This window comes from Pectobacterium versatile (genome assembly GCF_020166435.1).
GTDB lineage: Bacteria > Pseudomonadota > Gammaproteobacteria > Enterobacterales > Enterobacteriaceae > Pectobacterium > Pectobacterium versatile.
In genome coordinates, this window is sequence record NZ_JAINZP010000029.1 from 1 (window position 1) to 42592 (window position 42592).

38 protein-coding genes, 1 pseudogene and 1 riboswitch are annotated in these 42592 nt (G+C 53.9%); of the genes and pseudogenes, 20 read left to right on the plus strand and 19 right to left on the minus strand.

All coding sequences use genetic code 11. The features are described from left to right. Positions 1 to 27: 27 nt before the first annotated feature. A complete protein-coding gene (murI, locus tag K7X24_RS20290; protein ID WP_224558091.1) occupies positions 28 to 888 on the minus strand; it encodes a glutamate racemase in 861 nt (286 codons plus the stop codon). Beyond that, the gene (gene btuB / locus K7X24_RS20295; RefSeq protein WP_224558092.1) at positions 833 to 2710 is read right to left on the minus strand and encodes a TonB-dependent vitamin B12 receptor BtuB; all 1878 of its coding nucleotides are present in this window, start codon (positions 2708 to 2710) and stop codon (positions 833 to 835) included. Before btuB ends, murI begins: the two co-directional genes overlap by 56 nt. A gap of 65 nt (positions 2711 to 2775) precedes the next feature. Continuing rightward, positions 2776 to 3195: riboswitch (cobalamin riboswitch) on the minus strand. A 131-nt stretch (positions 3196 to 3326) separates the two neighbouring features. On the opposite strand from btuB, the gene trmA reads away from it, so the two are divergent. Continuing rightward, a complete protein-coding gene (gene trmA, locus K7X24_RS20300; protein WP_224558093.1) occupies positions 3327 to 4430 on the plus strand; it encodes a tRNA (uridine(54)-C5)-methyltransferase TrmA in 1104 nt (367 codons plus the stop codon). A 40-nt stretch (positions 4431 to 4470) separates the two neighbouring features. Here the strand turns inward: trmA and K7X24_RS20305 are convergent, their stop codons facing one another. Further along, positions 4471 to 4857 carry a YijD family membrane protein gene (locus tag K7X24_RS20305; protein WP_224558094.1) on the minus strand — a complete coding sequence of 129 codons (387 nt, stop codon included), beginning with the start codon at positions 4855 to 4857 and terminating at the stop codon, positions 4471 to 4473. 35 nt (positions 4858 to 4892) lie between these two features. Then, on the minus strand, positions 4893 to 5522 hold the full coding sequence (gene fabR, locus K7X24_RS20310; RefSeq protein ID WP_010308157.1) for an HTH-type transcriptional repressor FabR: 630 nt from the start codon (positions 5520 to 5522) through the stop codon (positions 4893 to 4895). 212 nt (positions 5523 to 5734) lie between these two features. Here fabR and sthA point away from each other — a divergent pair, with 212 nt between their 5' ends. Beyond that, positions 5735 to 7141 carry a Si-specific NAD(P)(+) transhydrogenase gene (gene sthA / locus K7X24_RS20315; protein ID WP_103862284.1) on the plus strand — a complete coding sequence of 469 codons (1407 nt, stop codon included), beginning with the start codon at positions 5735 to 5737 and terminating at the stop codon, positions 7139 to 7141. Here sthA and oxyR read toward each other — a convergent pair. Next, positions 7133 to 8041: a DNA-binding transcriptional regulator OxyR gene (oxyR, locus tag K7X24_RS20320; RefSeq protein WP_127031736.1), complete on the minus strand. Its 909-nt coding sequence runs from the start codon at positions 8039 to 8041 to the stop codon at positions 7133 to 7135. The two genes, sthA and oxyR, sit on opposite strands and share 9 nt — an antisense overlap. A 178-nt stretch (positions 8042 to 8219) precedes the next feature. Here oxyR and K7X24_RS20325 point away from each other — a divergent pair. Beyond that, positions 8220 to 8345: pseudogene (locus tag K7X24_RS20325) on the plus strand (glutathione peroxidase); the annotation flags it as partial. A gap of 331 nt (positions 8346 to 8676) precedes the next feature. Here K7X24_RS20325 and metF read toward each other — a convergent pair. The 9 genes from metF to metB form a co-directional block, all read right to left on the minus strand. Beyond that, entirely contained in the window at positions 8677 to 9573 is an 897-nt protein-coding gene (metF, locus tag K7X24_RS20330) for a methylenetetrahydrofolate reductase (RefSeq protein WP_039541835.1), read from the minus strand. 512 nt (positions 9574 to 10085) lie between these two features. After that, positions 10086 to 10847, minus strand: coding sequence for a phosphodiesterase (locus K7X24_RS20335; protein ID WP_224558095.1), 762 nt, complete (start codon positions 10845 to 10847; stop codon positions 10086 to 10088). A gap of 47 nt (positions 10848 to 10894) precedes the next feature. Next, the gene (locus tag K7X24_RS20340) at positions 10895 to 11899 is read right to left on the minus strand and encodes a LacI family DNA-binding transcriptional regulator (protein WP_039486824.1); all 1005 of its coding nucleotides are present in this window, start codon (positions 11897 to 11899) and stop codon (positions 10895 to 10897) included. Beyond that, positions 11896 to 12702 carry an ABC transporter permease gene (locus tag K7X24_RS20345; protein ID WP_029368106.1) on the minus strand — a complete coding sequence of 269 codons (807 nt, stop codon included), beginning with the start codon at positions 12700 to 12702 and terminating at the stop codon, positions 11896 to 11898. Before K7X24_RS20345 ends, K7X24_RS20340 begins: the two co-directional genes overlap by 4 nt. Further along, complete coding sequence (locus K7X24_RS20350; RefSeq protein ID WP_039535635.1) at positions 12699 to 13538, minus strand: ABC transporter permease; 840 nt, start codon at positions 13536 to 13538, stop codon at positions 12699 to 12701. The genes K7X24_RS20345 and K7X24_RS20350 overlap by 4 nt, the downstream gene beginning before the upstream one ends. A 71-nt stretch (positions 13539 to 13609) precedes the next feature. Next, positions 13610 to 14743 carry an extracellular solute-binding protein gene (locus K7X24_RS20355; protein ID WP_005973362.1) on the minus strand — a complete coding sequence of 378 codons (1134 nt, stop codon included), beginning with the start codon at positions 14741 to 14743 and terminating at the stop codon, positions 13610 to 13612. Positions 14744 to 14765: 22 nt separating this feature from the next. Further along, entirely contained in the window at positions 14766 to 15932 is a 1167-nt protein-coding gene (locus K7X24_RS20360; protein ID WP_224558096.1) for an ABC transporter ATP-binding protein, read from the minus strand. A 217-nt stretch (positions 15933 to 16149) separates the two neighbouring features. After that, the gene (locus K7X24_RS20365; protein ID WP_224558097.1) at positions 16150 to 18585 is read right to left on the minus strand and encodes a bifunctional aspartate kinase/homoserine dehydrogenase II; all 2436 of its coding nucleotides are present in this window, start codon (positions 18583 to 18585) and stop codon (positions 16150 to 16152) included. A gap of 2 nt (positions 18586 to 18587) precedes the next feature. After that, entirely contained in the window at positions 18588 to 19748 is a 1161-nt protein-coding gene (metB, locus tag K7X24_RS20370; protein ID WP_039281157.1) for a cystathionine gamma-synthase, read from the minus strand. Between the two features lie 187 nt (positions 19749 to 19935). Here metB and metJ point away from each other — a divergent pair, with 187 nt between their 5' ends. The 4 genes from metJ (at position 19936) to K7X24_RS20390 (ending at position 23256) form a co-directional block, all read left to right on the plus strand. After that, a complete protein-coding gene (metJ, locus tag K7X24_RS20375) occupies positions 19936 to 20253 on the plus strand; it encodes a met regulon transcriptional regulator MetJ (RefSeq protein WP_005973355.1) in 318 nt (105 codons plus the stop codon). Positions 20254 to 20476: 223 nt separating this feature from the next. Continuing rightward, positions 20477 to 21274 (plus strand): ABC transporter ATP-binding protein, encoded by a 798-nt coding sequence (locus K7X24_RS20380; protein ID WP_010299273.1) that lies wholly within the window; start codon positions 20477 to 20479, stop codon positions 21272 to 21274. Between the two features lie 9 nt (positions 21275 to 21283). Next, complete coding sequence (locus K7X24_RS20385) at positions 21284 to 22246, plus strand: ABC transporter substrate-binding protein (protein ID WP_224558098.1); 963 nt, start codon at positions 21284 to 21286, stop codon at positions 22244 to 22246. Continuing rightward, positions 22243 to 23256, plus strand: a complete 1014-nt coding sequence (locus tag K7X24_RS20390; RefSeq protein WP_224558099.1) for a FecCD family ABC transporter permease — start codon at positions 22243 to 22245, stop codon at positions 23254 to 23256. Before K7X24_RS20385 ends, K7X24_RS20390 begins: the two co-directional genes overlap by 4 nt. Before the next feature lie 72 nt (positions 23257 to 23328). On the opposite strand, the gene rpmE is transcribed toward K7X24_RS20390, so the two are convergent. Further along, entirely contained in the window at positions 23329 to 23544 is a 216-nt protein-coding gene (gene rpmE, locus K7X24_RS20395; RefSeq protein ID WP_039307778.1) for a 50S ribosomal protein L31, read from the minus strand. Between the two features lie 273 nt (positions 23545 to 23817). On the opposite strand from rpmE, the gene priA reads away from it, so the two are divergent. The 7 genes from priA to rraA all read left to right on the plus strand — a co-directional run bounded on the left by priA (position 23818) and on the right by rraA (position 31952). Continuing rightward, entirely contained in the window at positions 23818 to 26016 is a 2199-nt protein-coding gene (gene priA, locus K7X24_RS20400; protein ID WP_224558100.1) for a primosomal protein N', read from the plus strand. Between the two features lie 290 nt (positions 26017 to 26306). Next, positions 26307 to 27350: a DNA-binding transcriptional regulator CytR gene (gene cytR, locus K7X24_RS20405; protein ID WP_224558101.1), complete on the plus strand. Its 1044-nt coding sequence runs from the start codon at positions 26307 to 26309 to the stop codon at positions 27348 to 27350. A gap of 89 nt (positions 27351 to 27439) precedes the next feature. Beyond that, positions 27440 to 28315 (plus strand): cell division protein FtsN, encoded by an 876-nt coding sequence (gene ftsN / locus K7X24_RS20410; protein WP_224558102.1) that lies wholly within the window; start codon positions 27440 to 27442, stop codon positions 28313 to 28315. A gap of 83 nt (positions 28316 to 28398) precedes the next feature. Continuing rightward, on the plus strand, positions 28399 to 28929 hold the full coding sequence (hslV, locus tag K7X24_RS20415; RefSeq protein WP_198997640.1) for an ATP-dependent protease subunit HslV: 531 nt from the start codon (positions 28399 to 28401) through the stop codon (positions 28927 to 28929). Between the two features lie 9 nt (positions 28930 to 28938). Beyond that, a complete protein-coding gene (gene hslU, locus K7X24_RS20420; protein ID WP_224558103.1) occupies positions 28939 to 30270 on the plus strand; it encodes an HslU--HslV peptidase ATPase subunit in 1332 nt (443 codons plus the stop codon). Between the two features lie 144 nt (positions 30271 to 30414). Continuing rightward, positions 30415 to 31332 (plus strand): 1,4-dihydroxy-2-naphthoate polyprenyltransferase, encoded by a 918-nt coding sequence (locus K7X24_RS20425; RefSeq protein WP_224558104.1) that lies wholly within the window; start codon positions 30415 to 30417, stop codon positions 31330 to 31332. A 134-nt stretch (positions 31333 to 31466) separates the two neighbouring features. After that, positions 31467 to 31952: a ribonuclease E activity regulator RraA gene (gene rraA / locus K7X24_RS20430; protein WP_039486799.1), complete on the plus strand. Its 486-nt coding sequence runs from the start codon at positions 31467 to 31469 to the stop codon at positions 31950 to 31952. Between the two features lie 257 nt (positions 31953 to 32209). On the opposite strand, the gene zapB is transcribed toward rraA, so the two are convergent. Further along, on the minus strand, positions 32210 to 32449 hold the full coding sequence (gene zapB / locus K7X24_RS20435; RefSeq protein WP_010281529.1) for a septal ring assembly protein ZapB: 240 nt from the start codon (positions 32447 to 32449) through the stop codon (positions 32210 to 32212). A gap of 744 nt (positions 32450 to 33193) precedes the next feature. On the opposite strand from zapB, the gene K7X24_RS20440 reads away from it, so the two are divergent. From K7X24_RS20440 to fpr, 4 genes are all read left to right on the plus strand, one after another. Beyond that, positions 33194 to 34033: an MIP/aquaporin family protein gene (locus K7X24_RS20440; protein WP_224558105.1), complete on the plus strand. Its 840-nt coding sequence runs from the start codon at positions 33194 to 33196 to the stop codon at positions 34031 to 34033. Between the two features lie 53 nt (positions 34034 to 34086). Further along, positions 34087 to 35598: a glycerol kinase GlpK gene (glpK, locus tag K7X24_RS20445; protein WP_224558106.1), complete on the plus strand. Its 1512-nt coding sequence runs from the start codon at positions 34087 to 34089 to the stop codon at positions 35596 to 35598. Between the two features lie 255 nt (positions 35599 to 35853). Further along, entirely contained in the window at positions 35854 to 36864 is a 1011-nt protein-coding gene (gene glpX, locus K7X24_RS20450; RefSeq protein WP_224558107.1) for a class II fructose-bisphosphatase, read from the plus strand. Between the two features lie 117 nt (positions 36865 to 36981). Beyond that, the gene (fpr, locus tag K7X24_RS20455; RefSeq protein WP_224558108.1) at positions 36982 to 37728 is read left to right on the plus strand and encodes a ferredoxin--NADP(+) reductase; all 747 of its coding nucleotides are present in this window, start codon (positions 36982 to 36984) and stop codon (positions 37726 to 37728) included. Between the two features lie 17 nt (positions 37729 to 37745). On the opposite strand, the gene K7X24_RS20460 is transcribed toward fpr, so the two are convergent. Further along, positions 37746 to 38168, minus strand: a complete 423-nt coding sequence (locus tag K7X24_RS20460; protein ID WP_095700925.1) for a DUF805 domain-containing protein — start codon at positions 38166 to 38168, stop codon at positions 37746 to 37748. A gap of 237 nt (positions 38169 to 38405) precedes the next feature. On the opposite strand from K7X24_RS20460, the gene K7X24_RS20465 reads away from it, so the two are divergent. Further along, a complete protein-coding gene (locus tag K7X24_RS20465; RefSeq protein WP_224558109.1) occupies positions 38406 to 39005 on the plus strand; it encodes a YiiQ family protein in 600 nt (199 codons plus the stop codon). Positions 39006 to 39153: 148 nt separating this feature from the next. Continuing rightward, positions 39154 to 39921, plus strand: coding sequence for a triose-phosphate isomerase (gene tpiA / locus K7X24_RS20470; protein ID WP_039491869.1), 768 nt, complete (start codon positions 39154 to 39156; stop codon positions 39919 to 39921). A 134-nt stretch (positions 39922 to 40055) separates the two neighbouring features. On the opposite strand, the gene aguA is transcribed toward tpiA, so the two are convergent. Together aguA and aguB are read right to left on the minus strand one after the other, a co-directional pair. Then, positions 40056 to 41159 carry an agmatine deiminase gene (gene aguA / locus K7X24_RS20475; protein ID WP_224558110.1) on the minus strand — a complete coding sequence of 368 codons (1104 nt, stop codon included), beginning with the start codon at positions 41157 to 41159 and terminating at the stop codon, positions 40056 to 40058. A gap of 3 nt (positions 41160 to 41162) precedes the next feature. Further along, entirely contained in the window at positions 41163 to 42047 is an 885-nt protein-coding gene (aguB, locus tag K7X24_RS20480; RefSeq protein WP_039474891.1) for an N-carbamoylputrescine amidase, read from the minus strand. Positions 42048 to 42592 lie beyond the last annotated feature (545 nt).

Below are 42592 nucleotides of genomic sequence, written 5' to 3' on the forward strand. Positions count from 1 at the left end.
TCGCTTGTCTACTATTTGCACACAAGGCTATGAAAGTGGCAGTTTTTCCAGCGAATCGAAGCCATAACGCTGCAATATTGGCCACAGCGTAGCGACTTTAGGCGTAATCGCCAGGCAGTAAACCAGATTCTTATCTGTCGAAAGTGAGGGATTATCCAGATTAGCAATCAGCCATGCTGTTCTTTTAGCTATAGCAGCGCCAGAATCCACAAGACGCGTACCATCTGGCAAGGCCATTTTCAGTTCTTCTGCTAATAATGGAAAATGCGTACACCCAAGTACGACCGTATCTGGCGGTTCTGGTAAACGCAGCCAAGGGCGCAGAATTTTTTGCAATTCAGAAATAGAGATCGTCTCACCCTGCAATTTCGATTCTGCTAACTCGACCAGTTCTGACGATCCCAATGACAAAATCTGGCAATCCGTCGCAAAACGGGCAATCAGTTCGTGCGTATAGGGGCGTTGAACCGTTGCGCGAGTCGCCAATAGGCCAACAACACCGTTGCGTGTCAGCTTAGCCGCCGGTTTAACCGCTGGGACGACGCCCACGACAGGGAAAGTAAAGCGCTCACGTAGCGCAGGAAGGGAAATCGTACTCGCCGTATTGCAGGCAATCACAACTAATGCAAGCTGATGGCGTTGTTGAACTGCGTTAACAATCTCAACCACGCGCTCGATAATAAACTGCTGTGATTTCTCACCATAGGGAAACGCTTCGTTATCGAATGCGTATATATAGTGAAGATCCGGCAAGAACTGCCGGATTTCGTCATAAACAGACAGCCCGCCTACGCCGGAATCGAAGACCAGAATCGTAGGACGGGATGGCAGGTTAGAAGGTATAGCTTCCTGTGAGATAGTATTCTCGCCCTGCCGTGCGGTAGCCATATGCCGTCTCATAATCTTTATCAAACAGGTTGGCGATTCTACCACGAACTGTTAGATGAGAGGTGATCGGATATGAGGCTGCGAGATCCCAAGTACTATACCCGCCGAGCTTAACAGGTTGAGAGGGGAAAACATCAAAATTAGTATCGGAACGAGCGCCTTGGTAAAGCCATGTCAACGACACATTTACATTATTTTCTAATGTCGTAGAAAGTTCATACTTCGCTTTTTTATGGGCACGACGAGCTAAAGATTTATCTGCCGTTTTATCCTTGGCATCCAAATATTCCAGAGTCATCTGATGCGACAACCACCATGTATCATAGGCAGCAGTAAACTCAGCTCCGGTCATTACCGCTTTGCCAATATTATCGTATGTACCTAGCATCGGAGTAATCGCACGATAGTTGATTAAATTATCAACTTCATTCCGATAACCAGAAAGACGCCAGTTTACAGGGCCACTTAGGCCTTCTAGGCCAATTTCCCACTGCTTACTTTCTTCAGGCGATAAATTGGGATTCCCCTGCGAGTATGCCGTGTCATATATCTTGTCAAATGTTGGTGCTTTAAATGCCGTACCGTAAGAACCTACAATTCGATAACCTTCAACAAATTCCCATGCAGCACCGGTTTGCCACGTACCATGTCGACCATATTGTTGATTATCATCACCACGTACAGCGCCTTCTAATGTAACAGAACCAAACTGTTGCTGAGTGGTCAGGTATACCCCTGTGTTATCGCGGCTTTGAGCGTTCGTATACGCAGACATTCCTCCCGCGTCAGCGCGCTCATTGCGCCAATCCGCCCCCAGACTTAAGCTACCATTTCCAACACTGAAGACGTTACCCCATTGCAGATTACGCTGCTCAATCTGCGTAATTGTTCCGTTATATTTCCCGGTTGCATCGTTAAAATTCAGATCATCATAGGTTTGGTAACTGGCCGTTAATTGACTTGAATATATACCTTCATTGAACTTCAATCCCGCATCATAATTTCGAGTATTCAAATAGCGCTTATCACTGCTACCGCTAAAAACGGCGTCATAATCCGTATTGTTGTCATATCCATAAGCACGGAAAAAGCCAGAAGTACTTTCAGAAAAACGCTGCTCCAACGCTCCCCAAAAAGATTTGCTGCGATAACCATCATTGTCTCTGTCAATCGGCAAAGACGAGGAAGGATAAACATTATATCCGTGGGTCGCTTCATAACTTCCAGCAACGCTTACCACTGTATTGTCACTCACATGTCCACGTACTGAGCCATCATAGTTTTGGTATGCATGTGAGCCGTAACCAGCATTTAACACCCCGCCATCCTGGGCACGTTCAGTGATAATGTTAATAACCCCGCCGATAGCATCAGAACCGTAGACTGCTGAGCGAGGGCCGCGAATATATTCAATACGCTGCACCAACGACATTGGTATCTGGCTAAAATCAACACTACCTGTTACGCCAGAAGATGCCATACGAACACCATCAATCAGTACCAATACATGGCTAGCACTTCCACCACGGATAAATACTGATCCAAGCTGCCCGCGGCCACCATTCTCAGCAATATCTACACCCGGCAAACGACGCATCACATCATTGAGCGACTTTGCCTGCCAGCGATCGATATCGGCTCGAGTTACAATACTGTTTGCCGCCAGCACCGAAGAAACCGGCTGTGCGAAACGGTTTGCGGTTACCACTATGTCATCGGTATTTTTTTCCGATGACAAATTTGGAGATGAACTGTTTTCCTGTGCCCAGCCAGAAAACGCCGTGACGGAAAGCGCCGTCAGCAGCGAAACTTTTTTAATCATTGTTAAAGCATCCGAGAAATAATAAGGATGCCGCAGGCTCTGTTAATAGCACGCGATATGCAGAACCAATTGCGACGTATTCCGGCAGGTCTTCGGGCTTGGATGCCGCTGTTACCACAAACCGTCAACGACGGTAAGGGATACAACGAAAGCGATGACTTCCCATCTATACCCGTCATACTTCAAGTTGCATGTGCGTTGGCTGCGTTCAGTCACCCGAATCACTTACTTAAGTAAGCTCAGCGGGATTCCTTCGCTTGCCGCATTACGAGGAACATAAAATGTCCCTCGCCCTGACGGGCCAACGCCTTGCGTTGTTCAAAACGCTAACGTTTTGTCCTGAAACTCGAATTATTTAGGGTACATAACAGTGTCTGCATAATAATGCTATCGCTGGGGCTTTCCTTACCGCTGCGCGTCAGCTCCAGATTTACACTGGATTCCCTTTTGACTTGTGATACAAGGCCGGACGCTCATCCTACAATCGCGAATTACAGAAGTCTAGACTTCTACCTCACTACAGATGAATAACGTAACAAAACTGGACTTCCTAGCCGGATTCCCTACAATTCTCGGCCAATAACCTCCTTTTAGACGCTGTTCAGACGAGAAAACCATGACGCCAGAAATTCTGCCCATCGAACACTATGACGATCAGCTTGCAGAGAAAACAGAGCGTCTGCGTGGAATGATGGCACCTTTCAATGCCCCAGAGCCTGTGGTCTTCCGTTCTCCCGTCAATCACTATCGGATGCGCGCCGAATTCCGTATCTGGCACGATGGTGACGAGCTTTATCACATCATGTTTGACCAACAGACCAAGCAACGCATCCGAGTTGATCGGTTCCCAGCAGCCAGCGAACTGATTAATCGCCTGATGCCCGAGCTACTTGCCGCAATCCAGCCTGACCCCGTGCTGCGCCATAAACTGTTCCAGATAGATTATCTGTCAACCATGAGCGGCAAAGTGATCGTTTCGCTGCTGTATCACCGCGCACTGAACGAGGAATGGCAGGAACAGGCCCGCGCGCTACGCGATAGCCTGACAGCACAGGGATTCCATCTACAGTTGATCGGTCGCGCGACAAAAACCAAAATCTGCCTCGATCGCGATTATGTCGATGAATGCCTGCCGGTTGCAGGTCGGGATATGATTTACCGGCAGGTAGAAAACAGCTTCACGCAGCCGAATGCCGCTATCAATATTCAGATGCTGGAGTGGGCGTTGGATGCAACAACGGGATCAACAGGGGATTTGCTGGAACTGTATTGTGGTAACGGTAATTTTTCACTCGCGCTGGCAAGAAATTTCGAACGCGTGCTAGCAACCGAAATCGCCAAACCATCTGTCGCGGCGGCACAATATAATATCGCCGCAAATCAGATAGAGAACGTACAAATCATCCGCATGGCGGCAGAAGAATTTACGCAAGCCATGCAGGGCGTGCGTCAGTTTAACCGTTTACAAGGTATCGATCTGACAAGCTACCAGTGCGAGACTATTTTTGTTGACCCACCGCGCAGCGGACTGGATGACGAAACGGTGAAACTGGTGCAGGCGTATCCGCGCATTCTTTATATTTCCTGTAACCCGGAAACGCTAAGCAACAACCTGAAAACGCTATCGGAAACCCATGAGATTCGCCGTCTGGCGCTGTTCGACCAATTCCCTTACACCCACCATATGGAGTGTGGCGTGCTGTTGGAAAAACGTCAGTAACGCACACAATCTGGCGGGTTACCCCGCCAGCATCTACCCGCTACAGCGTCTCGCTCTCGTCTGCGGATAAGGTATCCGTCTCTTTTCTTCGGCGCAGCTTCAGGCCAATCCAGAAAACCAACACCACGCACAGGATTGAAGGAATAAAGTTCGATCCAATAGCGGGATATTCGACACGCACGATGGCGCTGTAAATCAGTAATCCCAGCAGAAAACTGGCTGCCGCCAGCATCGGAATGCCTTCCGGCATACTGTGGTGCAAATAACGTTGATGCAGGCAATAAATGGACAATACCAGCGCAATCAGGGGAAAAATCGAGAACGGAACAATACTGCTGAACAAGGCGGCGAATGCGCCATTAACGGATAAGCCCGCAACTAGCGCCAGAATCAGCGTACCTTTTTCTTGGTGAGGTTTTTCTGTCATGGTTTCTCCCTTTTCATGTTGTTGGTATAGAGGATTTATGGCACGGTAAAGCTACTATCGTGTTCTTTTCTGTACCAGTAATAAGCCCCTTTGGCGATCATCCGCAATTGCAGTACTAGCCGCTCTTCTAACTGTTTACGCTGTTCCAGGGAAACATCCAGAGCTTCCGCCCCCGCGCTGAAAACAATGGTCACCATCGCTTCCGACTGCGCTTCCGCGAAACTGCGGGGAATATGGTTTTCCACCTCAAGATAATCCGCCAGTTCAGCGATAAAATGCTGAATTTCCCGCGCGACCGCCGCACGGAACGCCGCCGACGTACCTGAGCGCTCACGCAGCAACAGCCGGAACGCATTAGGATTATTGCCGATAAATTCCATGAAGGTGGAAACCGATGTCCTGATTACGCTACCGGTTTTGGCGATACGTTGCCGAGCCTGCCGCATTAACTGGCGCAGCATCAGCCCGCTTTCGTCGACCATTGTCAGCCCCAGCTCATCTACGTCACGAAAATGACGATAGAAAGAGGTCGGCGCGATACCCGCCTCGCGGGCAACTTCACGCAGGCTCAGGCTGGCAAAGCTGCGCTCAGCGCTTAACTGGCTAAATGCAGCTTCAATAAGGGAACGACGAGTCCGTTCTTTTTGTTGTGCTCTGACACCCATTATGCTGCCCAAATGATCTACTCCCTTTTCCAGAGAGGCACTATAGCAAACTTTATTGTCCGCAGAATGAGACAAAGTTTGCCATATTAAGAATGTGAGAATCTGTTTCCATAGTAAAGGCAGGGATGATTGGGTTCTTCCGCAGTCGATGCTACAATCGCACGATGTTAAGGCCACGTTATTATTTTGTATAAAAACAGGTTTAACCTACCATGACTCTAGAACATCAATTCGATTACGATGCCATCGTTATTGGTTCCGGGCCCGGCGGTGAAGGTGCAGCAATGGGATTGGCCAAGCACGGGGCCAAAATTGCGGTGATTGAACGTCACTACAATGTCGGCGGCGGCTGTACCCACTGGGGTACGATTCCTTCCAAAGCCCTCCGCCACGCCGTCAGCCGTATTATCGAGTTCAATCAAAACCCCCTCTACAGTGACAACTCCCGCATTATTCGCTCCTCATTTTCCGACATCCTGCGCCACGCCGACAGCGTCATTGGTCAGCAAACTCGTATGCGACAAGGATTTTATGAGCGTAATCAGTGCGAGCTGTTTTCCGGTGAAGCCAGCTTCATCGATGCACACACGATTGCCGTTCACTACCCAGACAATACCCATGAGACGCTGACCGCCGCGAATATCATCATTGCGACCGGTTCACGTCCGTATCATCCGGCAGACGTCGATTTCAACCACCCACGCATTTATGACAGCGACTCGATTCTGCAACTCGACCACGAACCCCAGCACGTCATCATCTATGGTGCAGGCGTTATCGGCTGCGAATATGCCTCTATCTTTCGCGGCCTGAGCGTGAAGGTCGATTTAGTCAACACCCGCGACAGGCTGCTGGCCTTTCTCGATCAAGAAATGTCGGATGCCCTGTCCTACCATTTCTGGAACAACGGCGTGGTGATTCGTCACAACGAAGAGTTCGAGAGTATTGAAGGGCTGGCTGACGGCGTTATCGTCAATCTGAAATCAGGCAAAAAGATGAAGGCAGATTGTCTGCTCTATGCCAACGGGCGCACGGGGAACACGGAAACGCTGGGGCTGGAGAATATCGGCCTGAGCACCGACAGCCGCGGGCAGCTCAAGGTCAACAGCATGTACCAGACGGCGCTGGCGCATATTTATGCCATCGGCGATGTCATTGGCTATCCGAGTCTGGCATCGGCGGCGTACGATCAGGGTAGGCTTGCCGCACAGGCGATCATCAAAGGCGATGCCAGCGCGCATCTGATCGAAGATATCCCGACCGGTATTTATACCATCCCGGAAATCAGCTCCGTGGGGAAAACCGAGCAAGAGCTCACCGCGATGAAAGTGCCTTACGAAGTCGGGCGGGCACAGTTTAAACATCTGGCACGGGCGCAGATTGTCGGGATGAATGTGGGGAGTTTGAAGATTCTGTTTCACCGCGAAACGAAACAGATTCTGGGTATTCACTGCTTTGGTGAGCGCGCCGCGGAGATTATCCACATCGGGCAGGCCATCATGGAACAGAAAGGTGAAGGTAATACTATCGAATATTTCGTTAATACCACCTTCAACTATCCAACCATGGCAGAAGCGTACCGCGTAGCGGCGCTAAACGGGCTTAACCGCTTATTTTGACAGGGTTTCCATATAGCCCTGCATATGCTCGCGGATGGTATCAGCAAGTTGCTCATAGCGTCCGCGCAGCGGTGAACCGGGGCGATACACCAGCGCGATAGTGCGCTTGGGCTCCGGTTTATAGCACGGCAAATAGCAGACGCCATCGCGCTCGCGCTCACGCGGCACCGATAACGCAGGCAACAGCGTAATACCGCTTCCTGCTGCGACCATGTTACGCAGCGTCTCCAGACTGGTCGCCCGGAAATGCGTATCTTCATCCGCCCCCGCCTGAAAACAGAAGCCCATGGCCTGATCGCGCAGACAGTGGCCGTCTTCCAACATCAGTAGTTTTTCACCCGCCAGATCGGACATCGCCACGCGTTCGCGATTCGCCCAAGGGTGATCCTGATAAATTGCCAGCTTCATCGGCTCGTCAAAAAGGGGAACTTCGATAAAGGCTTCGGACTCTTTCACCATTGCCAAAATGGCGCAGTCCAGTTTGCCACTGTCTAACTGGGCCAGCAGTTGATGGGTTTGTGCTTCGTGCAGATACATTTCGAGTTTGGGGAACGTGCGATGCAGCATCGGAATGATTTGCGGCAGCAAATAAGGCCCCACGGTGGGGATCAGGCCAATGTGCAGCGGCCCAGACATGGATTCACCCTGCTGGCTCGCCATCTCTTTTAGTACCTTGACCTCGCGTAATACCGTTCGTGCCTGCTCGACAAGCAGCAGCCCAGCCTGGGTAAACAAAACTTTACGACTAGTTCGTTCCAGCAGCATCACACCTAGCTCATCTTCCAGTTTACGAATCTGCCCACTGAGCGTCGGCTGGCTGACATGGCAGGAATCTGCCGCACGCCGAAAGTGGCGATGTTCCGCCAGCGCAACAAGATACTCTAAGTCCCGAATATTCATTATTATTCTCCTTATCATGATAGCTAACAGCGATAGATAGGATACCAATGAACGATAATCCCTATCAACATCCAAAATGAATAATATATCCCACCGAAGCGTATCTATTTATTTCGACAAGAATAAAACAATATTTTTACGGTTTCGGCACCGCTAGGGCATGCCTACCAGCCTTCAGCCACGCTATAACAAGCGGGCTGGCATCTTCAAGCGATTTGGTATCGACAGCATTTTGTGTGCGTCGGTCAACGATACTCCCGCGATCGACGCCGGGAAATCTGACCAGCAGGCAAAGCCATTAACGATATGGGAGTAGGCGGAGAGAAATAGAGGATTCGAATAGTCAGGGAAGTGGTCATAACGCCGCCGAGCGGTCATCGTACTGTTATGAATGATAGAAACGATTATTTATAGGAACTACTAGCGATAAAAATGGGGATAAGAGATAAAAACAGGCGCTGGAGATAATCATTGAATCGGTCAGTAGCAATCGGTCTAACCGCGTGAATAGGAATCTCATCCCTGAGACTCCTCCTTTTCAGAGCCGCCGTAAGTGACGTTGAAAGGCATTCCAATACCGTTACTCTTCGTCACCGCGTTGCGGTCTCTTTCTTCCTGAAATCTTGCGCGTCGCCTCAGCGTGCTACATCAGGGCGGACGCCCAGCGTATGGCAAATCGCATAGCTCAACTCCGCACGGTTCAGCGTATAGAAATGGAAATCTTTTACGCCTTCGCGGCTGAGAATTTTCACCATATCCATGGCGATAGACGCCCCCACCATTTTGCGGGTTTCTGGATCGTTATCCAGGCCGTCAAACATGGTCGTCATCCAGTTCGGCACGCGGACGTTGGTCATCGTGGCAAATTTTTGCAACTGCTTGAAGTTCGATACTGGCAGAATGCCCGGCACAATTTCTACATCGATGCCCGTCGCCACGCAGCGATCACGGAACCGCAGATAGCTTTCTACGTCGAAAAAGAACTGTGTGATAGCGCGATTCGCGCCAGCATCAATCTTGTGTTTCAGGTTAATCAGGTCAGCCTGCGCGCTTTTCGCTTCAGGGTGTACTTCAGGATAGGCGGCAACGGAAATATCGAAATCACCGACCTCTTTCAGCAGCGAAACCAGATCCGCCGCGTACATGTCCGGTTTGCCGCCTTCTGGAGGCAAGTCGCCGCGCAGCGCAACAATATGGCGGATACCACTCTCCCAGTAATCCTGAGCGATTTCACGCAGCTGTTCACGTGAAGCATCAATGCAGGTCAGGTGAGGTGCAGCTTCCAGACCGGTACGCTCTTTAATCGTTTTGATAATGCTGTGAGTACGGTCACGCTCGCCAGAATTCGCCCCGTAGGTCACGGAAACAAACTTGGGCTTCAGGCTGCTCAGTCGATCGATAGAGCTCCACAGGGTTTCTTCCATATCGCTGGTACGTGGCGGGAAAAATTCAAATGACACATTAATTCGTCCCTGCAATTCCGCCAGACTCTGATTCAGCGCTTCCCGCTGGTTTGCGTGAAAAAAGCTCATACCTGCTACCCCGTTGACCGTGACTGTTATTATCATTCCATACACGTCTATACGTTTAGACGTCTATATAGAAAATGACGTAATCCGCTTAAAGAGTCAACGTTTTTCAGCACGACAAGCCGTGATGATTGCTCACGGTAAATGAAAAAAGTTCATAATGGGTTTCCAGCAAAAGTGCTGCCTCTTCGTCACATTGTTATGTAGATGCGGAGACGGTTTCGTGCGTCACAATATTGCTATTCCATGCTACTTCGTCGCACACGCCCGACACGGGGCGGCTCAAACGCCGCTCGCCCCGTGACCCCAGGCTTTCGGCGAGAATTATGCCGCTGACGCGGTGCCTTCGTCGGTATCTGGCTTTACGGACCGCTTGCGACACGTTCCCGACGTGGCGCAAGCTCTCGCCGCGTCCTGCGGCTCATCCTAATCCAGCTATCTCCTCAGAATAATTTTTTACGCCGGATAACAGCAAAACCATCTCTCAGGCTGCATGAACGAAAGGAAACACGCCGTCAGCAACAGGGGAAATCATGAAAATGTACGGTATGCCCTTCTTCTGTCGTCAGAAAAATGGCGTACTGCGGGGCTTCCAGACTGGTTTCAAATCCGGGAGCGAAACGCAGCGCGGACTGATGGTTGGTGCCACGTACCGTGCTGAACGATATGCCTCGCCAGCCACCGCTAGCAGGACGATGCACGTGCCCCGCAGAAATATGCCGCACATTGCCGAAACGGTGACACACTTGAGACAGCGCGTCTGCTGCCTCGGGTGCCAATCGAACGCTATCCAGCGCCGGAAGCCCGATCGACATCGGAGGGTGATGCAGGAACAGGAACACGTTCTTTCCTTCCGCGGCCTGAAGCTGTTGCTCCAGCCACGCCAGCCGCGCTGAACACAGCGTTCCGCCCACCTCACCAGCCTGCAACGAGTCCAGCAGAATGACGCAATCATCCCCCACGGGCGTGACGCTCTGCACAAACCCGTTTTCATCCACCAGCGTCGGGAACTGGGCTAAAAACGTCTCCCGGTCGTCGTGATTCCCCATCGTCACACGCCAGGGAAGCTGTAGCTCGGACAGCACCGAGGCCAGAAACGCATAGGATGCCGCACTGCCGTCATCGGACAGATCGCCGGAGATGACCACCAGATCGGCATCGCAATGGTGTGCGTTGATATCGGCAATCGCCGCTTTCAGTTGCTGCTCCGGGTCGCGACCATGCAAATTACCGCCTTGTGCGGTCAGATGGAGGTCGGAGAGTTGAATCAGTTTCATATGTATCCTCGGTTTCACTATCGACGCGCTATCGCCTGCCAGTACCGTTATGCCGACTGGCGGCGGATGAGCGGGGCAGCCACTTTTGCTCGACACGCAGGTTCTTGTACCTGAGACTGGCGTCGATCGAGCAACGCCAACGCCTGTGCCGCCATCGTTGCGGGATCCTGACGAAACGTCGTCAACGCATAGGCATCCCACCCCGCGGCCGGAATATCATCAAACCCGATGACCATGAGATCCTGCGGAACGGCAAGCCCACACTGCTTTGCGCGATCGATCACGCCGAACGCGACTAAATCGTTAACACAGAACACCGCATCTGGTCTGACGCTTTCCGGGAGCGAAAACAGCTTCTGCCCCACCGCCAGCCCATCGTCATAATCTGTATCAGTGCCGCGCACTACGGCCACGGGCAGCCCTAACGCGCATGCCTCCTCACAAAACGCCTGCTCGCGTTCAATAATATTGGGCGTTGCCGACGCCGCTCCAGCCAAAGCCAAACGCGTTCTGCCCGATGAGGCAAACAGCCGCGCAGCCATACGCGCGGCTGTGTCATTATCGATGTGTACGCTGTCACACGCCGGTTCGTGCCGCCCAATAACAATCAGCGGCTGGCCATTTAGCTGCGCCAGTTCGACAAATTCTTTTGGCGGCGAGCCGGAAAGCACAATCGTCGCTTCCGCACGGTGACCAAACAGGATCGAGCGCGCAGCGGCCATCGCTTCCCGCACATGGCCGGTATTGATGAGCACCGGAATCGAACCACGTTGGATTAACGCCTGCGACAGCTCTGCGACCAAATTGGCGCGAAACCCGACCTCGGGGTGCGTCACCACCAGCCCAACCAGACGGCTACTGTTCGCCAGCAGACCGCGGGCCAGATCGTTAACCTGATATCCCAGTTCCTGCGCCGCCGTCATCACTTTGGCATAGGTGGCAGCCGACACGCTGGCGCCGGGAGTAAAACTGCGGGACACCGCCGAGCGCGATACACCAGCCCGACGCGCGACATCCTGTGCGCTAACGTAGCCCTGTTTACCTGCCGTCATTTCCCTATCCTTGCCATTACGTCGGCCTTCAAGAAACGCTCCACCACCAGCATGAACAGCACGGAAGGAATCAGCAGCACCAGCGCAGTAATAGAAGCGATCTGATAGTTACCGCCCGCCCCTGCGGTATAGAGCAGCAGCGGCATCATCTGCACATCCGGTGCCCCAACGAAGTAGCTGCCGGTAAACTCATCCAGCGATTCGAGGAAGACGAAGATGGCTGATGCCATCAGCCCCGGCATAGCCAGCGGCAGGGTGATATCGACAAAGGCACGCCATGGCCCGGCACCAATTGACCGTGCCGCCTGTTCCATTTCACGCCCCACCGCCGAGAACGCCGCCGAGGCAATCCAGACCGCAAACACCAGCCCGTGAACCGTGTGAACCAGCACGACGCCCAGCAACGTGCCGTTCAGCCCCCACTGATAAAACAGGCGGGCAATGTTGACGTACACCGTCAAATTCGGGAACGCCTGCGGGATCAGGAATACCAGCAGTATCAATCCACGAGCAGGCAACGGCAGGCGCGCTAGTGCATATCCCGCCGGAATCGCCAGAGACAACGAGGCCAGCACGGTGAACACCGCCACCAGCACGCTATTTCCTAACGCTTCCCAAGCCACACCGCGCGGCGAAAACACCCGCTTCCAGAAGGCGAAGCCCCACTCATTGGGCAGCAGGTGAGGATAGAACCATTTCTCCGCTACCGACCACAGCAGGAGGTTAGCCAATGGCCCAAAGATCAAGAAGATCAGCGTCCCCAGAATCAGCATTCTCGGGATCCACCACAGTACGTTCTTCATGCCTTCTCCCTCATGTTCAAGCGGAGATAAATCACGGCAAACAGGCCAGTCATCAGCAGAGAAATCACCCCCAACGCATTCGCGACGCCGTAATCGCCGTAGGCGTTAATGCGGAAGGCAATATTGGCGGTTAACATTGTTGGCGACTGGGCATTGATCATCATCGGTACGGACAGCACCGACATCATGGTGACGAAAGAGAGAATGAGTCCGGTGAGCAGCGTTTGCCCAACCTGAGGCACCACAATTTCACACAAGATACGCAGGCGAGATGCGCCTAAATTACGGGCGGACTCTATCATCGTGCGATCCAGCGACGCCATCGCGCCTGCAACCAGCAATGCCACAAACGGCGTCTGTTTCCAGACGAAAGCGAACACGATGCCGCGCCAGTCTAGCCAGTTGCTGGCGCTGGCGAGATCGACAATGCCAAGCGTATCCAGCGCGCCATTCAGCCAGCCGTTCTTGGCCAGAAACGTGCGTAAAATTTGCCCGGTCACGATAAACGGGATAAACAGCGGCCAGCGATAGACCCAGCGCAGCAGCGCCACCATACGCGGGCTTTCCCCCAGCGTCAGGTAGCCGCCGATCATGACGGACAGCAGTCCGATCAGTAGCGTCGCGAGGCTCACAATCAGTAAGGTAAACAGGATATCGGGCAGATACAGCGTCAATGCCGTGACAAAATTATCAATGCCCACGCCATTCTGACTGACAAAAGCGCCCCCAACCGACAGCCCCAGCGGCGTGATAAAACAGACAGCCACCACCGCCAGCGCGGGTAGCACAAGCGCGATACCCGCCAGTCGGGAAGAGAATTGGGATACTTGCAACATGAATGTCTCCGCGCTCTGGCTTCATCCCGCCAGAGCGCATGTGATGCTAAGGGGTATCTAAGCCAGCGGCACTATTTTGCCATCGCCTGCTCGTAGGCGTTTAAAATCGCGGTGTGATAAGGCGCGATAGGGAATGTCTTCCCTTTGCTCGCCAGTTCATCAGGCGTCACATCCGTGAACAGGCGTTGCCATACGGCGGGCTTCAGCTCAGCCTGAACGTACTTGGCATCGATCCCCGGATACCAGTTAAAGCGTTCCACGATCCCTTCGGCCTGCACTTTGGCGCTGGTTGCCAATTCGACAAACTGTTTAGCCAGTTCGCGGTTCGGTGCCTGCGCGGGGATGACATAGTGCATCGGCTGCCCCGGCATACCGGGCGCAGGAAGCAGCAACTTGAAATTGTCCGGCAGCTGTCCACTCGCTTTCCAGGAATAGAACATATCGACCCACACCGGCCCCATAGCGATTTCACCGCGGCTCAGCATGTCGAGCGTGCCAGCGTTGCCCGGCGTCAGCGTCACGTTCTTGTTAAAGGCTTTCAGGCGTTCAAACGCGGGTTGCCATTTCTTCGCTTCCGCCTCATCAAACGGTCCGTTCATCAGTTTCTGGGCATCGCCGCCGTAAGCGTAAATCCAGCCCATGACGAAGCTCACGCCCGATGCGCCGCCCTTAATGCCGTTGTAGCCGAACATCTTCGGATTCGCGGCTGCCCACTGTTGGATTTCGTCATAGCTTTTAGGTGGATTCGCTACCATGCTGGGGTTATAGGCCAGCGCCGTCTGGCTACTGAACATCGGCATGACATAGCCTTTCACGTCTGTACCCATGGCTTTATCCGCAGCAGCCATGCTGACCAGCTTGCCGCTGGCGATATCATCGCGATATTTCAGCAGGTCGCCCTTTTGCACCATCGGACCGACAAACTTCTCATGCACAACCGCCACATCGGTGTCCCAGACTTTGGCACCGGCGGCCTGTTGTGCATTAAAACGCTCAAGAATCTTCTGCGACCCCGCATCACCTGGCCCAGTACCGACGGCGCGTACTTTTACGCCGGGATGCTGCTTTTCAAACAGCGGCCCTAAGTATTCATTCACATAGTCGACCATGTTCTGGTCACCTGCCGTCAACACCGTTAATTCCTGTGCCTGTACCGCCGCCAGCGGTGTACTCATCATCAGCGTTGCAGCAAAAATGCGTTTCATATCATTTGTCTCCAATTCAGGATCAGGCCGTCAGGCCGGGAAGCGAGGAATAACGTGAAGTGGTATCCGGTACCGCCGTCAAAGGCATAGCCTCTTCTGCCAGCGGGAAAAGAAACAGCGCCTCGGCAGGGATCTGCACGGCAACCCGCTGCCCGATGGCATAGGGATGCGACGCATGAACCTGTATCCGCCAGGTGCCGCTGGAAATCGTATGCTGCCAGTATCCGCCGGGGTAGCTCTGTGCCTGTACCGTGCCGTAGCGCATCAACATGCCGGGCTGGATGAGCGGAACCTCTGCCGGATCGTAAAGACGAGCGGCTTCCGCACGAAAGCGCGCTTCTATCGGGCCGGGCTGTAGCGACGTATTCTCAGGGACCAGCGAATGGCTCTCGGCATCACCGGGAATCATCAGCGTATCGCCGTCATAACGCGCTTCCAGCACAAGCCGATTTTCCGCCCCCATAAACGCTGCGACAAACGCGCTGGCCGGATGGTGGTACACCTCTTGCGGGCTACCCGCCTGCATGATGCGACCCTGATTCAAAATCACGATGCGATCCGCCATCACCATCGCTTCTTCCCGATCGTGCGTCACGTGGATCGCAGTCAGCCCCAGCCGCTGTTGCAGCGCACGGATCTCATCACGTAGCTGTAGGCGAATACGGGTATCCAGATTGGAGAGCGGTTCGTCCAGCAGCAGAATATCGGGCCGTACCGCCAGCGCACGACCCAAGGCGACGCGCTGCCGCTGTCCACCAGACAGTTCCGCTGGCTTACGGGCGCTCAGTCCCGTTAAACCGAGCATCGTTTCCAGCTCCGCCACCCGGCTGGCAATTTCCGCACGTGGGACGCGGCGCAAACGCAGTCCGTAAGCAATATGCTGCGCCACCGTCATGTGCGGCCACAGCGCATAGCTCTGAAACACCAGCGCCATTCCGCGTTTCTCTGGCGGCGCTTGCGTCATGTCCTGTCCGTTAACGCGAATCGCCCCCGCACGCGGTGACGAGAATCCAGCGACCGTACGCAGTAACGTCGTCTTGCCGCATCCTGACGAACCGAGCAACGCCACGAACTCGCCCTGTGCAATCTCCAGATGGATATCGTTCAATACGGCTGTCGTGCCGTATCCAACATGTAGATGGTCGATGACAATGTGCGGGGCTGCCGCAGAGGAAGTTGTTTTTTGCACAGCTGTGCATTCCACGATAATCAAACAATGCGCTGATTGTGCGGTGACATCGTGTCAGTGGCGTGTTGTCACTGTGACATTTCAATGACACGACTGACGGGAAGATAGCGGTGGGGATTTTTTAGCGAAAAGGGAAACGAGGGAATGGGTCTCTTGAGTATTGGCCATCTCCCCATGCGCGGAGACGGCCAACGGTATGTTGCGCTTACAGCAGATTTTACAGTAACTGTGCCAGACGGTTTAGGTCAGATTGAAGCGCACCCGCCGTGACATCGCGCCCTGCACCTGGCCCACGGATAACCAACGGGTTATCCCGATACCAGCGGCTTTCGATCGCAAACACGTTATCACCCGGCAGCAGTGAGGCCAGCGGATGATCGGGGCGAACCGCTTCAACGCCCACGCGCGCTTTACCATTGCTGTCAAAGCGTGCGACGTGACGCAGAACCAAGCCCATTTCCTGTGCTGCTTCCAGACGTTGCAGCATCTGTTCGTTCAGCGAATCGCCGTTCTCGAAGAAGTAATCGACAGAGCCCTGTTCACAGCCCGGCGGCACCAGCGACTCAACCCGAACCTGACTCGGTTCGATATCATAGCCAGCCTCACGCGCCAGAATCACCAGCTTGCGCATAACGTCCTGACCGGAAAGGTCAACACGCGGATCCGGCTCGGTCAGCCCCTGCTGACAAGCCTGATCGACCAGTTCGGTGAACGGCACGGTGCCGTCAAACTGCAAGAACAGCCAGGAAAGCGTGCCGGAGAAAATCCCGCTAATCGCCAGAATACTGTCGCCGCTTTCTCGCAGATCGCGTACCGCAAAGTTGACTGGCAACCCTGCGCCGACGGTCGCGTTATACAACCAGTGACGATCCGTTTTCGCGAACGCGTCGCGGATCTGGCGATAGTTATTGCCGCCTGATGCACCCGCCAATTTATTGGCGCTGATGACATGGAAACCATAGCTGGCGAAGTCCAGATACAGATCGGCGACCGACTCACTGGCGGTGACGTCCAGCACCACCAAATCATCGAAGGGATGCGAACGCATCCACAGGAACAGATCTTCGCCATCCCGCTCTTGCGCTTCACTTTCGAAGAACGCCAACGCACGGCTGGCATCCAGTCCGTCATAGTTCAACAGGCTGCGCGTACTGTCCACCACACCGGCCAGTACAAACTCAAAACCGGTACGTGCAGACAGGTTACTCTGCTCACGCGCAAACAGCTCCAGCCAGCGTGAACCAATATTCCCTTTGCCAAACAGCACTAACCCAATACGTTTTTCTGCCCGGAACAGTGAATGGTGCAACCCACGAATCAAATGCTCCGTCGGACCAACGCGCAGCACAGCAACCAGACTGATGCCATCATCGGCCTGGCGGACAAATTCAATCGGCTGATCTTTCAACTGCTGATAGAAACGGTGACTGTGCAGCGGATTTTTACCCACGCCTGCACCGACCATCGCGACCATCGCCAATCCGTCACGCTGGTTGAGCTCAACGGGCAACGCAGCCTGTGCCAGCAGTTGCAGCGAGCTATCCACCACTTCGGAGGTGTAGCACAGTTGCAGCAGGTTACGATCCTGATGAACGCCGATCGCCAGCGGTTTCAACTGCGCACGGTTCAGAAGCTGTTCGACTTCTTTTTGCAGCAACGCGAAATCGTGTTCGGAAGGAACCTGAACTTCAATCAGGCAGACATCGTCGTGGCTGGTGACAATTTTGGCACCCGTTCCTGACGCCAACACGCGTTCAATGCGCGTCGATCCCTGTTCAGGCTGATAGCTGCAACGCAGTTGCAAATCGATATCGCTGCCGGAAACAGGCTGTAAGGTACGCGTATGTAACACTGGCGCAGCCAGACGTGCCAGTTCACTGGCTTCATCCAAACGCAGCAGCGGCAGCAGGCAGGCATCTTTCACTTTGCGCGGGTCAGCGCTATACACCCCGGCGACGTCGCTCCAGATGGTCACGCGCTCAACGCCCGCCAACGCACCAATTTGTGTAGCGGAATAGTCACTCCCGTTGCGCCCCAGCAGCACCGTTTCACCCGCATCATTGCGGCTGATAAAACCGGTTACCACTAAGCGCTGCCCTGTGTGTTGCGTCAGATATTGCTGCAACAGCGGCCAGGAACGGCCTTCATCAACCTGCGGCTGCGCGGCACGCTCCGCACAGAGAAAATCACGCGCATCCAGCCACGCTGCATTCATATCCCGGTGATTAAGCACAGCGGACATCAGGCGAGCCGACCAGATTTCACCGTGCCCGACCACTTCGGCGTAGACGGCATCCGTCATCTTGCCATCCAGCAGCGCAGCCAAACGCTCCAGATCGCGAATAAACTGGGCGGTCAGCGCTTCTGCCTCTTGCGCAGGCAGAAGCCCGGCAATCAGTTCACTGTGGTAGCGGCGTAATGCCTGCTGAACCTGATGTGCCGACAGACGATCGCTTTGGCTCAGTTTCAACCAGCTAATCAGCTGGTTTGTGGTACTGCCAGCGGCAGACACCACCATCAAATCACCGGGGTGGCTATACTCCGCCATAATACCGGCTACGCGCAGGTAACACTTCACATCGGCCAGACTGCTACCGCCAAACTTATGCAGCTGTCGGCCCGTTACCGATGGCGCTACTCCTAATGCACTCATTCTTACCTCTTGGCAGCGGCTTGAAACGCACGATCCAGATCGGCAACCAGATCATCGCCGTCTTCAATGCCAGTGGAAATACGCAGTAATGTTTCAGAGATACCCGCTGCGGCACGCGCTTCTGGCGCCATACCGGCATGCGTCATCGTTGCCGCATGAGAGATGAGGCTTTCAACGCCGCCCAGCGATTCTGCCAGCGTGAACAATTCCAGCGACGCCAGAAAACGCCGCAAGGTGTCTTCATCCCCATCCAGCTCAAAACTTAGCATAGCGCCAAAGCCGGATTGTTGACGGCGGGCAATATCATGACCGGGATTATTCGGCAGTGAAGGATGGTACAGCGCCTTCACCAGCGGCTGCGTCTGTAAGAATTCAACCACTTGTTGCGCATTACGCTGCGCGGCTGCCATACGTGGCGATAAGGTACGCAGGCCGCGTAGCAGCAGATAGCTGTCAAACGCCGCGCCCGTAACACCGATGTTGTTCGCCCACCAGGCCAGTTCAGTAATGGTATCGGCATCTTTGGCGATCACCGCACCCGCGACGACATCAGAGTGACCATTCAGGTACTTGGTGCACGAATGCACCACCAGATCGGCACCCAGCTCCAGCGGCTTCTGCAACGCCGGGCTCAGGAAGGTATTATCCACCACGCTGACCGCGCCAGCTTCCCGCGCAGCCTGACAAATTGCAGCAATATCCACGACGCGCAGCAGCGGATTGCTCGGGCTTTCCACCAGCACCAGCTTCGGCTTTTCTGCCAGCGCCGCGTTGAGTGCATCGGTATCACTTTGATCGACAAATTTGACGCGAAACGCGCCGCGCTTGCTCAGACTGTCAAACAGACGATAACTGCCGCCGTAGCAATCATGCGGTGCCACCAGCAGATCGCCGGGACGCAGGAACACCGTGCAAACCAGCATAATCGCCGACATTCCGCTGCTCGTCATTACCGCACCTGCACCGCCTTCCAGTTCGGCAAGCGCACGCTGCACAACATCACGCGTGGGGTTACCGCGACGCGAATAGTCGTGTGCGCGTGGCTGGTTGAATCCGGTAAAGTTATACGTGCTGGAAAGGTGAATGGGGGGGACGACGCAGCCATACTGCTCATCATCATTTAACCCACTGCGGACTGCGATCGTTGCCTGTTTACGCGTCATCGGCTCATTTCCTGGCTGGAGGCTGAAAAGATAGGAACTTAAGAGTAAACGCAGTTTTAATGGACGTCAACACATCTAGACATCTAAACTTCTTTGCGTATAGATTGAGCATAAGCATAATAACCGCTAGAATTGTGGCATTTCATGACAGATGCTGTCTTCATTAGATTAATTTTTAAGGTATCCCATGGCTGAGTGGAACGGCGAGTATGTCAGCCCTTACGCTGAACACGGTAAAAAAAGCGAGCAAGTCAAGAAGATAACAGTATCTATCCCATTAAAAGTATTAAAGATACTGACTGACGAACGCACGCGTCGTCAGGTGAACAACCTGCGCCACGCCACCAACAGCGAGCTGCTGTGCGAGGCGTTTCTGCACGCGTTCACGGGACAACCGTTACCGAATGACGAAGACCTGCGTAAAGAACGCAGCGATGAAATTCCTGAAGCCGCGAAAATCATCATGCGTGAAATGGGTATCGACCCAGATACGTGGGAATACTGATCGCGTTTGCACTATCGATTTTCTTGCTAACCCCGCCTCCTCTGGCGGGGTTTTGCTATGCAGAGAATCCCGCTCAACACATCACTCCTCATTAACCTGAACCTCAACCTCCGCCGCTCGCACTTCTTCCTTTCTTTCCGCTCACGTTGTGAATCGGGATTGCATTTAATTTGTTATGTTATAACATATCACTTTTAGCGTATAACGGTGATATGCCCGCATCATGACAGAGCTTCTCTCCACGAAACCCGTGCTGCTACAGCTTCACCATGTTTCCGTTGCCGACGCCAATCGCACGCCGAGGCTCAGTGATATTTCTCTGTCCATGCAAGCTGGAGAGCGTTTGGCGCTGGTTGGGCCCAACGGCAGTGGTAAGTCCACGCTGCTACGCGTGTTAACCAGCGAACTCGGCGCGACAACGGGGTACATCCAGTTGAACGGCCAGCCGTTGAACACACTCAGCCGCCATGAACGAGCAAAGCGCATCGCAATTCTGGCGCAGAACGATGCACCGGATCTGCGTTTGCGGGTCGCGGAATACGTCGCCTTAGGACGAATTCCACACCACGGGTTCAGCACACCTGCGCAGGATCGCCAGCTCATCGAAGAAGCGCTGGACGATACTGGCTTATTACCGCTGCGCCACCGCCTGCTGGGCACACTCTCCGGCGGGGAACGTCAACGCGCGGCACTGGCGCGTGCTTTTGCACAAACGCCGCAGCTCCTGCTGCTGGATGAACCGACTAACCATCTCGATCCGTTAGCGCGCGCGCAGTTGCTGTCTCTCGTGCGGAAACGCGGTATTTCAACGCTGGCGGTGCTACATGACCTGCCACTCATTACCCCCTTTGCCGACCGCGTCGCCGTTTTGCAGCAGGGAACGCTACTCCGCTGGGGAACGCCCGCACACGCGCTGAGCGCCGACTGTGTGAAATCCGTATTTGGGATGGAGAGCTTTACGGTGCCGCATCCGCTAAACGGCTCGCCCATTCGCATCTTTGAAGCCCCTGAACTGCACTAAGGAACCATGATGAAAATAACGCTTCTGTCTGGACTGCTGGCATTGACGTCGTGCTGGGCACACGCTTCTGGTTTTCCGATCACGGTCGACAGCTGTGGACAACCGCTCACTTTCACCCAGCCGCCGCAGCGAGCCGTTATCCATGACCTGAACATGACGGAAATGGCGTTTGCGCTTGGGCTGCAAAAGAATATCGTCGGGCTGACTGGGATCACCGGCTGGTATAAGGCACCTCCAGACTTTATCAAGCAGCAGGGCACGATCCCTGAACTGGCAGCAAAATACCCGACGTTAGAAAACCTGCTGGCCGTACACCCGGATTTCTTCTTTGCTGGGTGGAACTACGGCATGAAAGTGGGCGGTGAAGTCACCCCGCAATCGCTGAAAAAATACGGCATTCAGACGCTGGTACTCAGCGAAAGCTGCGTGTTCACCGATCAACAGCAACAGCGTCCACGTGCCAGCATGGATCTGCTCTACGGCGACATGCTGAAACTGGGGAAAGTTTTTGGTAAGCAGGAACAGGCTCAGGAACAGATTGACGGCTGGAAACAGCAGATTGCCGAACTGCAAACCCATATTGGCAATCAGCCAAAGCAGAAAGTTTTTCTGTATGACTCTGGCGACGATAAGCCCTTTACCAGCGGGAAATTCGCTATGCCAACCGCCATCATTGAAGCGGCTGGCGGTAAGAACGTAATGGACGATATGGAAACGAGCTGGGCTTCCACCTCGTGGGAAAGCGTGGCGGCCCGCGAGCCCGACTTTATTATTTTGCTGGATTACCAGACGGGCAACGGGGCGGATGCGTTAAGGCGCTTTCTGGAATCACATCCGCTAATGAGATTTACCCCAGCCGTACAGCAGCATCGCTATCTGAAACTGCAATATGCAGAACTTACGCCGGGACCAGCGAATATCGCCGCTATTGATAAACTGGCACGCGCACTCTACCCGGATGCCTTTAAGTGAACCCAACGTCTTCACGTTATGCCGCTACCGTCGTTATCGCGCTGCTGATATTGGTTGGGCTGATGCTGTTAAATATTGCGACAGGCAGCACAACGATTCCCCTTACGCAGGTCGCCAGCGTATTGGGGTTATCATCGGCAGACGTCTCGCCGATGACGTCACGCATCATTCTGGAGCTGCGTATTCCCCGCAGCCTGCTGGCAGCGTTGTGCGGTGCAGGTTTAGCGATGGTCGGTGCCTTTTTGCAAACGGCAACCCGCAACGATCTGGCCGACCCTTTTCTATTCGGCCTGTCTGCCGGAGCCTCAGCAGGCGCGGTCGCCGTCATCACCCGCTTTGGCGAGCAACTCGGTGACTGGGCGCTGCCGATGGCGGCCTTCTGTGGCGGCATTTTATCGGCCGTCGCCGTGACGGTGTTGTTCCTGCTGCAACAGGCGCGGGGCGCAGAGCGATTGATCATCTGCGGATTGGCGATCTCGTTTCTGTTCGGCGCCCTGACGAACTATCTGGTGTTTTCCGGCGATCAGCGGGCCGCCAGCTCGATTCTTTTCTGGTCACTGGGCGGGCTGGGTCTTGCCCGTTGGGACACATTACCGTTCGCGGTGTTCAGCGTCCTGCTGCTATTCGGCCTCACCGCTCTGCGCTGGCGGGCGCTCGACGCTCTGCTGGCGGGCGGACAAACGGCGGCCTCAATGGGCGTTAATCTGTCCCGCGTACGGGTGGAAATTTTTATCTGCTGCGCGTTCGCCACGTCGCTGTTAGTCGCGCTGACCGGCGTGATCGGTTTTATCGGCCTGATGATTCCCCATCTGGCTCGCCCGTTGAGCGGCGTACTGCACAAGAAGCTGCTGCCACTGACCGCCATACTGGGCGCGATACTGCTGTGCGGCGGCGATTGGCTCAGCCGACAGTTGCTGGCCCCCCAGGAATTACCCATCGGGATTATTACAGCGGGATTGGGCGGCATCTTCGTTCTGGGGATGCTGGTAAAACGCCAGCAGGGACACTGATACGCCAGAAACAACAAAGGCACCTGTCGGTGCCTTTGCAGAAAGTTACTAGGCCGATGAGGCCAGTAAAACTTATTTTTTAGCGCCTGGTACGGAGAAACGCTTGTTGAAGCGGTCAACACGGCCACCAGTTGCAACATCACGTTGTTTGCCAGTGTAGAACGGGTGGCATTCGCCACAAACGTCCAGGTTCAGGTCACGACCCACAGTAGAATGGGTTTTGATCACGTTACCGCAAGAGCAAGTTACAGTAACTTCAGAATAATTCGGGTGAATACCTTTTTTCATGGGGAAACCTCTGTTAAGGCCGTGTCGCTATCCAGCCCTGTTCCGCCAGACACCACACGAAAGTTGTATAAGTAAGTTTCATTATGCGAACAGCATAGTGGCGGCGGATCATACAGAATCTGATACCCCGATGCAATCGCATCCACACATTATCCCTCGCAGCATGTACACTAGCGCCTTGCCTTATTTTCTGCCTGCGTCGCGCATGATACAAACCACTCGGTTATGTCGTGGATCGCCGCGCAAATCCAGATCGACTATCACGGAGAAGTTATGTCTGTCGCTCAGGTCGCTTTGCCCGTGCCATTGGCACGTACATTCGATTACTTGCTACCCGCAGGAGGAATAACTCCGCAGGTCGGCGCACGCGTCAGCGTCTCCTTTGGTCACCGTAAAGCGATCGGCATTATTACCGCGCTGAGCGACACCAGCGAACTTCCGCTTGAGCAATTAAAACCTGTGCATGACGTGCTGGACGAACAGCCGCTGTTCCCGCCCAGCCTGTGGCGCATTTTGCTATGGGCAGTCGAGTACTATCACTACCCGATTGGCGAAGTGCTGTTCCACGCGCTGCCGATACTACTGCGTCAGGGGAAACCCGCACATCGCGCGCCGCTCTGGCAGTGGTTTGCCACCGAACAAGGCCGAGCGACACCGCTCAGCACGCTCAAACGCGCAGTAAAGCAGCAGCAGGCGCTGGCAGCCTTACTTCAGTCGCCGCTTTATCGCCATCAGGTAAGCGAAATCGGGCTGACGGAAACGGCGTTGCAGGCGCTGCGTAGCAAAGGGCTATGTGAATTACAGGCCGCAGAGCAAACGCTTCACGACTGGCGCCAAAGCTTTAGTCTGGCAACCGACCGCCTGCGCCTGAATACTGAACAGGCCACGGCTGTCGGCGCGATCCGCAGCGAAGATAACCACTTTGCCGCCTGGCTGCTCGCAGGCATCACCGGTTCGGGCAAAACCGAAGTCTATCTCAGCGTGCTGGAAAATGTGCTGGCACAGGGCAAACAGGCGCTGGTATTAGTGCCGGAAATTGGCCTGACGCCGCAAACGATCGCCCGCTTTCGCGAGCGATTTAACGCTCCGGTGGATGTGCTGCACTCGGCACTCAACGACAGCGAACGCCTCGCCGTCTGGCTACGCGCCCGCAGCGGTGAAGCGGCTATCGTCATCGGAACGCGGTCAGCGTTATTTACTCCCTTTGCCCGTTTGGGGCTGATTGTGATCGATGAAGAACATGACAGTTCCTACAAACAACAGGAAGGCTGGCGCTATCACGCCCGTGATTTGGCGGTTTTCCGCGCCAGAGAAGAAGACATCCCTATCGTCATGGGAACGGCGACGCCCGCACTCGAAACACTGTATAACGTCCAGATCGGCAAATATCGACGCTTGAATCTGACCAAAAGAGCGGGCAATGCCGCGCTAGCCAAACAGCACGTCATCGATCTGAAAGGGCTGCCGTTGACGGCGGGGTTATCCCAGCCGTTGATTACCCGCATCCGCCACCATCTGACGAACGATAATCAGGTTATTTTGTTCCTCAATCGGCGCGGGTTCGCCCCCGTGGTGATGTGCCACGAGTGCGGCTGGATTGCAGAGTGTCAGCGCTGCGATCACTACTATACCTACCACCAGCATCAGAAGATGTTGCGCTGCCACCACTGCGACAGTCAGCGTCCGGTTCCACAACAGTGCCCTGGCTGCGGCTCGACCAATATGGTGCCCGTCGGTCTGGGAACCGAGCAGTTGGAACAAAGCCTTGCGCCGATCTTTCCAGATGTCCCGATCACCCGCATCGACCGTGATACCACCAGCCGTAAAGGGGCGCTTGAGCAGCAGCTCTCGCAGGTCAGGCAGGGAGGTGCACGCCTTCTCATCGGCACACAGATGTTGGCGAAAGGGCATCATTTCCCTGACGTGACGCTGGTCGCTTTGCTGGACGTTGACGGTTCGCTGTTCTCTGCCGATTTCCGCGCAGCCGAGCGTTTTGCCCAGCTCTATACTCAGGTGGCGGGTCGTGCAGGACGCGCGGGCAAGGCGGGCGAAGTGGCGCTGCAAACGCACCATCCGGAACATCCGCTATTACAAACGCTGCTGCAACAGGGCTACGATGCCTTTGCCAGTCAGGCGCTTACCGAACGAAAGAGCGTTTTTTTGCCACCGTTTACCAGCCATATCCTCTTCCGCGCTGACGATCACGATAATCAGCAGGCCGCCTTATTCCTCCAGCAGTTGCGTAATTTGCTGGAGGCGAGCCCATTGCGAGATGAATCACTCTGGCTATTGGGCCCAGTACCCTCTTTACAACCCAAACGCGCAGGGCGCTTCCGTTGGCAACTCCTGCTACAGCACCCCTCCAGAGCGCTATTGCAGAAACTGGTCAGAACATCGCTGACGCTGATCGGCACGCTACCGCAGGCGCGTAAAGTGAAATGGATGCTGGATGTCGACCCCACGGACGGTTAGCGCTTCCTGTTAGATCATTTCGGTTTCTTGCCATTCATTTTTTGCGATCGGCGTCGAGAACACGACATTCATCACACTTTTTGTGCAAATTAAGCAACAAAACCTGCGTTCAATCTGTTATCACTGTCTGCGCAGGCCGTATGCTGAGGCCAGACCGTTTACTGAGGTATAGCACCGTTCCATCGGCATACCGTCCCTGAAAAGCGTTACCCGTAATCATAGAAAGTCAGTAGACAGGGGCGTTCTGCTGACAGTCAGCGCCAGTTAACGCTGACGCAAGGAGAAAAGCGTTGAAGCAGAAGAAAGGTGTCACCACGGCGACGATGAAAAACGTGGCGGATGAGGCGGGTGTTTCCACCGCGACCGTATCCCGAACGTTGATGAACCCAGAGAAAGTCTCTGCGACCACCCGCAGGAAGGTCGAGCAGGCTGTCATCGCCGTTGGTTATTCGCCTCATGCACTCAACAGAAACCTCAAGCGTAACGAATCGCGCACTATCCTGACGATCGTGCCAGATATCTGCGATCCTTATTTCTCCGAAATATTTCGCGGGATCGAGGAAACGGCAGCCGAACATGGCTATCTGGTGTTGATTGGCGATTGCGCTCATCAGCATCAGAAAGAAAAAACCTTCGTCGACCTGATTATTACCAAGCAGATCGACGGCATGCTATTACTCGGTTCCAATCTGCCGTTTGACGCAGGCCAGGAAGAACAGCGTAATCTGCCACCGATGGTGATGGCAAATGAGTTTTCACCGGATCTGGCGCTGCCAACCGTGCATATCGATAACCTGACTGCCGCCTTTGACGCCGTACATTATCTGTATCAGACGGGTCATCAGCGCATCGCCTGCATTGCCGGCCCAGAGCACATGCATCTGAGCCAATATCGTTTGCAGGGGTACATTCAGGCCTTGCGCCGCAATGGCATTCTCATCGATAACCAGTACATCTTTCGGGGTAATTTCGCCTATGAAACTGGGATCAGCGGCCTGATTGCGCTGATGCAACACCCACAACCACCCAGCGCGATCTTCTGCCATAGCGATCTCATGGCGCTGGGCGTACTGGCGCAGGCTAGAAAAATGGGGCTGAATATCCCGCGTGACCTCTCCATCATTGGTTTCGACGACATTGAACAAGCGAAGTACTGCTGGCCTCCTCTGACATCTGTCGCCCAGCCGCGTTATCAGATCGGACGTGAGGCAATGCTGCTACTCTTAGAACAGTTGCAAGGTAACACGGTACAAAGTGGTTCGCGTCTATTGTCCAGTGAGTTGGTCATACGCGACAGTGTCGCAGCCCCGAATTATTCCCGTAACAGGCTTTAAGACTTCAGGTGCTGGTCAAATATTTGAGGGTTCAGTAACATGACCCCCCTAATTATGTTATTTACCTATCAATTCACAGCGAAAAAACAGTGGCACAAAGAGACTACGTGAGCCGGGGACGTTCATCAGGAACGCGCCGGAAAACGACAAATAGCCGAAAAAAAGGCAACGCTTCAGGTGCGTCCAAAACGATGGTCGCGCTCGCTGTTGCCGTTTTGGTCACCTTCGCGGGCGGTCTGTACTTCATCGCCCATAATAAACCCGAAGAATCCCCCGTCCTTCCGCATCAGAACGCGGGCAAAGGTAATGGGCTACCGCCCAAGCCAGAAGAACGTTGGCGCTACATCAAAGAGCTGGAAAATCGTCAGTTGGGCGTCACCACGCCAACAGAACCTTCGGCTGGTGGAGAAATTCAGTCTCCAGTGCAGTTGACGGATGAACAGCGCCAACTGCTGGAACAGATGCAGTCTGATATGCGTCGTCAGCCAACACAGCTTTCCGAAGTGCCGTATAACGACCAGACGCAGGTTCCGCGCTCTCAGGTGACGATTAAGCCGCCGACCCAATCGATGCAGCAGCCACCTGTCGTAACGACGCAGCCCACCACGCGGGCACCTGTGGTCACGCAAACGACGCCTGTGGTACCAAGACAAGACATTCCAAGACCAGAAACGCCAAAACAGGAAGCGCCGAAGCAGCAACCCATCAAACAGCCTGAAGCACCAAAAGTCGAGAAAACGCAACGCTGGGCAATTCAGTGCGGCTCCTTCAAAACCCTCGATCCTGCCGAGTCAGTAAGAGCACAGCTAGCGTTTGCGGGTATTGAAAGCCGCATCACCTCTAACGGTGGCTGGAATCGTATTATGCTGGGGCCTTATAACAACCGTGCTGCCGCAGATAGCATGCTCCAACGTCTTAAGGGCGCGGGCGCATCAAACTGTATTCCTCTTGCCAGCGGGGGTTGAAAAAACCCGCGCTTTCCCCCATTTATAAAATCAATGTGCCCCGAATCATACGGGGATCTTTTTCTTCAAACGGGGACTGACTCGTGACAACAATTGTAAGCGTACGCCGCAAAGGCCTAGTGGTCATTGGCGGTGATGGACAAGCCACTCTGGGCAACACCGTGATGAAAGGCAACGTGCGTAAGGTACGTCGTCTCTACCATGACCGCGTCATCGCGGGCTTCGCAGGCGGTACAGCAGATGCCTTCACCCTTTTTGAGCTTTTTGAGCGCAAGCTGGAATTGCATCAGGGTCATCTGGTGAAAGCCGCTGTCGAGCTGGCGAAAGACTGGCGTACCGACCGTATGCTGCGCAAACTGGAAGCCTTGCTGGCCGTCGCGGACGAAAATTCCTCACTGATCATTACCGGTAATGGTGATGTTATACAGCCTGAGGACGATCTTATCGCCATTGGTTCTGGTGGCCCTTATGCACAGGCCTCCGCACGCGCTTTACTGGAAAATACCGAACTGGGTGCCCGTGATATTGTAGAGAAATCTCTGGGGATTGCTGGCGACATCTGTATCTACACCAACCAATTCCACACGATAGAAGAATTAGCCTCCAAGGCGTAAGGATCAACTATGTCTGAAATGACCCCGCGCGAGATAGTCAGCGAACTCGACAGCTACATCATCGGCCAGCATAAAGCGAAACGCGCCGTCTCCATCGCGCTGCGTAACCGCTGGCGCCGTATGCAGTTGGATGAAGCTCTCCGCCATGAAGTGACGCCTAAAAACATTCTCATGATCGGCCCGACCGGCGTCGGTAAAACCGAAATCGCTCGTCGTCTGGCGAAGCTTGCCAATGCGCCGTTCATCAAAGTAGAAGCAACCAAATTCACCGAAGTCGGCTATGTTGGTAAAGAAGTTGACTCCATCATCCGCGATCTGACGGATTCCGCGATCAAAATGGTGCGCCTTCAGTCTATCGAAAAAAACCGCTTCCGTGCGGAAGAGATGGCGGAAGATCGCATTCTCGACGTGCTGATTCCTCCGGCGAAAAACAACTGGGGACAGGCAGAAAGCACACCGGAGCCTTCCGCCGCACGTCAGGCATTCCGCAAGAAACTGCGTGAAGGCCAGTTGGACGACAAAGAGATCGAGATCGATCTGGCTGCCGCTCCTGTTGGCGTAGAGATCATGGCACCACCGGGCATGGAAGAGATGACCAATCAGCTACAGTCCATGTTCCAGAATCTGGCAGGACAGAAGCAGAAAGCCCGTAAGGTCAAAATCAAAGATGCCTTCAAGCTGTTGATAGAAGAAGAAGCCGCTAAGCTGGTGAATCCAGAAGAGCTGAAACAGCAGGCGATTGACGCGGTCGAACAGCACGGTATCGTATTCATCGATGAGATCGACAAAATCTGTAAGCGCGGCGAAAGCTCCGGCCCGGATGTGTCCCGTGAAGGCGTTCAGCGCGATTTGCTGCCTCTGGTTGAAGGCTGCACTGTATCGACCAAGCACGGTATGGTCAAAACCGACCACATCCTGTTTATCGCGTCCGGTGCGTTCCAGGTTGCCAGCCCGTCCGATCTGATTCCAGAATTGCAGGGGCGTCTGCCGATTCGCGTAGAGTTGCAGGCACTGACCACAGAAGATTTCGAGCGCATTCTGACGGAACCCAGCGCCTCGCTGACCGAGCAGTACAAAGCGCTGATGGCGACAGAAGGCGTGGAGATTTCATTCACCGCCGATGGTATCCGCCGTATTGCCGAAGCAGCCTGGCAGGTAAACGAAAGCACCGAGAATATCGGTGCGCGCCGTCTGCATACCGTGATGGAGCGTTTGATCGAAGACGTCTCTTACGACGCCAGCGAAATGAACGGTCAAAGCGTTACCATTGACGCAGATTATGTACGTAATCATCTGGATGAATTAGTAGCAGATGAAGATCTGAGTCGATTTATCTTATAATCCGTTTTCGCGGATCGCACGATTAACGATAAAGTGGGAGGCGTTGGCCTCCCACTTTTGTTTCTGACACCGCCATCACTGACTTTTTTGTTTATAAACGGATGATTCACGCAAGTGAATCGTCAATAAAAATTGAAGCACACCATGACCTTATCGATCCATAGCAGCAAAACCAAAGCCTGGCTGGATAGTCTGCGTCCAAAGACGTTGCCATTAGCTTTTGCGTCCATCGTCACTGGCTCGGCGATTGCGAGCTGGCATAGCAGCTTTAAACCGAGCGTAGCATTACTAGCATTGTTGACCGCCGGACTGCTACAAATCCTTTCCAATCTGGCGAACGACTATGGGGATGCGATAAAAGGCAGCGACACCGAGGAACGTATCGGGCCATTGCGCGGCATCCAGACCGGTGCTATTACGCTGGCACAACTGCGCACTGCGCTGATCGTAACCATCGCGCTCACCATTATTTCCGGTGTGGCGCTGGTCATTCTCGCGTGTGAAAAACCAGCGGATATCTTCGGTTTTCTGATTCTGGGACTACTGGCAATTTTCGCCGCCATTACCTATACCGTCGGTAATAAACCCTATGGCTACATCGGGCTCGGCGATATTTCGGTGCTGATCTTTTTCGGCTGGCTCAGCGTTGCGGGGTCGTATTACCTGCAAACCGGACATTTCGACAGCATCGTGATGCTACCTGCGACAGCCTGCGGTCTATTGGCGACGGCGGTACTCAACATCAACAATCTGCGCGATATCGACAACGATCGTATCAGTGGAAAGAACACGCTGGCAGTGCGTCTGGGTGCGGAAAAAGCGCGCTTCTACCACACAATGCTGCTGTTGCTGGCTCCGGTTTGTCTCGGTCTGTTTGCAACGTTTTATCTGCACAGTCTGGCAGGCTGGCTCTTTATTCTGACGCTCCCGTTACTGATTCAGCAAGCGCGCTATGTGCTGCGTGAAACCAGCGCATTCAGTATGCGTCCGATGCTGGAAAAAACAGTGAAAGGCGCGCTGTTGACCAACATTCTTTTCGCTGTCGGCGTGATATTGAGTTAGTGCGGGTAAAGTGAGCACAGGCGAAAAGCAGCGCGTATTTACTGATACGCATCAAGTTAACATTTGATGATTTTGCCAACAGCCGCCAGAAAGGGATATACTCATGATTCCGGCGGCAAACAGACGTTAATCCTATGAAATACGATACTTCCGAACTGTGCGATATCTACCACGAAGAGGTGAATGTTGTTGAGCCTCTGTTCTCTAATTTTGGCGGGCGTACTTCATTTGGTGGCAAAATCACCACAGTGAAATGTTTTGAGGATAACGGCCTGCTTTTCGATCTCCTTGAAGAGAACGGCCTCGGGCGCGTGCTTCTGATCGATGGCGGGGGCTCGGTGCGCCGCGCGTTGATCAACGCGGAAATCGCCCGGTTGGCGACGCAAAATGAGTGGGAAGGCATTGTCGTTTATGGCGCAGTGCGTCAGGTTGACGATTTGGCTGAGCTGGATATCGGTATTCAGGCGATGGCAGCGATTCCTGTCGGTGCAGGTAGCGAAGGCATCGGCGAGAGCGATATTCGCGTCAACTTCGGTGGCGTCACCTTCTTCTCTGGTGACCATCTGTATGCCGATAATACCGGTATTATTTTGGCGGAAGACCCGCTGGATATTGAATAATATCGTTGAATTTTCAGGGGATTTATCACGTCGAGCGATGATAATGGGTAGATCGTAAAGACGCTGTGAATACATCCCTGTACGCTCGAGCCGCGCAATATGAATCTCATCCTGAGATTCACCCTTACAGGGCCGTCGCAAGCGACGTTCAAAAGCGTCAATGACGCTTTTGCCCCTGGCGCGGACGCCTTACTCTTCTATCCCATTATCACCGTTCTACTTCAGTGAATAGGCTTCTCTGGCTGTCAAAAGTCCGATTAGACTTCTTCCATTTTGCCTAACAGCGCGCGCAAGCGCTCTTGCCATACCACTTGCTCTTCTTTCAACTGCTCGTTCTCGCGCACCAGCGCTTCACGTGAACCCGCTGCCGCCTGAACATCCTGCGACAGCGCGTTGTTCTGCTCTTTCAGCTCTTCAATTTCCATTTGCAGCAGCGTGATGGTATCAATCGCCTGCTGAACTTTCGCTTCCAGCTTTTCAAACACTTCAAATGACATTCTTCAAACCCCTTTTAATCGCAACAAGGCAAAGATCGGTTAACGCTGGCTTTCGAACGCTGTAACCAACACCCAACGGTGTCGCCATCCGCCCGTAAACATAATCCTGACCGCGGGACGGCTGGCAAGACAGACCATAGCGAAATTGTATGTAGCCAATGGCCCCCTGTCTAGCGCACATCCCCCACTACGCGAGTGTGGCAGCTTTTCTTGCTTAACACTATCGGTACAAACTGAAAAATCAGCAGTACAAACCGAAAAACTAGCAGTACAAACTGAAAACGACTCCGGTTCGCTTCCCCATTACTCCTATAGACCCTAAATAATTCAAGTTGTAGGAAGGCGGCAATCGCACAAATCCCCAGGAGCTTACACCAGTAAGTGACTGGGGTGAGTAAAGACAAATCGGCCTAGCCGATTTGAACGCCGCTTGCGGCGGCCCTTCAGGGCGAGGCTCAGTGATGAGCCGAGTATTGTCAACGCATCTACAGCTTGAAGTATGACGGGAAGTGTTAATAAATTTAACCTGAGCGTTACTATCAACCGTGGGCAAAAAACCACCGCGAGTCATTTTATAAGCGAATACGCTCATTTTCTTGACGCACAACACACATTTCAATTTCGATATTTCTCGTTTTCGAGCATTAACGATAAATTCACATCATAAATACATTTAAAACAGAGGATGCCCCCAACGGTATCCTTAGACCTACCACTCTGTACGTTACCCAGCAGGAAAAAAATATGAGCCAAGCAGAACGTTCAACGCTAAAAGGCCAGTGCATCGCCGAGTTTCTCGGCACTGGCCTGCTGATTTTCTTCGGTGTCGGCTGCGTCGCCGCCTTGAAACTGGCGGGAGCCAGCTTCGGACAGTGGGAAATCAGCATCATTTGGGGCTTAGGGGTTGCGATGGCAATCTACCTGACCGCCGCCATTTCCGGTGCTCACCTCAACCCGGCTGTCACTATTGCCCTGTGGCTGTTTGCCTGCTTCGATGGGCGCAAGGTGGTACCTTACATTCTGGCGCAGATTGCAGGGGCCTTTTGTGCCGCCGCACTGGTCTATGGTCTGTATCACAATCTGTTCGTGGATTTTGAACAAGCCAACAATATGGTGCGCGGCAGCACGGAAAGCCTGAATTTAGCGGGCATTTTCTCAACCTATCCAAACCCGCACATTTCCGTCATGCAGGCACTGCTGGTTGAGACCGTTATCACCGCCATCCTGATGTGCCTGATTCTGGCGCTGACCGATGATGGTAACGGCATCCCACGCGGGCCACTTGCTCCCCTGCTGATCGGTATTTTGATTGCCGTTATCGGTGCATCCATGGGGCCGCTAACCGGCTTCGCCCTTAACCCAGCGCGTGACTTTGGGCCTAAGCTGTTCGCTTTCCTGGCGGGCTGGGGCAACGTAGCCTTCACCGGCGCACGCGACATTCCTTACTTCCTGGTTCCCATCTTCGGCCCCATTATCGGTGCCTGTCTGGGCGCCTTCGGTTATCGCGCACTGATTGGCCGCAATCTGCCATGTGATGTGTGCGAACCTGAGGCAGAAACTACTCCCCGTCGTGAAAGCCGTTAAACTTAACGCCACGACCATCCTATTTCACGGTTAATCATTACAGGATTGGATTTATGAACCCGGAAAAAAAATACATTGTCGCGCTCGACCAAGGCACAACCAGCTCCCGCGCCGTCGTACTGGATCACGATGCCAATATCGTTAGCGTCTCGCAGCGTGAATTCACCCAGATCTATCCAAAAGCAGGTTGGGTAGAGCACGACCCGATGGAGATTTGGGCCTCACAAAGCTCAACGCTGGTCGAAGTGCTGGCTAAAGCCGATATCAACGCGGATGAAGTCGCGGGCATTGGTATCACCAACCAGCGTGAAACCACCGTCGTATGGGAAAAAGAGAGCGGCAAGCCGATTTATAACGCCATTGTCTGGCAGTGTCGTCGTACCGCTGAAATCTGCGAAAAGCTGAAGAAAGACGGTCTGGAAGAACACGTTCGCAACACCACCGGTCTGGTGGTGGATCCCTACTTCTCCGGCACCAAAGTGAAATGGATTCTGGATCACGTTGAAGGCTCACGTGAACGCGCCAAACGCGGTGAACTGCTGTTTGGTACCATCGATACCTGGCTGATTTGGAAAATGACGCAAGGGCGTGTTCACGTAACAGATTACACCAACGCCTCCCGCACCATGCTGTTTAACATTCATACGCTGGAATGGGATACCCGCATGCTGGAAGCGCTGGATATCCCGCGCGAAATGCTGCCGGAAGTACGTGCTTCTTCAGAAATCTACGGCCAAACCAACATTGGCGGTAAAGGCGGCACGCGTATTCCTATCGCCGGTATTGCAGGCGACCAGCAGGCAGCGCTGTACGGCCAGCTCTGCGTTCATCCAGGTATGGCGAAAAACACCTACGGCACGGGCTGCTTCCTGCTGATGAACACCGGTAAAGAAGCGGTACTGTCCAAACACGGCCTGCTGACCACCATCGCCTGTGGCCCGCGTGGCGAAGTTAACTACGCGCTGGAAGGCTCGGTGTTCGTTGGCGGCGCATCCATCCAATGGCTGCGTGACGAACTGAAACTAATCGGCGACTCAATGGACTCCGAATACTTTGCAACGAAAGTGAAGGACTCTAACGGCGTCTATGTCGTACCCGCTTTCACCGGCTTGGGTGCGCCTTATTGGGACCCGTATGCCCGTGGCGCGATCTTCGGTCTGACCCGTGGCGTGAACGCAAACCACATTATTCGTGCGACGCTGGAATCCATCGCTTTCCAGACCCGTGACGTACTGGATGCCATGCAGGCGGACGCCAATACGCGCCTGAAAGCGCTGCGTGTCGACGGTGGTGCGGTTGCCAACAACTTCCTGATGCAGTTCCAGTCCGATATTCTCGGTACGCGCGTGGAACGTCCAGAAGTGCGTGAATCCACGGCACTGGGTGCTGCGTTCCTGGCTGGCCTTGCTACTGGCTTCTGGAACGATCTGGATGAAGTGAAGAGCAAAGCGACTATCGAGCGGGAATTCCGCCCCAGCATCGAAACGGTAGAGCGCAACGTTCGCTACAGCGGCTGGCAGAAAGCCGTGGCTCGTGCCCGTAGCTGGGAAGATCACGACGCCTAATCGATCCACTAATCCATCAACAACGGGCGCGCCTGTCGCGCCCGTTTTTTCCCTATCGCCCAACCGCCACTCTCCCCCGTTGTGATAAAATCCTCGTCCACACCCTAATGTTGATCGTTTAAGAACCGAGATACCGGGGCGACCACGGTGCGAGGCGTCCCTGCGGGAACCTCATCACCGTGTTTCCCCTAAATCCATGCTTAAGTGGCTAACATGAGGCCGCACCTTTTCCCGATCGACAATAGACAGGTATTTATGAAACGTGAATTAGCCATTGAGTTCTCGCGCGTCACCGAAGCAGCCGCACTGGCAGGCTATAAGTGGTTAGGGCGTGGCGATAAGAATGCCGCCGACAACGCTGCCGTACAGGCAATGCGCATCATGCTGAATCAGGTCAATATCAACGGTCAGATTGTTATCGGCGAAGGGGAAATCGACGAAGCGCCTATGTTGTTCATCGGCGAGCAGGTCGGTACAGGTCAGGGTGATGCCGTAGACATCGCTGTCGATCCGATTGAAGGCACACGGATGACGGCAATGGGTCAGGCTAACGCGCTGGCCGTGCTGGCCGTTGGCGAAAAAGGCACGTTTTTGCACGCGCCAGACATGTACATGGAAAAGCTGATTGTCGGCCCCGAGGCAAAAGGCGTGATTGACCTCAACCTGCCGCTGGCGGACAACCTGCGTAATGTCGCACTGAAGCTGGGTAAACCGCTGAGCCAGTTAACAGTGACTATACTCGCTAAACCGCGCCACGATGCCTGCATCGCAGAAATGCAGCAGTTGGGCGTGAAGGTATTCGCGATTCCAGACGGCGACGTCGCCGCATCCATCCTCACCTGCATGCCAGACAGTGAAGTTGACGTGCTGTACGGCATCGGCGGCGCGCCAGAAGGCGTGATTTCAGCAGCCGTTATTCGCGCACTTGATGGCGATATGCAGGGGCGTTTGCTGGCACGTCATCAGGTCAAAGGCGATAGCGCTGAAAACCGCCGCATCGGTGAAGATGAGCTGGCACGCTGCCGACAAATGGGCATTGAAGCCGGTGGCGTCCTCAAGCTTGATGACATGGCGCGCAACGACAACGTGATTTTCTCCGCGACTGGCATCACCAAAGGTGATTTGCTGGACGGGATCGCGCGTAAAGGCAATATGGCCACCACAGAAACGCTGCTGATCCGCGGTAAATCCCGCACGATCCGCCGGATTAAATCGACGCACTATCTGGATCGTAAGGATCGTACGCTCCACGAATTCCTGCTGTAGCTGACCACCGATCGGCAGACTGATTGTTTCACAGTTGTTAATAAATGGCGTATCGTAGATGCACGACTTACATGCAAAAATAGCAGCGTCTAATGCAAGCAACAGGAGCAGAAAAATATGGCTGAATGGGTGACAGGCAAGGTGGTTCAGGTGGAAAACTGGACAGAAAGTCTGTTTAGCATTCGGGTTCACGCGCCCGCTGATGCATTCACTGCCGGGCAGTATGGCAAACTGGCGCTGGAGATTGATGGCGAGAAAGTGCAGCGCGCTTATTCCTACGTGAATGCGCCTAGCGATCCCACGCTTGAGTTCTATCTGGTGACGGTACCAGAAGGCAAGCTCAGCCCGCATCTGCATGCATTGCAGCCCGGTTCAGACGTCATGATCGTCAAAGAGGCTGCTGGCTTTTTCGTGCTGGAAGAAGTGCCTGATTGTGAAACGCTGTGGATGCTGGCAACAGGCACGGGCATCGGCCCTTATCTGTCGATTCTTCAGGAAGGTAAAGGTCTGGAGCGCTTTAAGAATATCGTGCTGGTTCACGCCGCCCGCTTCTCACGCGATCTGAGCTATCTGCCGCTGATGCAGCAATTACAGCAGCGCTACCACGGTCAACTGCGTATTCAAACGGTCGTCAGCCGGGAAGAAGAAACGGGCTCGCTGACGGGCCGCATTCCCCAGCTTATCAGCAGCGGTACGCTGGAAGCCGCCGTGGGCTTGCCGATGAATGCAGCAACCAGCCACGTCATGCTGTGCGGTAACCCGCAGATGGTACGCGACACTCAGCTGTTGCTGAAAGAAGAGCGTCAAATGACCAAGCACCTGCGCCGCAGACCCGGTCATATGACTGCTGAAAACTATTGGTAAACCACGTTCTATACCACCTAGCGGCGGAAACGAAACGGCTCCGCCGCTGCTCCAAAACGATTTTCCCCTTTTGTCCCCAGAAAAACGCCGCAGTCGAGCAGCGTCATCACGACAATCAGGATCGGCAAAAAGCGGCCAATGCCCCACTGCCAGATGGACGAGAACATCGTCCAATTCCCCGAGACCAGCATCCACGCCACCACTAACAACAGCGCCCACCAGCCGCTCTTATTACGGTCGTGCAGCCGTTTCACCATAATCGCCGCCGTCGGCCACAGCAATACCACCAAACCAAACGCCGTCGATTGCGTATCCAGCCAGCTTTGGCCGGATAGCGTAAACAGCACCGCCATCAGCGCGACCCAAATCGCCATCCAAAGCCAGAAATCACGACGACCGACTCGGCCTTTAAACGAGAAGCACCACTGCTGTAATGTCATTAACGATAACGCCCTGAATTGTCAGCCTGTCTGGCCGAATTAATCTGTATTTTATTGTGGCTGATTTTACCTCAACCCGAGTATTTTCCTGCAATCTTTACGCGATTTTTGTCAGCCACGTTCAATTTCTCACAACGACGTACAATTTTTGACAACGACGTACAAATGCCGCTTTAATCGAATGTATTCTGCCGTTATCGGCCTGGACACCTTCTGAAATGGCTGACCCGAATCCCTATGACACGAAAACGCATCGCTTCACTTTTAGTTTTATCATCGCTGGTGCTGTACCAGACTCACGCGGGAGCCGATCCGACGTTTCCGCCCAAAACCTCAGCCAATGCGCCGTATCTGCTGGCTGGTGCCCCCACCTTCGATCAAACCATCACGCAGTTCCGTTCTCGCTACAATCTGAGCAACCCTACGCTGCTGATCGGTGAATTTCGGGTTGTCGATACCAGTAATATCACCAGCATGTTGACCCGCGCAGCCAGCCGGATCAACGACCACCTCTATGCTTCAACCGCGCTGGAGAAAGGCACCGGGAAAATCAAAACGCTGCAAATTACCTGGTTGCCGCAGCCGCAGAGCGAACAGGAAACCGCAGTGTGTCGTAAGCAGGCCATCGACTATATGGCTGCGCTGGCACGCACGTTCGCACCGTCACTGACGGAAGAACAGAGTGTGAAAAAAGTCACCGAACTGCTGGGAAAAGGCAAAGGACGGCGCTTTTACCAGCAGACGGAAGGAGCCTTGCGTTATGTTGTTGCAGATGATGGTGAAAAAGGGCTAACTTTTGCTGTTGAACCGATTAAGCTAACGCTATCTGAACCGTGATCAACACGGTAATTAATGACGAAAAACAGAGCCACAGTCACATTTCGTCTCTATACTGTGGGCAGGTTATATTGCCTGACGGCAGTACTTTAATGCATTGATTCATTAACATATTGATTCATTCGCGATTCCGGCTGGAGGAAAAAAGATGCGACATCCATTAGTTATGGGTAACTGGAAGCTGAACGGCAGCACTCACATGGTCAACGAACTGATCGCGGGCCTGCGTAAAGCGCTCAGCACCGTTGACGGCTGTGGTGTAGCGATTGCACCACCTGCTATCTATCTCGATCAGGCTAATCACCAACTGGCTGGCAGCCGCATTGCTCTGGGCGCGCAGAACGTTGACGTGAATCTTTCTGGCGCTTTCACTGGCGAAACGTCTGCCGAGATGCTGAAAGACATCGGCGCGAAGTACATCATCATCGGCCACTCTGAGCGCCGCACCTACCACAAAGAAAGCGATGAATTCATTGCGAAGAAATTTGGTGTGCTGAAAGACGCGGGCCTGATTCCGGTGCTGTGCATTGGCGAAACCGAAGCAGAAAACGAAGCGGGCCAGACGGAAGCCGTCTGTGCGCGTCAACTGGACGCTGTGCTGAATACACTGGGCGCGAAAGCGTTTGAAAACACCGTTGTCGCCTACGAACCTGTATGGGCTATCGGTACCGGCAAATCTGCAACTCCAGCACAGGCTCAGGCTGTTCACAAATTCATCCGTGACCATATCGCCAAGCAAGATGCTGCCGTTGCTGAACAAGTGATCATCCAGTACGGTGGTTCGGTGAATGCCGCGAATGCCGCAGAGCTGTTCACCCAGCCGGACATCGATGGCGCGCTGGTTGGCGGTGCATCACTGAAAGCTGACGCCTTTGCTGTCATCGTGAAAGCCGCAGCCGATGCTAAACGCGGCTAAGCTTTTATCGAAAACAGACGGACGAAGGTTCGTCTGATAAAAAGCCGGTTCACGCTATCGCGCCAACCGGCTTTTTTTATGGCGAGCAAAATACTCGCCCTCTTCTTTTCAGCAATCTGCTAACGGCGCAACGCTTACTTCGCCGCAGGGATTTGCTGCGTAATGCAGTGAATATTTCCCCCACCCAGCAGGATTTCCCGCGCAGGCACGCCGCTAATCAGGTAACCAGGGAACATCTGTTGCAGCAGATCGCGTGCAACGTCATCCGTCTTCTCATCCAGCAGCGGGAACACGATCTGCTGATTGCTGATCAGGAAATTCACATAAGAACCCGCCAGACGGGAACCGGCAAGGCGTTCAACGGCATCGCCGCTGTCGACACCCTGCGCTTCCTCTTTGGTTGCATACAGCGGGCCGGGTGCAGGCAGCTTCCAGATTTTTAACTCACGCCCTTGCGCATCCCGCGCAGCCGACAGCACCTCATAGGCGGCAACGGAGCGTGCATACTGCGGATCGTTTTCATCATCCGTCCAGTGCAGCGCCACTTCACCGGGGCGCACGAAACAGCACATATTATCGATATGCCCATCGGTTTCGTCGTTATACACGCCTTCTTCCAGCCAGATAACCGTCGAAATATCGAGGTAATCACGCATCAGCTGTTCGATTTCCGCCTTGCTCAAATGCGGGTTACGGTTCGGATTGAGCAAGCATTCCGCCGTAGTCAGCAGGGTGCCTTCACCATCAACATGGATCGACCCACCTTCCAGAATCAGCGGCGCGGCATAGCGTGCGGCCTGATGATAGTCCAGCACCTGTGCCGCCACTTTCTCATCCTGACGCCAGTCTTCATACAGACCTCCCAGTTCGCCGCCCCAAGCGTTGAACTGCCAGTCGATACCCCGACGCTCACCGGCCTGATTCAGCACGATGGTTGGACCGGTATCACGCATCCAAGCGTCGTCACTTTCCATTTCCACCAGCGTGACGTTCACTGGCATCACTCTTTGCGCATCTGCCATGTAGCGTGCAGGCACGCCCATGATAACCGGCGTGTTCTGGGCGATGGCTTCCGCCACGCGCGCGAACGTTTTCTGCGCCGGAACGCCCTGCTCGCGCCAGTTGTCGGTACGATACGGCCAAATCATCCACACGGCATCATGCGGTGCCCATTCGGCGGGCATCGCAAAGCCATCCTGCTGCGGCGTAGTGAGATGAGGAATCGCTAGCTGTGACATCACTTATCTCCGGGTCTTGCCGTCAGAGGTGGCAATCGTGCCGTACATTTCTGGACGACGGTCGCGGAACAGGCCCCATGACGCACGCTGTGCCGCAATGGCCTCTAAATCAAATTCATGCACCAGAATCGCTTCATCCGTCTTATTGGCCTGTGCCAACAGCGCACCCGTTTGGTCGGCAATGAAGGACGAACCGTAGAACGTCATTTCCAGACCGTCGATGTATTTGCTGGCTTCTGTACCAATACGGTTGGATGCGATTACCGGCACCAGATTCGCAGCGGCGTGACCTTGCTGAACGCGGGTCCAGTGCGGCTGGCTGTCGATGTCTGGGTAAGCGGGTTCAGAACCAATCGCGGTAGGATAGAAAATCAGCTCGGCACCCTGCAACGCCAGGCTGCGTGCGGTTTCTGGGAACCACTGATCCCAGCAAATGCCCACGCCGATTTTTGCGTAGCGCGTCTGCCAGACTTTAAAGCCAGTATCGCCCGGAATGAAGAATTGCTTCTCCTGATACGCCGGGCCATTCGGAATGTGCGTTTTGCGATAAACATCCAGCACGGAGCCGTCCGCGTCAATCATCACCAGCGAGTTGTAATAGGCGTTATTGGCACGCTCAAAGAAGCTCAACGGCAACACCACGTTCAGCTCCGCCGCCAGTGCGGAAAAATGCTTAATCAGCGGGCTGGTTTCCAGCTCCTGCGCCAGCGCATAGTGCTCTGGGCTTTGATCGATACAGAAATACGGTGCGGCAAACAGTTCCTGAATCAGGATAACCTGCGCGCCCTTTGCATGCGCTTGTCGCACCAGTTTTTCGGCGTTTTCGATATTCTTGGGCAGATCCCAGGAACACGCCATTTGTGTTGCGGCAACGGTAACTTTTTTCATGCGAAAACCTCAATAATAGCGATGTATACCCGCTCCTGCGCGGCAGATATCAATAGTGAGTGCGCTCGTTCAGGATAATGACAGCTATTCGTCTGCATTAACGAGTTCAACCCCGACGAGTTTAGGCCAACACACCACCCTATGCCCGATACGAAGGTAGCCTATTCACCGAAAATGACATGTGCATTATGCCAGTTAATGGCGGCACTTCACTATGCTGAAAATGAATGATCTCGCGTGATGAATTCCACAGGAAAAATCGGCGCGTAATTTGGCGACACCTTCAAAATCATCGACTTTCCCTAACCATAACAGCACCCGTTTTTCTTACGAAAACCTCAATTTTTAAATGTACATTTTTTCACCAAATGTGAGTAAGCACCCACATACACACAATGTTTATATGATTTATTTATCACCTAAAATAGAACCAAACCTATTAATAAACACCAATTAAATAGGAACCACCTTGCATTAATTAATTCCTAACTCAAACTTTCAGCATAACTGCGCATTCTGCGCAACTTATTGCTCACTTCCCAGTG

What these genes read in the sequence shown, in the direction of transcription:
- murI (WP_224558091.1), bottom strand. Translation starts at nt 888, where the DNA reads ATGGCTACCGCACGGCAGGGCGAGAATACTATCTCACAGGAAGCTATA.
- btuB (WP_224558092.1), bottom strand. Translation starts at nt 2,710, where the DNA reads ATGATTAAAAAAGTTTCGCTGCTGACGGCGCTTTCCGTCACGGCGTTT.
- trmA (WP_224558093.1), top strand. Translation starts at nt 3,327, where the DNA reads ATGACGCCAGAAATTCTGCCCATCGAACACTATGACGATCAGCTTGCA.
- K7X24_RS20305 (WP_224558094.1), bottom strand. Translation starts at nt 4,857, where the DNA reads ATGACAGAAAAACCTCACCAAGAAAAAGGTACGCTGATTCTGGCGCTA.
- fabR (WP_010308157.1), bottom strand. Translation starts at nt 5,522, where the DNA reads ATGGGTGTCAGAGCACAACAAAAAGAACGGACTCGTCGTTCCCTTATT.
- sthA (WP_103862284.1), top strand. Translation starts at nt 5,735, where the DNA reads ATGACTCTAGAACATCAATTCGATTACGATGCCATCGTTATTGGTTCC.
- oxyR (WP_127031736.1), bottom strand. Translation starts at nt 8,041, where the DNA reads ATGAATATTCGGGACTTAGAGTATCTTGTTGCGCTGGCGGAACATCGC.
- metF (WP_039541835.1), bottom strand. Translation starts at nt 9,573, where the DNA reads ATGAGCTTTTTTCACGCAAACCAGCGGGAAGCGCTGAATCAGAGTCTG.
- K7X24_RS20335 (WP_224558095.1), bottom strand. Translation starts at nt 10,847, where the DNA reads ATGAAACTGATTCAACTCTCCGACCTCCATCTGACCGCACAAGGCGGT.
- K7X24_RS20340 (WP_039486824.1), bottom strand. Translation starts at nt 11,899, where the DNA reads ATGACGGCAGGTAAACAGGGCTACGTTAGCGCACAGGATGTCGCGCGT.
- K7X24_RS20345 (WP_029368106.1), bottom strand. Translation starts at nt 12,702, where the DNA reads ATGAAGAACGTACTGTGGTGGATCCCGAGAATGCTGATTCTGGGGACG.
- K7X24_RS20350 (WP_039535635.1), bottom strand. Translation starts at nt 13,538, where the DNA reads ATGTTGCAAGTATCCCAATTCTCTTCCCGACTGGCGGGTATCGCGCTT.
- K7X24_RS20355 (WP_005973362.1), bottom strand. Translation starts at nt 14,743, where the DNA reads ATGAAACGCATTTTTGCTGCAACGCTGATGATGAGTACACCGCTGGCG.
- K7X24_RS20365 (WP_224558097.1), bottom strand. Translation starts at nt 18,585, where the DNA reads ATGAGTGCATTAGGAGTAGCGCCATCGGTAACGGGCCGACAGCTGCAT.
- metB (WP_039281157.1), bottom strand. Translation starts at nt 19,748, where the DNA reads ATGACGCGTAAACAGGCAACGATCGCAGTCCGCAGTGGGTTAAATGAT.
- metJ (WP_005973355.1), top strand. Translation starts at nt 19,936, where the DNA reads ATGGCTGAGTGGAACGGCGAGTATGTCAGCCCTTACGCTGAACACGGT.
- K7X24_RS20380 (WP_010299273.1), top strand. Translation starts at nt 20,477, where the DNA reads ATGACAGAGCTTCTCTCCACGAAACCCGTGCTGCTACAGCTTCACCAT.
- K7X24_RS20385 (WP_224558098.1), top strand. Translation starts at nt 21,284, where the DNA reads ATGAAAATAACGCTTCTGTCTGGACTGCTGGCATTGACGTCGTGCTGG.
- rpmE (WP_039307778.1), bottom strand. Translation starts at nt 23,544, where the DNA reads ATGAAAAAAGGTATTCACCCGAATTATTCTGAAGTTACTGTAACTTGC.
- priA (WP_224558100.1), top strand. Translation starts at nt 23,818, where the DNA reads ATGTCTGTCGCTCAGGTCGCTTTGCCCGTGCCATTGGCACGTACATTC.
- hslU (WP_224558103.1), top strand. Translation starts at nt 28,939, where the DNA reads ATGTCTGAAATGACCCCGCGCGAGATAGTCAGCGAACTCGACAGCTAC.
- K7X24_RS20425 (WP_224558104.1), top strand. Translation starts at nt 30,415, where the DNA reads ATGACCTTATCGATCCATAGCAGCAAAACCAAAGCCTGGCTGGATAGT.
- rraA (WP_039486799.1), top strand. Translation starts at nt 31,467, where the DNA reads ATGAAATACGATACTTCCGAACTGTGCGATATCTACCACGAAGAGGTG.
- zapB (WP_010281529.1), bottom strand. Translation starts at nt 32,449, where the DNA reads ATGTCATTTGAAGTGTTTGAAAAGCTGGAAGCGAAAGTTCAGCAGGCG.
- K7X24_RS20440 (WP_224558105.1), top strand. Translation starts at nt 33,194, where the DNA reads ATGAGCCAAGCAGAACGTTCAACGCTAAAAGGCCAGTGCATCGCCGAG.
- glpK (WP_224558106.1), top strand. Translation starts at nt 34,087, where the DNA reads ATGAACCCGGAAAAAAAATACATTGTCGCGCTCGACCAAGGCACAACC.
- glpX (WP_224558107.1), top strand. Translation starts at nt 35,854, where the DNA reads ATGAAACGTGAATTAGCCATTGAGTTCTCGCGCGTCACCGAAGCAGCC.
- fpr (WP_224558108.1), top strand. Translation starts at nt 36,982, where the DNA reads ATGGCTGAATGGGTGACAGGCAAGGTGGTTCAGGTGGAAAACTGGACA.
- K7X24_RS20460 (WP_095700925.1), bottom strand. Translation starts at nt 38,168, where the DNA reads ATGACATTACAGCAGTGGTGCTTCTCGTTTAAAGGCCGAGTCGGTCGT.
- K7X24_RS20465 (WP_224558109.1), top strand. Translation starts at nt 38,406, where the DNA reads ATGACACGAAAACGCATCGCTTCACTTTTAGTTTTATCATCGCTGGTG.
- tpiA (WP_039491869.1), top strand. Translation starts at nt 39,154, where the DNA reads ATGCGACATCCATTAGTTATGGGTAACTGGAAGCTGAACGGCAGCACT.
- aguA (WP_224558110.1), bottom strand. Translation starts at nt 41,159, where the DNA reads ATGTCACAGCTAGCGATTCCTCATCTCACTACGCCGCAGCAGGATGGC.
- aguB (WP_039474891.1), bottom strand. Translation starts at nt 42,047, where the DNA reads ATGAAAAAAGTTACCGTTGCCGCAACACAAATGGCGTGTTCCTGGGAT.